The 57,671-nt window shown below is 41.1% G+C and carries 57 protein-coding genes (1 of these 57 running past the window's edge); 47 read left to right on the forward strand and 10 right to left on the reverse strand.

Features of this window, described 5'->3' with window-relative positions; all coding sequences use genetic code 11:
• The 4 genes from AB5N96_RS10945 to AB5N96_RS10960 form a co-directional block, all read left to right on the forward strand.
• Positions 1–105 (forward strand): transposase (locus tag AB5N96_RS10945; protein ID WP_499705538.1); only part of this gene is annotated, 105 nt, incomplete at its 5' end.
• Between the two features lie 278 nt (positions 106–383).
• Positions 384–1,358, forward strand: coding sequence for an ABC transporter substrate-binding protein (locus AB5N96_RS10950; RefSeq protein ID WP_499705512.1), 975 nt, complete (start codon positions 384–386; stop codon positions 1,356–1,358).
• Positions 1,359–1,373: 15 nt separating this feature from the next.
• Positions 1,374–2,339: an ABC transporter permease gene (locus tag AB5N96_RS10955; RefSeq protein WP_499705513.1), complete on the forward strand. Its 966-nt coding sequence runs from the start codon at positions 1,374–1,376 to the stop codon at positions 2,337–2,339.
• The gene (locus tag AB5N96_RS10960; RefSeq protein WP_499705514.1) at positions 2,323–3,120 is read left to right on the forward strand and encodes an ABC transporter ATP-binding protein; all 798 of its coding nucleotides are present in this window, start codon (positions 2,323–2,325) and stop codon (positions 3,118–3,120) included. Before AB5N96_RS10955 ends, AB5N96_RS10960 begins: the two co-directional genes overlap by 17 nt.
• A 111-nt stretch (positions 3,121–3,231) precedes the next feature.
• Here the strand turns inward: AB5N96_RS10960 and ilvA are convergent, their stop codons facing one another.
• On the reverse strand, positions 3,232–4,497 hold the full coding sequence (gene ilvA, locus AB5N96_RS10965) for a threonine ammonia-lyase IlvA (protein ID WP_499705515.1): 1,266 nt from the start codon (positions 4,495–4,497) through the stop codon (positions 3,232–3,234).
• 66 nt (positions 4,498–4,563) lie between these two features.
• Entirely contained in the window at positions 4,564–5,466 is a 903-nt protein-coding gene (gltC, locus tag AB5N96_RS10970) for a glutamate biosynthesis transcriptional regulator GltC (protein WP_499705516.1), read from the reverse strand.
• A 116-nt stretch (positions 5,467–5,582) separates the two neighbouring features.
• Here gltC and gltB point away from each other — a divergent pair, with 116 nt between their 5' ends.
• The 4 genes from gltB (at position 5,583) to hisF (ending at position 13,058) form a co-directional block, all read left to right on the forward strand.
• Entirely contained in the window at positions 5,583–10,079 is a 4,497-nt protein-coding gene (gene gltB, locus AB5N96_RS10975) for a glutamate synthase large subunit (RefSeq protein WP_499705517.1), read from the forward strand.
• A gap of 15 nt (positions 10,080–10,094) precedes the next feature.
• The gene (locus tag AB5N96_RS10980) at positions 10,095–11,564 is read left to right on the forward strand and encodes a glutamate synthase subunit beta (RefSeq protein ID WP_204589202.1); all 1,470 of its coding nucleotides are present in this window, start codon (positions 10,095–10,097) and stop codon (positions 11,562–11,564) included.
• Positions 11,565–11,670: 106 nt separating this feature from the next.
• Positions 11,671–12,294 (forward strand): imidazole glycerol phosphate synthase subunit HisH, encoded by a 624-nt coding sequence (gene hisH / locus AB5N96_RS10985; protein ID WP_499705518.1) that lies wholly within the window; start codon positions 11,671–11,673, stop codon positions 12,292–12,294.
• Positions 12,288–13,058 carry an imidazole glycerol phosphate synthase subunit HisF gene (gene hisF, locus AB5N96_RS10990; RefSeq protein ID WP_204589204.1) on the forward strand — a complete coding sequence of 257 codons (771 nt, stop codon included), beginning with the start codon at positions 12,288–12,290 and terminating at the stop codon, positions 13,056–13,058. Before hisH ends, hisF begins: the two co-directional genes overlap by 7 nt.
• A 111-nt stretch (positions 13,059–13,169) precedes the next feature.
• On the opposite strand, the gene AB5N96_RS10995 is transcribed toward hisF, so the two are convergent.
• From AB5N96_RS10995 to AB5N96_RS11005, 3 genes are all read right to left on the reverse strand, one after another.
• Complete coding sequence (locus tag AB5N96_RS10995; RefSeq protein WP_204589205.1) at positions 13,170–13,604, reverse strand: hypothetical protein; 435 nt, start codon at positions 13,602–13,604, stop codon at positions 13,170–13,172.
• Positions 13,594–14,163: an SLOG family protein gene (locus AB5N96_RS11000; protein ID WP_499705519.1), complete on the reverse strand. Its 570-nt coding sequence runs from the start codon at positions 14,161–14,163 to the stop codon at positions 13,594–13,596. The genes AB5N96_RS10995 and AB5N96_RS11000 overlap by 11 nt, the downstream gene beginning before the upstream one ends.
• A 229-nt stretch (positions 14,164–14,392) precedes the next feature.
• On the reverse strand, positions 14,393–15,667 hold the full coding sequence (locus AB5N96_RS11005) for an MFS transporter (RefSeq protein ID WP_204589207.1): 1,275 nt from the start codon (positions 15,665–15,667) through the stop codon (positions 14,393–14,395).
• Between the two features lie 118 nt (positions 15,668–15,785).
• Between AB5N96_RS11005 and AB5N96_RS11010 the strand changes: the two genes are divergently transcribed.
• From AB5N96_RS11010 to AB5N96_RS11045, 8 genes are all read left to right on the forward strand, one after another.
• Positions 15,786–17,330, forward strand: coding sequence for a Ppx/GppA phosphatase family protein (locus AB5N96_RS11010; protein WP_499705520.1), 1,545 nt, complete (start codon positions 15,786–15,788; stop codon positions 17,328–17,330).
• A complete protein-coding gene (locus AB5N96_RS11015) occupies positions 17,327–19,390 on the forward strand; it encodes an RNA degradosome polyphosphate kinase (RefSeq protein ID WP_204589209.1) in 2,064 nt (687 codons plus the stop codon). The genes AB5N96_RS11010 and AB5N96_RS11015 overlap by 4 nt, the downstream gene beginning before the upstream one ends.
• 130 nt (positions 19,391–19,520) lie before the next feature.
• Complete coding sequence (locus AB5N96_RS11020) at positions 19,521–20,981, forward strand: DHA2 family efflux MFS transporter permease subunit (protein WP_499705521.1); 1,461 nt, start codon at positions 19,521–19,523, stop codon at positions 20,979–20,981.
• A 182-nt stretch (positions 20,982–21,163) separates the two neighbouring features.
• Positions 21,164–22,339, forward strand: a complete 1,176-nt coding sequence (locus AB5N96_RS11025; protein ID WP_204589211.1) for an ABC transporter substrate-binding protein — start codon at positions 21,164–21,166, stop codon at positions 22,337–22,339.
• A gap of 72 nt (positions 22,340–22,411) precedes the next feature.
• Positions 22,412–23,287, forward strand: coding sequence for a branched-chain amino acid ABC transporter permease (locus AB5N96_RS11030; RefSeq protein WP_204589212.1), 876 nt, complete (start codon positions 22,412–22,414; stop codon positions 23,285–23,287).
• 9 nt (positions 23,288–23,296) lie between these two features.
• Positions 23,297–24,259, forward strand: a complete 963-nt coding sequence (locus AB5N96_RS11035; protein WP_204589213.1) for a branched-chain amino acid ABC transporter permease — start codon at positions 23,297–23,299, stop codon at positions 24,257–24,259.
• Positions 24,237–25,016, forward strand: coding sequence for an ABC transporter ATP-binding protein (locus AB5N96_RS11040; protein WP_204589214.1), 780 nt, complete (start codon positions 24,237–24,239; stop codon positions 25,014–25,016). The genes AB5N96_RS11035 and AB5N96_RS11040 overlap by 23 nt, the downstream gene beginning before the upstream one ends.
• 2 nt (positions 25,017–25,018) lie before the next feature.
• Positions 25,019–25,726, forward strand: a complete 708-nt coding sequence (locus AB5N96_RS11045) for an ABC transporter ATP-binding protein (RefSeq protein ID WP_204589378.1) — start codon at positions 25,019–25,021, stop codon at positions 25,724–25,726.
• Between the two features lie 16 nt (positions 25,727–25,742).
• Here the strand turns inward: AB5N96_RS11045 and AB5N96_RS11050 are convergent, their stop codons facing one another.
• On the reverse strand, positions 25,743–26,120 hold the full coding sequence (locus tag AB5N96_RS11050) for a hypothetical protein (protein WP_204589215.1): 378 nt from the start codon (positions 26,118–26,120) through the stop codon (positions 25,743–25,745).
• Positions 26,121–26,178: 58 nt separating this feature from the next.
• Between AB5N96_RS11050 and AB5N96_RS11055 the strand changes: the two genes are divergently transcribed.
• From AB5N96_RS11055 to AB5N96_RS11070, 4 genes are all read left to right on the forward strand, one after another.
• Positions 26,179–26,634: an OsmC family protein gene (locus AB5N96_RS11055; protein WP_204589216.1), complete on the forward strand. Its 456-nt coding sequence runs from the start codon at positions 26,179–26,181 to the stop codon at positions 26,632–26,634.
• Positions 26,615–28,138 carry an amidohydrolase gene (locus AB5N96_RS11060; protein WP_499705522.1) on the forward strand — a complete coding sequence of 508 codons (1,524 nt, stop codon included), beginning with the start codon at positions 26,615–26,617 and terminating at the stop codon, positions 28,136–28,138. The genes AB5N96_RS11055 and AB5N96_RS11060 overlap by 20 nt, the downstream gene beginning before the upstream one ends.
• A 1-nt stretch (position 28,139) precedes the next feature.
• The gene (coaW, locus tag AB5N96_RS11065) at positions 28,140–28,949 is read left to right on the forward strand and encodes a type II pantothenate kinase (RefSeq protein WP_204589218.1); all 810 of its coding nucleotides are present in this window, start codon (positions 28,140–28,142) and stop codon (positions 28,947–28,949) included.
• Positions 28,950–29,098: 149 nt separating this feature from the next.
• Positions 29,099–29,299, forward strand: a complete 201-nt coding sequence (locus AB5N96_RS11070; protein ID WP_100352564.1) for a cold-shock protein — start codon at positions 29,099–29,101, stop codon at positions 29,297–29,299.
• A gap of 338 nt (positions 29,300–29,637) precedes the next feature.
• Here AB5N96_RS11070 and AB5N96_RS11075 read toward each other — a convergent pair whose 3' ends face one another.
• A complete protein-coding gene (locus tag AB5N96_RS11075; RefSeq protein ID WP_499705523.1) occupies positions 29,638–30,021 on the reverse strand; it encodes a ribonuclease HI family protein in 384 nt (127 codons plus the stop codon).
• 72 nt (positions 30,022–30,093) lie between these two features.
• Between AB5N96_RS11075 and AB5N96_RS11080 the strand changes: the two genes are divergently transcribed.
• Complete coding sequence (locus AB5N96_RS11080) at positions 30,094–30,279, forward strand: zinc-finger domain-containing protein (RefSeq protein WP_392456528.1); 186 nt, start codon at positions 30,094–30,096, stop codon at positions 30,277–30,279.
• 35 nt (positions 30,280–30,314) lie between these two features.
• Here the strand turns inward: AB5N96_RS11080 and AB5N96_RS11085 are convergent, their stop codons facing one another.
• Positions 30,315–30,524 (reverse strand): cold-shock protein, encoded by a 210-nt coding sequence (locus AB5N96_RS11085; protein WP_204589220.1) that lies wholly within the window; start codon positions 30,522–30,524, stop codon positions 30,315–30,317.
• A 95-nt stretch (positions 30,525–30,619) separates the two neighbouring features.
• Between AB5N96_RS11085 and AB5N96_RS11090 the strand changes: the two genes are divergently transcribed.
• From AB5N96_RS11090 to AB5N96_RS11175, 18 genes are all read left to right on the forward strand, one after another.
• The gene (locus tag AB5N96_RS11090) at positions 30,620–31,243 is read left to right on the forward strand and encodes an HD domain-containing protein (RefSeq protein ID WP_499705524.1); all 624 of its coding nucleotides are present in this window, start codon (positions 30,620–30,622) and stop codon (positions 31,241–31,243) included.
• Positions 31,231–33,108, forward strand: coding sequence for an ABC-F family ATP-binding cassette domain-containing protein (locus tag AB5N96_RS11095; protein WP_499705525.1), 1,878 nt, complete (start codon positions 31,231–31,233; stop codon positions 33,106–33,108). Before AB5N96_RS11090 ends, AB5N96_RS11095 begins: the two co-directional genes overlap by 13 nt.
• Before the next feature lie 27 nt (positions 33,109–33,135).
• Complete coding sequence (locus AB5N96_RS11100) at positions 33,136–34,260, forward strand: conserved virulence factor C family protein (RefSeq protein ID WP_204589223.1); 1,125 nt, start codon at positions 33,136–33,138, stop codon at positions 34,258–34,260.
• A gap of 2 nt (positions 34,261–34,262) precedes the next feature.
• On the forward strand, positions 34,263–34,700 hold the full coding sequence (locus AB5N96_RS11105; protein WP_204589224.1) for a BrxA/BrxB family bacilliredoxin: 438 nt from the start codon (positions 34,263–34,265) through the stop codon (positions 34,698–34,700).
• Between the two features lie 47 nt (positions 34,701–34,747).
• Complete coding sequence (locus tag AB5N96_RS11110) at positions 34,748–35,485, forward strand: class I SAM-dependent methyltransferase (RefSeq protein ID WP_499705526.1); 738 nt, start codon at positions 34,748–34,750, stop codon at positions 35,483–35,485.
• 220 nt (positions 35,486–35,705) lie between these two features.
• On the forward strand, positions 35,706–36,251 hold the full coding sequence (locus AB5N96_RS11115; protein WP_499705527.1) for a YpjP family protein: 546 nt from the start codon (positions 35,706–35,708) through the stop codon (positions 36,249–36,251).
• Between the two features lie 12 nt (positions 36,252–36,263).
• Positions 36,264–37,202, forward strand: coding sequence for a thymidylate synthase (locus AB5N96_RS11120; protein ID WP_392456540.1), 939 nt, complete (start codon positions 36,264–36,266; stop codon positions 37,200–37,202).
• Positions 37,203–37,212: 10 nt separating this feature from the next.
• The gene (locus AB5N96_RS11125) at positions 37,213–37,698 is read left to right on the forward strand and encodes a dihydrofolate reductase (RefSeq protein WP_499705528.1); all 486 of its coding nucleotides are present in this window, start codon (positions 37,213–37,215) and stop codon (positions 37,696–37,698) included.
• Entirely contained in the window at positions 37,691–38,428 is a 738-nt protein-coding gene (locus AB5N96_RS11130) for a lysophospholipid acyltransferase family protein (RefSeq protein WP_499705529.1), read from the forward strand. Before AB5N96_RS11125 ends, AB5N96_RS11130 begins: the two co-directional genes overlap by 8 nt.
• Entirely contained in the window at positions 38,425–39,267 is an 843-nt protein-coding gene (locus AB5N96_RS11135) for a DegV family protein (protein ID WP_204589229.1), read from the forward strand. The genes AB5N96_RS11130 and AB5N96_RS11135 overlap by 4 nt, the downstream gene beginning before the upstream one ends.
• 4 nt (positions 39,268–39,271) lie before the next feature.
• A complete protein-coding gene (locus tag AB5N96_RS11140; protein WP_499705530.1) occupies positions 39,272–40,090 on the forward strand; it encodes a GDSL-type esterase/lipase family protein in 819 nt (272 codons plus the stop codon).
• A 5-nt stretch (positions 40,091–40,095) separates the two neighbouring features.
• Entirely contained in the window at positions 40,096–40,671 is a 576-nt protein-coding gene (locus AB5N96_RS11145; protein ID WP_392456549.1) for a YpmS family protein, read from the forward strand.
• 16 nt (positions 40,672–40,687) lie between these two features.
• Positions 40,688–41,215, forward strand: coding sequence for a peptide-methionine (S)-S-oxide reductase MsrA (msrA, locus tag AB5N96_RS11150; protein WP_392456551.1), 528 nt, complete (start codon positions 40,688–40,690; stop codon positions 41,213–41,215).
• A 22-nt stretch (positions 41,216–41,237) separates the two neighbouring features.
• Complete coding sequence (msrB, locus tag AB5N96_RS11155) at positions 41,238–41,630, forward strand: peptide-methionine (R)-S-oxide reductase MsrB (RefSeq protein ID WP_239584804.1); 393 nt, start codon at positions 41,238–41,240, stop codon at positions 41,628–41,630.
• Between the two features lie 12 nt (positions 41,631–41,642).
• The gene (locus tag AB5N96_RS11160) at positions 41,643–41,858 is read left to right on the forward strand and encodes a YozE family protein (RefSeq protein ID WP_204589234.1); all 216 of its coding nucleotides are present in this window, start codon (positions 41,643–41,645) and stop codon (positions 41,856–41,858) included.
• Positions 41,859–41,928: 70 nt separating this feature from the next.
• Positions 41,929–42,633 (forward strand): purine-nucleoside phosphorylase, encoded by a 705-nt coding sequence (deoD, locus tag AB5N96_RS11165; protein ID WP_392456554.1) that lies wholly within the window; start codon positions 41,929–41,931, stop codon positions 42,631–42,633.
• 79 nt (positions 42,634–42,712) lie between these two features.
• Entirely contained in the window at positions 42,713–44,173 is a 1,461-nt protein-coding gene (locus AB5N96_RS11170; RefSeq protein WP_204589236.1) for a S41 family peptidase, read from the forward strand.
• Positions 44,174–44,228: 55 nt separating this feature from the next.
• Positions 44,229–45,380 carry a CobW family GTP-binding protein gene (locus tag AB5N96_RS11175; RefSeq protein WP_499705531.1) on the forward strand — a complete coding sequence of 384 codons (1,152 nt, stop codon included), beginning with the start codon at positions 44,229–44,231 and terminating at the stop codon, positions 45,378–45,380.
• Between the two features lie 97 nt (positions 45,381–45,477).
• Here AB5N96_RS11175 and AB5N96_RS11180 read toward each other — a convergent pair whose 3' ends face one another.
• Positions 45,478–46,785, reverse strand: a complete 1,308-nt coding sequence (locus tag AB5N96_RS11180; protein ID WP_499705539.1) for an MATE family efflux transporter — start codon at positions 46,783–46,785, stop codon at positions 45,478–45,480.
• 90 nt (positions 46,786–46,875) lie between these two features.
• On the opposite strand from AB5N96_RS11180, the gene murG reads away from it, so the two are divergent.
• Positions 46,876–47,943 (forward strand): undecaprenyldiphospho-muramoylpentapeptide beta-N-acetylglucosaminyltransferase, encoded by a 1,068-nt coding sequence (gene murG / locus AB5N96_RS11185; protein ID WP_392456560.1) that lies wholly within the window; start codon positions 46,876–46,878, stop codon positions 47,941–47,943.
• Between the two features lie 49 nt (positions 47,944–47,992).
• On the opposite strand, the gene AB5N96_RS11190 is transcribed toward murG, so the two are convergent.
• Positions 47,993–48,538, reverse strand: a complete 546-nt coding sequence (locus AB5N96_RS11190) for a GNAT family N-acetyltransferase (RefSeq protein WP_204589239.1) — start codon at positions 48,536–48,538, stop codon at positions 47,993–47,995.
• 289 nt (positions 48,539–48,827) lie between these two features.
• Here AB5N96_RS11190 and AB5N96_RS11195 point away from each other — a divergent pair, with 289 nt between their 5' ends.
• From AB5N96_RS11195 to AB5N96_RS11225, 7 genes are all read left to right on the forward strand, one after another.
• A complete protein-coding gene (locus AB5N96_RS11195; protein WP_499705532.1) occupies positions 48,828–49,493 on the forward strand; it encodes a response regulator transcription factor in 666 nt (221 codons plus the stop codon).
• Positions 49,474–50,841: a HAMP domain-containing sensor histidine kinase gene (locus tag AB5N96_RS11200; protein ID WP_499705533.1), complete on the forward strand. Its 1,368-nt coding sequence runs from the start codon at positions 49,474–49,476 to the stop codon at positions 50,839–50,841. Before AB5N96_RS11195 ends, AB5N96_RS11200 begins: the two co-directional genes overlap by 20 nt.
• Before the next feature lie 197 nt (positions 50,842–51,038).
• Positions 51,039–53,828, forward strand: a complete 2,790-nt coding sequence (locus AB5N96_RS11205) for a 2-oxoglutarate dehydrogenase E1 component (protein WP_499705534.1) — start codon at positions 51,039–51,041, stop codon at positions 53,826–53,828.
• 22 nt (positions 53,829–53,850) lie between these two features.
• Positions 53,851–55,098 (forward strand): 2-oxoglutarate dehydrogenase complex dihydrolipoyllysine-residue succinyltransferase, encoded by a 1,248-nt coding sequence (odhB, locus tag AB5N96_RS11210; RefSeq protein ID WP_204589243.1) that lies wholly within the window; start codon positions 53,851–53,853, stop codon positions 55,096–55,098.
• A gap of 51 nt (positions 55,099–55,149) precedes the next feature.
• Complete coding sequence (locus tag AB5N96_RS11215; protein ID WP_499705535.1) at positions 55,150–55,347, forward strand: DUF6501 family protein; 198 nt, start codon at positions 55,150–55,152, stop codon at positions 55,345–55,347.
• A gap of 42 nt (positions 55,348–55,389) precedes the next feature.
• Positions 55,390–56,247 carry an ATP-binding protein gene (locus AB5N96_RS11220; RefSeq protein ID WP_499705536.1) on the forward strand — a complete coding sequence of 286 codons (858 nt, stop codon included), beginning with the start codon at positions 55,390–55,392 and terminating at the stop codon, positions 56,245–56,247.
• Positions 56,247–57,671, forward strand: partial view of a vWA domain-containing protein gene (locus AB5N96_RS11225; protein ID WP_499705537.1) — the 5' portion only. Its footprint extends 420 nt past the window's final position; only the first 1,425 of its 1,845 coding nucleotides appear in the window; it begins with the start codon at positions 56,247–56,249; its stop codon lies off the right edge, out of view. Before AB5N96_RS11220 ends, AB5N96_RS11225 begins: the two co-directional genes overlap by 1 nt.

Genomic DNA, 57,671 nt, shown 5'->3' on the forward strand with positions numbered 1-57,671 from the left:
CATGGTATGCGTTGGACGACCCTTCGAGGGATAAAAAAATTGTCCATGCAGGCGATGCTTACTTTTGCTGCCATGAAACTGAAGAAGCTGGCTACATGTACCTAGAAAGGTCCACAGATGGCCTAACAATATAGGAAATACGAGCACTACAACCAGTTTGCTCACGATATTTCAGTGGAAAAATAGCAAAAAAAAATAAAAAGGATTCGAAATCGGGTAGATTTCGAATCCTTTTGTCTACAATCTAAGCAGAGATATTATCTCTGCTGATTTTTTTATTTGTATTATTTCTGAAAATTCGATTGACTTTCATACAAAACCAACGTACTATAGCTTTATAATACTTCGTCGCTTCAACGCACTAAAGTTAAGGAGGAAATTAAATGAACTGGAAAAAATCACTCGGACTACTTGCACTATCATCTACTCTATTACTTGCTGCATGTGGTGACGCATCACAGCAAGCAGAAGGGGCAGAAGATCAAGTCACAATCGGTGTTACACAAATTGTGGAGCACCCTTCCTTAAATGCAGCATTTGAAGGCTTCCAAAAAGCAATTGAGGATGCTGGAATCGATGCAAATTACCAAATTGAAAATGCACAAAATGATACGAGTGCAAATACTACCATTGCGACGAACTTAGTGAGTGCAGAAGTAGATTTGATTTTTGCAAACTCTACACCTAGCGCACAAGCTGTCGCAAGTGCTACCTCTGAGATTCCAATTGTATTTACCTCTGTAACTGATGCAGTTAGTGCAGAACTTGTGCAGTCGATGGAATCACCGGGTGGAAACGTAACAGGTACGGTCGATACACAACCAGAAGCGATTCCAAGTACAATGAAATTTTTGAAAGATAATTTGAATGCAACATCTGTTGGAATGGTCTTTAACTCAGGTGAGCAAAACTCTCGCGCCCAAGTGGATCGAGTAAAAGAAGAAGCAGCTAAAATCGGAATTGAAATTGCAGAAGCCTCGGTAGCGACTTCAGCTGAGGTCAAGCAAGCAACAGAGTCATTGATTGGTAAAGTCGATGCACTTTACATCATTACAGATAATACAGTTGTATCTGCCTTAGAATCCGTCATCTCTGTGGCAAACGACAACCAATTACCGGTAATGGTAGGGGAATTTGATTCTGTAGCCCGTGGAGGACTTGGTGCTTACGGATTTGATTACTTTGATATCGGCTATGAAGCGGGTGAGATGGCTGCTCAAATTTTATCAGGTGAGAAAACACCTGCAGATCTACCAGTTCAATATCCACAAAACGTAAAATTTGTTGTCAATAGAGATGCAGCAGATACACTAGGTATCGCTATAGATGAGAGCTGGAATGCTGAAATCGTTGAATAGAAAAGGGGAATACCTATGCTAGGAGCACTAACAGGAGCAGTGGAACAAGGATTGATTTATGGGATAATGGCACTCGGCGTCTATTTGACATTCCGGGTGCTTGATTTTCCTGATCTTACGGTAGACGGAAGCTTTGTTACGGGGGCTTCTACTGCTGCTATGATGATTGTACTTGGCTACTCGCCACTGCTTGCCACTATAGCGGCACTAGCAGCAGGATTTATTGCTGGGATAGGAACAGGGCTCTTGCATACAAAAGGGGGCATCAACCCTCTGCTGTCAGGTATTTTGATGATGATTGCCTTGTATTCAATCAATTTACGCATTATGGGGCTCACTGTTGAAAATTCCGTCGGGCGACCAAATATTCCACTACTACAATCTGAAACATTAATTACCAAGTACATCTCGTTCATCGAATCATTTGGTATCCCAACATACTATGCTATTGTAGTTGGTGCACTTGTTGTTGTCGCAGTCGTAAAAATTGCATTGGACCTCTTTTTAAAAACGGAAGTGGGTCTTGCTTTGCGCGCGACTGGAGATAATAAGCGAATGATTCGAAGCTTTTCAGGAAATACAGATCGTCTGACAATCATCGGTCTTGCGATTTCGAATGGTTTAGTGGCACTTTCAGGTGCTCTTATCGCCCAATACGGGAAGTTTGCAGATGTTGGAATGGGTATCGGAATGATTGTAATTGGATTAGCATCTGTTATTATCGGGGAAGCGCTTTTTGGAACAAAATCTATTGTGCGCATTACACTCGCTGTTATTGTAGGTGCTGTAATCTACCGTCTTGTATTAGCATTTGCCCTACGTATCGAATTTTTAGATACAGGGGATATGAAACTGCTAACAGCTTTAATTGTTGTATTGGCTTTAGTTTTACCGACAAAGTTATCGAAACTTAAAAAACAGGCATTGCGTAAGCAACAAGTAGAGAAAAGGGGAGGTGTCGAACTTGCTAACCATTCATAACTTACAGAAACGCTTCAACGAAGGCAGTCATGATGAGAAGATTGCGCTCCGTTCGATTGATTTGACCCTTCAAGATAAAGATTTTGTAACGATTATTGGAAGTAATGGGGCAGGAAAATCGACTTTACTCAACTGTATTTCGGGGACATTGCCAAGTGAGCAAGGAGATGTACTACTCGATAACCAAAATGTCGAACACCTGCCTGAACATAAACGTGCAAAGTGGATTGGACGAGTGTTTCAAGACCCGATGGCGGGAACGTCACCGACTCTGACAATTGAAGAAAACTTAGCAATTGCCTATTCACGCAATACAAAACGTAGGTTTCGATTCGCAGCGACAAAGCACCGCCGTGAGTTTTTTAAGTCGGAGCTTGAAGCACTTCATTTGAATCTTGAAAATCGCCTGACTACAAAAGTAGGCATGTTATCGGGGGGAGAACGGCAAGCTTTGTCACTTCTTATGGCCACATTTACCAACCCTTCGATTCTACTCTTAGACGAGCATACGGCTGCTCTTGACCCAGCTCGTGCCGAGTTGATCACCCAACTGACGAAACAATTAGTTGACCAAAAGGGACTGACAACATTGATGGTAACGCATAATATGCAACAAGCAATCGATCTTGGGAATCGACTAGTGATGATGGATCAAGGTTCGATTATTTTTGAAGCGGATGAGGAGCGCAAAAAGTCTTTGACGGTGCAAGATTTGTTGAATGAGTTCAAGCAGATCAAAGGTAGCCAGGCCTTGTCTGATCGTATGTTACTCGAAGCATAGAAGCAGCCTCCACTCAAAATGAGCGGAGGCTGCTTTTTATGAGCCTATTTTATTTTCCCAGGGAAGCGCAGATAGCAAGTTGAGCGGAATGGAGCTCAACTTGCTGTTTCATTAAACCAATAACTCAAATAATAAAGAGTCCGTGTTCACAACCTTGTAATCAAACCCATTCGACTCAAACCTCTCTACTAGCGCGGGATAATCTGCTGGGTCATGTAACTCGATTCCGACTAATGCTGGGCCGCTCTCTTTGTTATTTTTCTTCGTGTATTCAAACGTCGTAATATCATCTTCAGGACCGAGCACGTCATGTAAAAATTGACGCAAAGCGCCCGCACGTTGAGGGAACTTTACTAAGAAATAATGGAGATAGCCTTCATATAATAAAGACTTTTCCTTGATTTCTTGCATCCTAGAGATATCATTGTTTCCTCCACTGATAATGGCCACAACTTGTTTCCCTTGTATATCCTCTTTTAACGTGTCGAGTGCAGCAATCGGAAGTGCACCTGCAGGCTCTACAACAATCGCATGTTGATTGTACATTTCCAAAATCGTCGTACAGACTTTTCCTTCATCGACGGCAATAATCTGATCCACGGTCTGAGACGCTATTGAATAAGTAAAGGCACCCGCACATTTAACGGCAGCACCGTCTACAAACTTATCGATAGACTCTAACGCAATGGGTCTACCTTTCTCAAAAGCTGTGGCCATACTTGCTGCACCGCTGGGTTCAACGCCGATAATTTTTGTAGCAGGAGAAACCCCTTTAAAATAACTCGCAACACCTGAAATAAGTCCACCGCCACCAATACTTGCAACAATGACATCCACTGGTGTTTCTGCATCGTTTAAAATCTCGACACCAACTGTTCCTTGCCCTGCGATGATTTCATAATCATCGAATGGATGAATAAACTCTGCTTTCTTCTCGTCACAATATGCGAGAGCGGATGCAGCTGAATCATCGAAAGTATCCCCTTCTAGACGAATCTCAACAAACTCGCCACCAAACATACGGACTTGATTCACTTTTTGTTTTGGTGTCGTCTTTGGCATAAAGATGGTTCCGAAAATCTTCAGTTCTGAACAAGCATACGCTACACCTTGTGCGTGGTTTCCGGCACTAGCGCAAACAACACTATTTTGTCTCGCCTTTTCTTCTATAGAAATGATTTTGTAATAGGCACCTCTCAATTTAAAAGAGCGCACATGCTGAAGGTCTTCTCGCTTTAAATAAATTTCCGCATTGTAGCGTCTGCTCAGTACATCGTTTCGTTGAAGAGGGGTATGTACCACGACATCCTTCAATTGATGAAATGCCTGAAGAATTGATTCAACTTTCACGGTTTGCTTGTCTTGTACTTCAATCATTTCATCACACCTTTTTTTGAATATTGCATTAGTTTAACACACCGACGCGATGAAGTGAACGTGAAATTATAAATATTGGTTCATTCGTTTAAAAAAGTCTTTCGAGAATTCAATGAACACTTTCTCGGACGGTGTGAGAATTCGAGTAGCAGGTGTGATCAAGCCAACTGAACGACTGAGTGTTGGTGTGTTAATTTGGATTTTTTTAATTAATCGTAAAGAGCCATCCGGCAATGTGCTATCTGGCAAAATTGAAATGCCTAGTCCGGCTGCAACTAGCCCCTTGATAGCATCTAAATCCTCACCGATTGAACTGACCTGTGGCACGAAACCAACCGATTGACATGCCTGTATGACAGTCTTGTGCAGCACAAACTCTTCTGGAAAGACGATGAAAGGCTCTTTTTTTAACTCACTTAAATGGACAGAACGTTGACTAGCTAAGCGATGTTGAAGCGGGACAACAAGTGAAAACGACTCTGTAAATAATTCTGTTGTTTCAAGATCAGGCTCACCTGCTGGAAGTGGACCTATGAATGATAGATTAATCGATCGTTCCTTCACAGCATCTATTAAAAAGTGATACTTACCTTGTCTAAGTTGAAACTCGACATCCGGATGTTCTTTTCGAAAAGCAGTAATAACACTTGGTAAAAGTTGCGTCGCAAAACTACTAGGAAAACCTATTCGAATTGTCCCTTTCTCAGGATCTAAATAGTTCCCGATTTCCTCCAAGCCATAATTAATTTCAGCAAGGGCTCGTTCTGTATGTTTTAAGAAATCTCTACCAATCGATGTCAGCTTTACATTGCGACCAATTCGGTCGAATAACTGAACACCAAGTTCTTTCTCTAAATTAGCGATTTGCCTGCTAATGGCAGATTGAGCAACATGCAACTGAAGAGCGGCTTCTGAAATATGCTCCCGTTTTGCTACTTCTTGAAAGTAGATGAGTTGGCGTAGTTCCAAGGTTTATCGACACTCCTATCTCAAATTGATATGGATATGATAGTAATTATATATTGTTTATATCAGTTTGAAAACTTACACTATTCTTACACATCAATGACATGGAGGGATGAACAATGACATTTCATCAATACCCACAAAAACAAGGTCTTTACAATCCGAAAGATGAACATGATGCATGTGGGATCGGACTCTATGCAAATATAAAAGGAATCGCCAGCCATGACATTGTGATGGATGGTCTTGAAATGCTCCATAGACTTGACCATCGTGCAGGTCGTGGGAGTGATCATAAAACTGGAGATGGTGCAGGAATCATGGTGCAACTACCAGATGCTCTATTCCGGCAAGTACTCGACTTTCCATTACCAACTCGAGGGGATTATGCAGTAGCAATGGTGTTTTTACCAAATGAAGCAGCCGTTGAAGACGTAGCAAAGTCGAAATTAGAAGAACTTGTAAATGATTCTAAAACTATAGATTTTCTCTCATGGAGAGATGTTCCATTGAATGCAGAAGGCTTATCTGAAGCAGCAACCCACTCGATGCCAATCATCAAACAACTTTTTGTAAAAAAGAATGGAGCGTCACAGCAACGTTTGGCATTTGAACGTGCCCTTTATGTCATCCGAAAGAAATTCGAACATTGGTTACTACAAGAAGGATACGAAGTGTACATTCCCTCTTTCTCGAGTGAGACGATTGTCTTCAAAGGACTTCTCACACCGAAAGAGGTTAGCGAGTTTTATGTAGATTTAAAAGATCCACGTTTCGTATCTGCCTATAGTCTTGTTCATTCGCGTTACAGCACAAATACTTTCCCTAGCTGGAAACGAGCACATCCAAATCGCTACCTTGTTCACAATGGAGAAATCAATACATTGCAAGGCAATGTGAACTGGATGAAAGCGCGTGAAAAACAATTTGTCTCAGAACTTTTTGGTGAGGATATTTCTGAAATTCTACCGATTGTGGACGAGACAGGTAGTGATTCGTCAATGCTTGATAATGCGTTTGAGTTTTTGGTACTTGCAGGACGCACACCCGCACATGCAGCGATGATGATGATTCCTGAACCGTGGAGTGAAGAAAATCCACATATGACGCCAGAAAAAGAAGCATTTTATACGTATCATTCTACATTCATGGAACCGTGGGATGGACCGACTGCGATTTGTTTTACAGATGGCAAACAAATTGGTGCAGTGTTAGACCGGAATGGACTTCGACCAGCTCGGTATTACGTGACAAAAGATGACCGCATCATCTATTCATCTGAAGTTGGTGTTGTCGATGTAGAAGAGGACATGATTCTTTCAAAAGAACGCCTAAGTCCTGGAAAGATGTTGCTTGTTGATTTAGAACAAGGACGAATTATCGGAGACGAAGAATTGAAACAAACGATTGCGACTGCTGAGCCTTACAGCGAATGGATTGAAAACCTTGAAGTGCTTGAATCCATGCATGAACTTGTAGAAAATAGTGATGATTTACACTACAAACAACAGTTAAACCAATATACGTTTGAAGATATTCATAAATATTTACTACCACTTGCAGCGGAAGGAAAGGACCCGATTGGCTCAATGGGCAACGACACGCCTCTTGCTGTATTGTCCGATCGTCCACAGCTTTTATACAACTACTTCAAACAGCTGTTTGCACAAGTCACAAACCCGCCAATCGATTCGATTCGTGAAAAACTGGTTACGTCAACAATAAGTTATTTAGGTGCGGAAGGGGATTTATTAAATCCACAAGCTTCGCATGCAAAACGCATTTTTATTAAAACTCCAATTTTGAAGGCAAGTGAGTTGAACCAACTCTACAATCATCCGGTGATGAAATCCAAAACTGTAGATGTGGCTTTCGATGGGAAGTTGAAAGATAAGCTAGATCAGTTATGTGAGGAAGTAGAACAAGCGATTCTCTCCGGTGTCAGTTTACTTGTCTTATCGGATCGCTCATTACAAAAAGGACAAAAAGTGGTTCCGATTCTCTTAGCATCCAGTGGTATACATCATCATTTGGTGCGGAAAGGACTTCGGACACAAGTTTCTCTAATCATTGAATCGGCGGAAGTAAAAGAAGTGCATCATATTGCTGCGCTGATTGGGTATGGCGCAGATGCAATCTACCCGTATCTCGTATATGCGACACTACATCAAGCTATCGAAGAAGGTCATCTACAAAAAACTTACACAGAAGCAGTCACATCCGTAGTAAAAGGATTTACAGATGGTGTTGTGAAAGTTATGGCGAAGATGGGAATCTCAACAATTCAAAGTTACCGCGGAGCGCAAATTTTCGAAGCAGTAGGAATTGGCCATGATGTCATTCATACCTATTTCACGGGTACTAAATCACAACTCGGTGGTATTAATTTGGATACGATTCAGCTGGAAATGGAAAAACGTGTAGAAGCTGCCGTGAGTTTTGCTGCTAAACCACTCGATTCCGGAAGTCAATTCCAGTGGCGAGCAAATGGTGAGCACCATGCTTTCCGCCCGAAAACTATCCATACATTGCAATGGGCGACACGTCAAAATGATAGTGGACTTTATCGCCAATATGCAGAAATGGCAAATGAGGAGCGCATGGGCTTTTTACGAAATCTGTTTGACATAAAGTCAGACTTGGCACCTATTCCACTTGAAGAAGTAGAACCCGCAAGTGAAATCGTGAAACGATTTAAGACAGGTGCGATGTCGTTTGGTTCATTATCAAAAGAAGCGCACGAAACGCTCGCTATCGCCATGAACCGTCTTGGAGGGAAAAGCAATAGTGGAGAAGGTGGGGAACACCCTTCTCGCTACAAACGGGATGACAACGGTGATTTCCGTCGCAGTGCCATCAAGCAAATTGCATCAGGGCGTTTTGGCGTCAAAGCGATTTATCTTTCTCAAGCAGATGAATTACAGATTAAAATGGCACAAGGTGCGAAACCTGGAGAAGGTGGCCAACTCCCAGGGAATAAAGTCTATCCGTGGGTTGCGGACGTCCGAGGATCAACACCTGGTGTTGGATTGATTTCACCACCTCCGCATCACGATATCTATTCAATCGAAGATATGGCACAACTGATTCATGACTTGAAAAATGCAAACCGTCATGCACGCATTAGTGTCAAACTCGTCTCAAAAGGTGGAGTAGGTACGATTGCAGCAGGTGTGGCAAAAGGAGCAGCGGATGTCATTGTAATCTCCGGTTATGACGGAGGGACGGGTGCTTCGCCGAAGACAAGCATTACCCATGCGGGTCTGCCGTGGGAACTCGGTTTAGCAGAAGCCCATCAAACGCTTATGCTAAATGGGCTGCGTGATCGTGTGACGCTCGAGACAGACGGCAAACTAATGACTGGAAAAGATGTGCTACTTGCCGCTCTTTTAGGTGCTGAAGAATATGCGTTTGCAACAGCTCCGCTCATTGTCATGGGCTGTGTCATGATGCGGGCGTGTCACTTAGATACTTGTCCTGTCGGAATCGCCACACAAAATCCAAAGCTCCGTGACAAATTTACAGGTGCTGCAGATCATGTCGTGAACTACATGTTGTTTGTAGCAGAAGAAATGCGTGAGTGGATGGCGAAACTTGGCTTCCGCACAGTAGAAGAGCTAGTGGGTCGCACGGATGCCTTACATGTCTCACAGCGCGCATCATCGCACTGGAAAGCAGGGCAATTAGACCTCACGGCACTGCTTCACCGAATAGATGGGCCACGAACAAAACAACGTGAGCAAAATCATCGACTTGAAGAATCACTTGACTTACGAGAACTGTTGCCGCAAGTGGAAGCAGCTATCGAACAAGGTCAGTCCGTCCGTATATCGGCACGAATTAAAAATACAGACCGCGTCGTCGGCACAATCATCGGTCATGAGATCACAAAACAATATGGAGAGCTAGGTTTACCAGATGATACAGTGGAAATCAGTTTGACAGGACATGCTGGACAGAGTTTAGGCGCCTACACTCCAAAGGGTATGACTATCAAACTTCTCGGGGATGCAAATGATTATCTTGGAAAAGGGCTATCTGGCGGGAAACTGATCCTTGAATCAAGAGCCAAAAATGAGAAAGAGCGTGACATGATTGCCGGGAATGTTACATTTTATGGAGCAACTTCTGGAGAGGCATACTTGAACGGTCGTGCAGGTGAGCGTTTTGCCGTTCGAAACTCTGGAGCTACAATTGTAGTAGAAGGAATCGGAGATCACGGGTGTGAGTATATGACAGGTGGAAAAGTAGTCGTACTTGGAAATGTCGGCAAGAACTTCGGTGCTGGAATGTCGGGAGGAACTGCCTACTTACTATTGGATCAAGACAAGGATATTCAAACGCTCAGCAATCATGAGATGATTCAACTCGTACGAATTGAAGAAGACGAAGAATATCATGAGGTTCGAAAACTGATTATGGATCACTTCTACTATACAAAAAGTACAAAAGCTGGTGAAATACTTGCCAACTGGGATGCCCTGAAATATCAATTTATAAAAGTAGAGCCAGTAGAGTATGCGAAGATGAAGCAACGCATTGTCGACTTAGAACAACAAGGCATAGACAAAGAAAATGCGGCTTTGCAGGCCTTTTATGGCGCAACAGTCGTTTGATAAGGAGGAAAACAGATGGGAAAACCTACAGGATTTTTAGAAATCAAACGTGATAAGCCATTTGAAGAGCCTCCAAAAAAACGGGTGCGGCACTTTGGAGAATACGGTGAGCGGTTTACGGACGAACAAATGAAAGCGCAAGGTGCACGATGTATGGACTGTGGCACGCCCTTCTGTCACATGGGTATTGAGATACGTGGTGTGGCAGCAGGATGTCCGATTCAAAACGTGATTCCGGAATGGAACGACTTGGTGTATAAGGGACAGTGGAAAGATGCACTAGATCGTCTCTTAATGACCAATAACTTCCCAGAATTTACGGGTCGTGTATGTCCGGCACCTTGCGAAAGTTCTTGTACACTGGCGATTTCTGAGCCAGCTGTTGCAATTAAAAGCATTGAACGTAGCATTATTGATAAAGGGTTCGAAGAAGGGTGGATCACTCCACGAGTTCCTTCAAATCGAACGGGTAAAAAAATTGCCATTGTCGGTTCAGGACCAGCCGGACTTACAGCAGCCGATGACTTAAATCAAGATGGACATACCGTGACAGTGTTTGAACGAGATAATCGTCCGGGCGGTTTGTTGATGTACGGAATTCCTTCGATGAAACTTGATAAAGATGTGGTGACACGCCGCGTGCAACTGTTGTCAGAAGAAGGTGTGCAATTCATCGTCAACACGGAAATCGGAGTAGATCGTACACTTCATGATTTACGTGAAGAATTTGATGCTGTGATCTTATGTGTAGGTGCGCAGCGTCAACGCGTGTTGCATCTTCCAGGAGATGATGCAACAGGAATTGTTCCGGCTATGACGTATTTAACAAGCACCACGAAGAATCTACTAGATGGTCATAAAGCTGAGATAAATGTCAAAGGAAAACACGTACTCGTAATTGGTGGGGGAGACACTGGAGCAGATTGTGTAGCAACTGCTGTTCGTCAAAATTGCAAATCTGTCGTTCAATTTGGAAAACATCCACGTTTGCCAGATGCACGCGATGAAATGCACATGTGGCCGTCTGATCCAACTATTTTTAAAATGGACTACGCTTATGAAGAAGCACAGGCAGTGAAAGGGCAAGATCCTCGCGAATACTTGATTCAGACGAAAGAAATCGTCAAAGGTGCAAATGGACAAGTAACAGCTCTACGCACTGTGCAAATGGAGAAGGTTGTTGGAGAAGACGGCTTCCATTATTTCCGAGAGCTTCCTGGTACCGAAAAAGAATGGCCGGCAGATATCGTATTTGTAGCGATTGGATTTGAAGGAATCGATCCAGAAGTGGCAGAAGGCACAGATCTTTCAATGTCACGAAACCGTATTAGCGCTTCGAAAGTGGATTATGCAACAAATATTCCGGGTGTATTTACTGCTGGAGACGCACGTCGCGGTCAAAGTTTAGTCGTCTGGGCAATCCGTGAAGGAAAAGAAGCAGCACAAAAAGTAAATCAATATATTTATTCCGTTCAACCCGTCTAAAAGGCGGGTTTTTTTCGATTAATAACTTTCTCCTGCTAGTGAGTTAAAGTTTTTTCTTTCTATTTTGACAAGGAGGTGGCATAATAAAAAGCAGGAGGCGAGTACGATGATTGGCATACTAGATTATGGTGCTGGCAATATGCACAGCGTAGAAAAAGCAATTAAAAAGCTAGGATATCCGTCCATACGAATCGAGGACGGTACATGCACAGAAGAAATTGATCAGTTGATTCTTCCGGGTGTGGGTCACGCGGAACAAGCGATGATTCAACTTGAAGAACGTGGATTAATTCCTTATATTCAACGAAAAGTAGAAGAAGGGACTCCGCTACTTGGAATATGTCTTGGGATGCAGCTACTGCTCGAGAAAAGCGATGAGGGCAATACACAAGGGCTCGGTCTCTTAAAAGGTACGGTACCTTACTTTGATGACACTAAATTGAAAGTCCCTCACATGGGATGGAATGCAGTAAAAGATGCAAAACAGCATTTTCTGCTGAAAGATCTTCCAGAAGCATCCGACTTTTATTTTGTTCACTCCTATTTTGCAGCTCCGACTTCATCAGTCGATATTATCGGATTAACTGACTACGGTGATGAATTTGCGTCTGCTATCGGGAATGACTATGTCATGGGTGTTCAATTCCACCCAGAAAAAAGTGGCGAAGCAGGTTTGAAGCTGCTCGATAATTTCTGTCGCTATGCAAAAAAGAAGGTGACATCATGTTAAAAAAACGAATCGTACCAGCAATCGATGTATTAGATGACAAAGCAGTAAAATACGTTCAGTTCCGGAATCCAACTATTATTGGCGATCCAGCTGAACTTGGTCGTAAATATGCGGAAGATGGTGCAGACGAACTTATCTATTTAGATACGACAGCATCTTTGAAAAACCAAGAACTCAAATATGAGTGGATTCGTCGCGTGGCAGAAGAAGTGTATATTCCATTCTCGGTTATCGGAGGTGTGCGCACAATTGATGACTTCCGTTTATTGCTTAGAGCAGGAGCAGATAAAGTAGGTGTGAATTCAGCTGCCGTCCAACGACCAGAGCTTTTGAATGAGGCTGCCGCAATTTTTGGAAAGCAGTGTGTTGTGCTCGGTCTGGATGCAATGCCGATCATGCGAGAAGATGGCTCCATTGAACGTTGGGAAGTGTACACGCATTCAGGACATGAAAATTCTGGGCGTGATGTAGTGGAGTGGGCGCAAGAAGCGGCAGACCGTGGAGCCGGTGAGATTATCTGCACAAGTATCCATAAAGATGGAATGAAGACAGGGTATGATGTAGAGTTGATTCGACTTCTTTCGGAGAAGGTATCGATTCCAATTATTGCGTCAGGTGGGGCTGGCAAGCTTGAACATATTTCAGAGGTGTTTATAGAAGCGAATGCAGATGCAGCACTTGTTGCTTCCATGATACATTACGGGCATTACACGATTCCGGAAATTAAAGCGCATCTTCGTGAGTATTCCATTCCTGTAAGATAGTTCGTTAATTTAAAACGTATGAAATAAAAAGAAACCAGTCCAACTCTAGCGAGACTGCTAAAGTTGGGCTGGTTTTTACACAAATGCAAGTAGTATGCTTCGAAGGCTTTTTTATGCGCTATTTTTTTGAATAGTTGTAAGCAGCTCTTCTACAAAATCAATTGTTTCCGCCACAGTAAAGTCGTCTCGAAAACCTTCGACGTACTCTAAAGGTAGATTGAGTTCGGCTACTCCTTCGTTTGCATCAAATGTGAATGCAAATTTAAACTCTGGATTTGTCCATTTCGAAAGAAGTACTTCTTCTATAGCCTTCATCTTTGCTTTTGGCACATAAATACCAACGAGCAAATTATAAAATCGGAAAATATCATCAAGTTCTACTACAAAACCTTCTATCTTTAATTCATCATATGTTGGTTTTGCTACATAGATGTAATTTTCGATTTGATCTTTTACTAGAGATAGTGGTCCTGCCAAATCTGACTCAGATAGTGAGCGAATATACTCGTCATTTTCTTTTGTAAATAAATCTTGTTCAATAGCCATAGCTTTCGCCTTCTTTCCATTTTAGTTGTTCGGCTGTTTCATTTAAATCATAGGATGTGAGTTGTTCAATAAAATAAGCAGGTTGTCGTTCTTTATAATCTTGAACCAATTTCAAGAAAAATTTAGGGCTAGCGGGCTGTTCATCATCGTATACAAGTAAAGTACCTTCACTGTTTCGGACGAGAAATTTATCGCGTTCTTGAAATTGCCAAGGTCCCTGATAACCACCACTTGTGAGCGGTTGATAAAAATCAGCTTCAATTCGGAGTTTCTGGAATTCTGCTTGTTTTTCAGGTTTTAGTCGTGCAGTAAAATCGGCAAAAGGTGGTGTGATGGACAATTTAACCGGGAGACCTTCTCGCTTTAAAGATAAAACGACTTCCGCAGCCCAGATTTCAACCCCTTGCTGACCTGAAATCAGTACCCATTCTAAACCTTCTTCTACATACAAGCGTAAGCGATCCTCGAGGGCCGTTTTGATAATTGTGATACCAGGATGTTTCGAGTCGAAAATACCGAGCTCATTCCCTCTATATCCTGTAATGACCAATTTTTTCACCGTATCACCTCATCAATTAGTGTACATCAAATTGGTCATTTCGTGTCACATTTCGAAAGGTTAAGAATAGGATAAAGTGAAAGAGAGGGATTATGTGAGTCAATCTTCACAGTATGTAGCGAACATTGAGAGGTATGTTATGCTCTATGCATAGATGCAGAACGCTTCCTACACAACAAGAAAAAAGGAGTTTCTCATGTTACGAGAAACTCCTTTTTTGTATGGCTAATTATTCTTTCACAACAACCGGCGGTGCATGGTGCCCTGGTTCCGGTACGAAACGCAAAATAATGAATCCGATAATAAATAATACAATCAAACTGAACACACCCATTGAGGAATTCCCCGTAACTTGCGCAGTTACCCCAACTAATAATGGGCCGAGGATTGCAGCAAATCGTCCAAAAATATTGTAGAAACCGAAAAATTCATTTGAATTTTGTTTTGGTACCAATTTCCCGAAGTACGAGCGGGAAAGTGCTTGAATGCCACCTTGAGATGTACCGACAAGCATAGCGAGAATAAAGAAGTCTGTAACAGAATTCATAAAATACGCATACGTACAAACAATTATATATACAAAAATCCCTACATATAGCATATTTTTCTCACCAAATTTACCAGCTAAAAAACCGTACAAGAAAGCAAACGGTGCAGCGATCACTTGCGTAAGAAATAAAATCCCTAATAAAGACGTTGAATCGAGTCCAAGGTCTGTTCCGTATGCTGTCGACATCGCGATAATTGTTCCAACGCCATCAATATAAAAGAAATAGGCCAGTAAAAACAAAAACACAGCGCGGTATTTGCGAATTTCTTTAAATGTTGTAAATAACCGCTTGAAGCTTTGACTCACCGGATTCGGTTCACGTGGTACAAAATGAACCTGTTTCACATTTCTAAAAATCGGAATGGAAAACACGATCCACCAAGCAGCTGTAATAACAAATGCAATTTTACTCGCAGTATCCGCAGCTAAGGGTAATAGTCCGTTTTGACTGGCAACGATTATACCCATTGCGATAATAAATGGGAACAAACTCCCGATGTAACCCATCCCGTAACCTCGAGCAGATACCTTGGCCATCCGTTCATCACTGGTCACATCGACGATAAAACTATCGTAAAAGACGTTTGATCCGGTAGCACCTAAAGCTGCAAATGTATAGACAACGAGAAGCATTAACCAATTTTCAAACGGAACAAGTGCTAATGCAAGTGTGAAAATGACACCGATAGAGAAGAACACACCGAAAAATTTCTTTTTGAGTCCTTCATAGTCTGCGACTGTTCCCATAATGGGTCCAAGTAAAGCTAGGATAGTTGTAAAAATAGCGATTGTATAACCTAAATAAGCTGTAGAATCGGCTCCAGCGATGCCGGCAGCTGTTGCGGATTCTTTGAAATAAATCGGGAATATGGCTGTTGTAATGATGAGTGTGTAGGCAGAAGACGCCCAATCATACATGACCCAGCTTTTCTCTTTCTTCGAATACTTTTTCACAAGACCCCTCCCTTTTTTTCATTGTATCGCATCCACATGAATTTCAGGTAAATTTTCTGAAAAATAAAACCTTATGTTCAATCGTCCGGTATAATAAAAAGAAACGGCAGGTGACGACATGGAATCATTACGCGCAATTATTGATATCGGATCAAACTCCATTCGATTAGTAGTCTACAGTTATTCATACGAAAAAGGCTTAGAAGAACACCACAATATAAAAACAGTCGCTCGACTAAGTGGCTATTTAGATGACAGCGATGTTTTACACGATGAAGGAATTCAACGACTAATCGAGACGCTTCAAAATTTCATATCGTTCTTAAATGACCTCTCTATCACAAAGCCTGTTGTTGCAGCTACGGCAGCCATTCGGCAAGCGTCTAATCAACAGGAGATTTTAGAAAGAGTATTCCAAGAAACAGGGCTACGCATTGACGTATTATCCACTAAACAAGAAGCGTATTATGGGTATCTAGCGGTTGTATTGACGACAAATTGTAAGGATGCATTGACAGTAGATATGGGGGGCGGTAGTACGGAAGTTACTCTTTACCGTAATAAACAACTCATCTATTCTTATAGTTTTCCGTTCGGTGTCGTCACTTTAAAACGAAAATTCATTTCTGGAGACCTCCCTACATTACAAGAGCGAAAAGCAATTAAGTCGTTTGTAGAAAATCAGTTGAAAGAACAACCTTGGATTGCAGAAGAAGGAAAAGGACTTCCGGTCATTTCAATTGGAGGAAGTGCGCGAAACATTGTCCAAATCGATCAAAATCGAAAAAATTATCCCTTATCCGGAACGCATCAATATGAAATGACGGTAGAAGATTTACGTTCTATAGATTATCTGTTGAAAAAAATCTCATTTTCAGAACGTAAAAAGCTTGATGGTCTCTCTTCAGACCGAGCGGATGTTATTGATGGCGCAATTATCACTTTCGAGACATTACTTTCCCATGCAGCAACCTCAACTTTCATGCACAGTCGTAAAGGTTTACGTGAAGGAATCATTATTGAGCAGCTTGAATCAAATAATGAACATACTTTTTTTGTGGATGAAGTCGCATCTAGTGCAATTCGCCATGTTCACGGAAAATTTGCGATCCAACCATCGGAAGATACAGCGCTGATTGACACCTTTCACAAACTACACAATCAATTTGCAGAAGGGGGCTGGATTCAAGAGTGGTCGGATGATCCTGAAATGCTAACCTATGCCTACCAACTGTTCCACTTCGGAAAGCAGGTTGATTTAGAGTCGGCTAGTCAGCATACGTTCTATTTGTTAACGAATAGTACACTAGACGGGTTTACAAATAAACAAAAAGTAAAGTTGGCACTTCTTGCTTCCTATAAAAACAAGCAAACTTTTCAACAGTATATTCAACCGTATCAAGGCATTTTAACTATGCAAGAAATAGAAGAATGTAGAGAAGCTGGTGCACTCCTGCGCTTTGTACATGCCCTTCAAACGACTAAACATTCAAGTGTCCATGATGCAGAACTTGAAGCGGCGGGGGAAGATATTCAGTTAACATTTCAAACACATGGTTCAACGATACTGGAGTCCTATCAAGCAGAGAAAATGAAAAAACATATTGAAAAGCTGATCAATCGAAATGTCAAACTGCGTTTTGAAACGGAGGAACATGCATGACCCAATTCTTGTATGAACATTTTAATAATCGAGAACTCAGTTGGCTTGCCTTCAACGAGCGTGTGTTAGAAGAAGCGGAGGATCCAAAAAACCCTCTATTCGAGCGGTTAAAATTTCTTGCTATCTTCAGTTCAAATTTAGATGAATTTTTTATGGTACGCGTAGCAGGATTACAGGATCAAGTGCGTGTTGGCTTCACAAATAAAGAAGCAAAGTCTGGTCTTACACCTCAAGAACAACTGGACGCAATTGCGAAAAAGACGCAACTTCTCGTAGCAAGACAGATGAAAGTGTACCGTGAACTGATGGAGACTGAACTTCCAAAAGAAGGGCTTCATTTAGTCAGCTATAGTAAGCTAAGCTCAGAGCAAAAAAGAGTAGTGGACTTACAGTTTGATGAAGAAATTTACCCGGTTATCACACCAGTAGCTGTAGATGCCTACCGACCTTTTCCTATACTACTAAGTAAAACGATGAATATTTTAGCGATGATTGAAGATGGGGATGAAGAAGACGCATTGAAAATTGCGATTGTTCAAGTGCCCTCTGTTTTAAAGCGTTTTATTGTAGTGGAAACACAAAAAGATAATCACACAATCGTCTTATTAGAAGATGTCATCATCGGAAACTTATCAAAACTGTTCACTGGCTACACAGTGAAACATGCAAATCCGTTCCGTATTACTAGGAATGCCGATTTAACGATACACGAAGAAGGAGCTCGAGACCTTCTGATTGAAATTGAAAAAGAATTAAAGAAACGGAAATGGGGAGCAGTTAGCCGTCTTGAAGTAAAAGTAAGTGAAATCAAGCAAAAAGTACTGCATTATTTATTGGATGAGCTGGAAATAACTGAAGGTGATGTGTATAAAATAGATGGACCTCTTGATGTCACATTCTTATTTTCATTTACAAACTATTTTGAACAGAGCTACCCTGCGCTTAGTTATCCCGTCTTTATGCCACAACAACCACAAGATCTTCGCCGGGAAGAAGATGTATTTGTCAAAGCGCAAAGTCAAGATCTATTCTTTTTTCACCCGTATGAATCATTCCAATCCATTGTCGATTTCATTGAAAAAGCAGCAGATGATCCATATGTGCTCGCGATAAAACAAACGCTGTATCGTGTCAGTGGGAACTCACCAATTATTAAAGCTTTAAAACGCGCTGCAGAAAATGGGAAACAAGTGACAGTGCTTGTTGAGTTAAAAGCTCGGTTTGATGAAGAAAATAATGTGATTTGGGCAAAAGAGCTTGAAAAAGCAGGTTGCCTTGTTATTTATGGTATGCATAATTTAAAAACACACTCAAAAATCACTTTGATCATTCGTCAAAAACAAGGAAAGATTGAGCAATTCGTTCATCTAGGAACTGGAAACTATAATGATCAGACGGCAAAAATATACACTGATATGAGTATTATTACGACAAATAAAAAGATAGGGGCCGATGCTACAAAGTTTTTTAATTATTTGAGTGGCTATATGGATAGACCGGATTACCAGAAACTAGTCGTCTCGCCATTTGAAATCAAAGATCGTTTTGTGGAATTGATCGATGAAGAAATTGAGTTTCAAAAAACATTTGGAAATGGACATATTAAGCTCAAAATGAATTCTCTAACGGACAAAGATCTTATTGAAAAGTTGTATGTTGCGTCACAAGCTGGAGTGAAAATTGACCTTGTAGTGAGAGGGATTTGCTGTTTACGCCCTGGAATTAAGGGAATTAGTGACACGATTACAGTTACAAGTATTGTAGGAAGATTTTTGGAGCATTCCCGCATTTATTACTTCCATCGAAACGGTGCATCGAAGTTGTTTTTATCTTCTGCTGATATGATGACGCGTAACATGATCAAACGAGTAGAAATCCTTTTCCCCATTTTGTCACCGTCCATAAAGAAGAGAATTCTCTCGATAGTAGACATCGAGTTAAAAGACACAGTAAAAGCTAGAATTCAAAACGCAGAAGGTGTTTACACTTATAAAAAGTCTGATGAAGTCATTCATGCTCAAAATTACTTTATGAATGAAGCAAAGAGAAAACATGAATAATTGATACAGGGGTCTGCTGATAACTCAGCAGACTAGTTTATTGATAAATATTTCGATATACAAATAGTTTGAAAAGCTAACTACTTTAGTGTACGATGGACAGATGGAATTTTAGAAAGAAGGAACCCCTATGAAAAAACCTCCGTACGGAATGATTGCCATCTTATTCATTGGAGCATTTGTTGCTTTTTTGAATAATACACTTCTTAATGTCGCGCTTCCGACAATCATGATTGAATTTGATGTTACTCCGTCCCAAGTCCAGTGGTTGACGACAGGATATATGCTCGTGAATGGGATTTTGATTCCTGCGTCTGCCTACTTCATACAAAAATTTAAAAATAAAACGCTATTCATTACAGCGATGAGCTTGTTTTCATTGGGTACATTAATTGCGTGGATTGCACCTGGATTTTGGATCCTAGTTGCAGGTCGAATGATTCAAGCCTGTGGGTCAGCAATCATGATGCCTCTTTTAATGAATGTCATGTTGATTGCATTTCCGATTGAACGCAGAGGGACAGCGATGGGTATATTTGGTCTTGTAATGATTATGGCACCTGCAATTGGCCCGACACTATCTGGATTTATAGTTGAAAACTACAGTTGGCGTGTATTGTTTGCAGTAATATTACCATTTGCTTTGATTCCATTAGTACTTGCCATCTTTAAATTGAAGAACATAACCCCTCAGCGTGAAGTGACACTTGATAAATTTTCTCTTGTATTATCGAGTGTTGGGTTTGGAGGGTTATTATATGGATTTAGTGTAGCTGGAGATGAAGGGTGGACGTCGTGGATCGTAGTAGCAACATTAGGTTTAGGAACAATCGGACTCGTTTGGTTTATTCTTCGACAACTTCGATTGCCTGAGCCTTTATTGGAATTTAGAATTTATAAATATCCAATGTTTGCTCTAGCATCCGCAATATCCATCGTCTTATCAGCAGCGATGTTCTCTGGAATGATTTTAACCCCCCTTTACGTGCAGACGATACGAGGATTCAGTCCTTTAGATTCTGGTTTGTTGATGTTGCCCGGTGCACTAGTTATGGCAGTGATGTCCCCTATTACGGGTCGCCTTTTTGATGCATTCGGCGCTAAGTGGTTAGCAATCAGTGGTCTTTCGATCTCAGCTATCACCACCTTTGCTTTAAGTGGACTGACACTAGATACTAGTTATGCATCTATTATGTTTCTTTATACAATGCGGATGTTTGGGTTTTCCATGATTATGATGCCGGTTATGACAAACGGACTGAATCAACTCGACGCTGTTTTATATCCACATGGTACAGCGATGAACAATACACTGCAGCAAGTATCAGGAGCAATAGGGTCGGCCATCTTCTTAACCATCATGAACGCTCGTATGTCTAAGTGGATTTCAAATGAAATTGCGATACAACGACAGAGTGGGGAATTTCCAGTTGATGAGGGTGCTCAACAAGCTGTTATGGAAGAACTGACCCGGGTGGGGATGCTTGAAGGAATTACATTTTCATTTTTTATTGCAGCGATTGTAACTATTGTCGCATTAGTCTTATCATTCTTTATAAAAAGAGTAGTACCAAAGCGCGAGGCTATATAAAACCTCGTGCTTTTATTTATGTATACTGATATATTCATTAAATTTTCTAATAAAAAAGAAAAATTTATGTAGACGAATGAAAAAGCATCTATTACAATGAAGTTGTTCAAACAAGTAAGACAGTTTTGAATTGTATAAATAGATAAACAATTTAACTATCAAAATTAAATGGGGGTCATGAAATGAAAAAATCGAAATTTGCTTCCTTGTTCTTAGCTTCAACGATGGTACTTGCAACACTGGCAGCCTGTGGTGACTCAGAAGGCGGCTCGTCAGGTGATGGCGATACGATTAAAATTGGAGCAAACCTTGAGTTGTCAGGTCCTGTAGCTTCTTATGGATCTTCAGAACTTGAAGGGATTGAAATGGCAATTGAAGAAATCAATGCCGATGGCGGAATCGACGGAAAAGAAATTGAACTTACGAAGGTAGATAATAAATCAGATGCAGCTGAGGCAACAAACGCTGCAATTAAGTTGACTGATCAAGATAATGTACTAGCAATCATTGGTGCTGCAACTTCAGGTAATACTGTTGCTCAAGTACAAGTGGCTGCTGACTCTGAAACACCACTTATTACACCATCTGGTACTAGCCCAACAGTTACTGTAGCTGAAGATGGCTCCGTGAATGAATATGCTTTCCGTACATCATTCATTGATCCTTTCCAAGGAACAGTAGCAGCAAACTTTGCAGCGAATGAACTTGGCGTTAAAACGGCAGCTGTATATGCAGATAACTCTTCTGACTATGCTAAAGGTCTAGCGGCATCATTCATTGAAGATTTTGAAGCAGCTGGTGGTACGATCGTTGCACAAGAATCGTATGTAGCAAAAGATACAGACTTCCGCTCAACATTAACTCGCCTAGCTTCAGCAGATGCTGAATTCGTATTTATCCCAGGGTATTACGAAGAAGTAGGTCTAATTGTTAAACAAGCACGTGAACTTGGCATCGATGTACCATTGATGGGTGCTGATGGTTGGGATTCTCCAACAATCGTTGAACTTGCTGGTGCAGAAGCACTGAACAATACGTTCATCATCAATCACTACTCTGCTGAAGATCCAGATGGAAAAGCAAAAGAATTCGCAGATAAATTCGAAGAGAAATATGGAAAGCTTCCAAACTCATTTAACGCTCTTGGGTATGACACTGTGTATCTATTAAAGGATGCAATTGAGCGTGCAGGTGAACTTGATGGAGAGAAAATTAAAGATGCACTTGCTTCTACTGAAGCATTAGAGCTTGTAACAGGCGCTTACTCAGTTGACGAAAACCACCATCCAGTTAAATCAGCTACGATCTTAGAGTTCGTTGACGGAGTTCAAGTCTTTAATACGAAAGTTAACCCTTAAGGGGTGCGTTATTAGGGGGGAGAACGATTTCCCTCCTTTTTCTTTTGGCTCAACATCAGAGGGGGTTATGCTATGGAAATTATCCAGCAGATTTTAAATGGTATTTCCGTTGGTAGTATCTATGCACTAATTGCACTTGGATACACAATGGTATATGGAATTATCAAATTAATTAACTTTGCACATGGTGACGTATTCATGTTAGGTGCGTTTATCGGTTTTTATGCAATTACTGTCTTTCAATTAAACTTCTTTGTCGCATTGATTTTTTCAATGGCTGTTACGGCATTGATCGGAGTATTGATCGAGCGTATTGCTTACAAACGTTTGCGTAATGCAACTCGTATCGCTGCACTTATTACAGCAATTGGGGTATCACTATTAATCGAGTATGGATTTATTTATATTCGAGGAGCGCAACCTGAAGCCTATCCAGATGTTTTTGGTCGCCAGTCGATTTCAGTTTTTGGGGCAACAATCGATGTAAAAGCACTGCTGATTCTGTCGGTTTCTGTAGTGCTTATGATGCTTCTTCAGTTTATTGTTCATAAAACAAAGACAGGAAAAGCAATGCGTGCAGTCTCTCACGACACGGAAGCCGCGAAATTAATGGGAATCAATGTTGACAATACCATTTCAGCAACTTTCGCAATCGGCTCTGCGCTTGCAGGAGCTGCAGGTGTTATCTTCGGTTTGTATTATACAAAAATCGATCCTTTAATGGGTGTGATTCCAGGACTTAAAGCTTTCGTAGCGGCTGTTCTAGGTGGTATTGGAATTATTCCTGGGGCGATGGTCGGTGGATTAATATTAGGTTTAGTCGAAACATTTGTAAGTGCCATCGGGCTTTCATTGTGGCGAGATGCAGCTGCTTTTATTATTCTAATTTTAATTTTAATTTTCCGCCCATCAGGGATCTTCGGAAAAAATTCAAGAGAGAAAGTGTAGGTGGACAAAATGAAAAAACATTCACGTGCGTTTTGGCCACTACTAATTGGAGCTCTTGTCTTTTACGGTATTGTTCAAGGTCTCATCATGGCTGGCATGTTAAATACGTATTATACAAACACATTGATTTTCATTTCGATTAATATCATTCTTGCTGTAAGTTTGCATCTTGTTATTGGAATTACTGGCCAGTTCTCGATTGGCCACGCAGGTTTCATGGCAGTCGGTGCCTATTTATCAGCAATTGTGACGATGAAGTTTGATTTGCCTTTTATAGTGGCGATTGTTGTCGGAGGTCTAGTAGCAGCTCTTGCGGGTTTAATTGTAGGGATTCCAAGTCTTCGTTTACGCGGGGATTATCTTGCAATTGCAACGCTTGGATTCGCTGAAATTATTCGGATCATTTTCCTGAATATCGATTATGTCGGCGGAGCAGCTGGAATGCAAGTGAGTAAAATGACAGACTGGACATACACATTCTTCTTTATGTTGATTACTATTTTAGTAATAGTAAACTTTACACGTTCACGTCATGGAATCGCTGCATTGTCTATTCGGGAAGATGAGATTGCTTCCGATGCGATGGGTATCAATACGACGTACTATAAAGTAGCGGCATTTGTTATCGGGTCGTTCTTTGCAGGAGTTGCTGGAGCATTGTTCGCACATAACTTCTACATCGTATTGCCTTCACAATTCGGGTTCTTAAAGTCTGTAGATATTTTGATTTTAGTAGTACTAGGTGGGCTTGGTAGTTTATCAGGCGCAATCATCTCGGCCATCTTCTTAACACTTGTTTCAACATTCCTTCAAGGGTACCCAGAAACACGTATGATCATTTATAGTTTGGTACTGATAATTGTCATGCTATACCGCCCACAAGGATTGATGGGCACTAAAGAAATCACGGATTATTTCCGGGGCTGGACATCAAAAGGAGGGAAAGGCAATGGAAAAGACACCACTACTTGAAGTCAAACAAGCGGGCATCCAATTTGGTGGACTAAAAGCCGTTCAAAATCTTAACATTTCCCTCTATCCAGGAGAACTAGTCGGTCTGATTGGACCCAATGGTGCGGGGAAGACGACAAGTTTTAACTTATTAACGGGTGTTTATGTTCCGACTGAGGGTGATGTGTTCTTCCAGGGCAAGCGCATCAACGGACTTGCCCCTTATAAAGTGACGCAGTCAGGAATCAGTCGCACATTCCAAAATATTCGCTTATTCCGAGATATGACGGTTTTAGACAATGTGAAAGTGGCATATCATGCACTCGCAAAGCATACGATGCTTGCATCCATTCTCCGTTTACCATCCCATTTTGCTGGGGAACGTAAGATGGAAGAAGATGCGATTGAATTTCTAAAAATATTCCGTTTGGAAAAATACAAAGATGAGCTTGCGAAAAATCTACCATATGGCCAGCAGCGCCGTTTGGAAATTGCACGTGCACTAGCTGCTAATCCAAAACTTTTACTTCTCGATGAGCCAGCAGCGGGAATGAATCCTCAAGAAACACACGACTTAATGGAACTCATCGCATTTATTCGTCAAAAGTTCGATTTAACAATTTTATTAATCGAGCATGATATGAATCTCGTAATGGGTGTCTGTGAACGCATTTATGTATTAGATCACGGTCAACTTCTAGCAGAAGGTCCGCCAGAAGTGATTCGTAACGATCCGAAAGTTATTGAAGCGTATTTGGGTGAGGAGGTAACAGAATGACAATGCTCGAAGTGAAAAACATCGATGTGTACTATGGGAATATTCAAGCTTTGAAAGATGTCTCTGTTACAGTAAATGAAGGTGAAATTGTATCCCTTATCGGTGCAAACGGGGCAGGAAAGAGTACACTTTTAAAAACTTTATCTGGTCTACTGAAGCCTAAGAGTGGAGGAATCACTTTCCTTGGAAATTCGATTGCTGGTAAAGCGGCACAAGGAATTGTAAAATCCGGCATCTCACATGTTCCAGAAGGACGACGCGTATTTGCAAATTTGACTGTAGAAGAAAATCTTGAACTGGGCGCATTTCTTCGCAAAGATAAAAAAGCGATTGCGGAAGATATGAAAAAGGTATATGATACGTTTCCACGCCTTCTTGAACGGCGCAAACAGATGTCCGGGACCTTGTCTGGGGGAGAGCAACAGATGCTTGCTATGGGTCGCGCCATCATGGCGAAGCCAAAGTTACTACTATTGGATGAGCCTTCGATGGGACTTGCCCCTTTAATGGTAAAGACAATCTTTGAAGTCATTAAAGACATTAACGTTCAAGGAACGACTGTACTTTTAGTGGAACAAAATGCACATATGGCTCTATCGATTGCACACCGAGGGTATGTAATAGAAACAGGTAAAGTTGTATTGTCTGGCTCTGCCCAGGAATTACAGTCTTCCGAAGAAATTCGAAAAGCGTATCTTGGTGGCCATTAAAAAAATCGCTCACACATCATTGTGTGGGCGATTTTTTCTTAAGTAAATATCGGATTCCTTCGATGATTACACCAAGAACTAATCCTAGAGCAGTAAAAATAAACAGGGAAAGCAATCCTGCGAGTTCTCCAAATTCACCTTGCGTAAATAAGAAGCTACGGAACATTTCAATAAATCCGATAGCGAGACCTACTACGAAGACAATAAATCCGACTTTTAGACCTAAAAATGCAAGTGCACCCGAGAACAGACCTGCAGCTAGTCCATACGCAATAATCGTTACGATATTGGAAGTTGCAAGTTCTTGATCTAAAATCACACCTACACCGAACAACAATAAAAAAAGAGTGATCGACATGACAATCACACCGAGTATTTTATAATTGGCTGTCATTTCATTTCCCCACTTTCATATTTCAAGTATACTAGTAAAAAAGAAAGGATGTAAACGGATGCGACATACTTTTCACCAAGCACTTCATTGGAATTCAAAACGCAATACAATAGGACAAGTGACGATTGCGAACTACACGCATGACTTTTCGATTCCAGCATCATTGGATGGTCCAGGACAAGGGACTAACCCAGACGAGCTTTTACTCAGCTCTGCAGCTGGATGCTATATCATGACACTCGGTGCGATGTTTGAGAGAAGTAACATCGAGGACGCTCACATTGAGTTAAAGTCCGAACTACTAGTTGAAGTCGATGCAGGTACATATAAAGTAAGTGAGCTTCACCATTACCCGACCATTTCTTACGTAAATCTTGAGAAGAGAAAACTCATCGAGCGCCTGGTTCACAAAGCAGATGAAAGATGCATGATCAGTAATGCTCTAAAAGGTAACGTTAAAATCACCATACACCCAACATTCAAGGAGGTAGCTCGTGAAGACAGTATTTTATAATGCTCAATTTTTTACGATGGAAAGTGAAACTGAGTCAGTAGAGGCCGTTTTAGTAGAAGACGGAACGATTATTCAGACAGGTTCGTTCGAACAATTGAAAGCGCTCGCAGACAAGCAAATCTCTCTAGATGGAAACGTCGTATACCCTGGCTTTATTGATAGTCATATGCATTTGATTGGTCATGGTCAAAAGATTTCATCAGCAGACCTTTCAGAATGCCGTTCAATTCGTGAGATTTTAGATGTGGTTGGTGAGGAACATCCGGTTTCCGGTTGGATAGTTTTAGAAGGTTGGAATGACAATACATTAATGGATAACCGTGCACCGATTTCAGCAGATTTAGATGCACTTTTCCCAAATACCCCGGTAGTTTTAAAACGAATTTGTCGCCATGGGTTGGTTGCGAATTCTAAAGCTATGGAACTTGCAGGTATCACGCATTCTGTTGAAGAGGTTGCAGGGGGAGTGATTGGACGCGATGAACAAACAAATGAATTAAATGGTCTGTTCTATGATGAAGCTCAATCTCTCGTCACGAATGCAATTCCGGAGTTAACCGTTGAAGATTTAACGACAATTATTCAAAAGAGTATTCAAGACTTACATAAACTTGGTCTCACAGGTGGTCATTCGGAAGATATGGCGTATTATGGACCGTATACCAATCCATTGCATGCATACCGAAAAGGGCTGAATAAATCATTTCGAGTACACTTACTAAGGCATCACCATGTATTTGCAGATATGACCCATGAAACAGGAGATGACTTCCTGTCATTCGGATGTATGAAGATTTTTATGGACGGGTCTCTAGGCGGCCGCACAGCTTGGTTGAGCAACCCATATAGCGATAGTGAGGATACTCACGGTGTCGCTATTCATACAAAAGAAGAATTAATCGAGATGGTTAAGCTAGCTCGTCAACATGAAGCTGGCATTGCAGTCCATGTGATTGGTGACCGAGCAACTGAAGAAATTGTTGAACTGCTTGAGCAATTTCCTGCCCCTCAACAGGCGCTTGACCGTTTGATTCATGTAAATGTGCTCTCAGAACATTTAATCAAACGAATTGCAAAGCTACGTGTTATGTGTGATATTCAACCGATGTTTGTCCCTTCTGATTTTCCGTGGGTAAAAGATCGACTAGGAGAAGAACGTCTTACCTATTCGTATGCGTGGCGTACGCTGTTAGACAACTCCATTGGTTTAGCTGGAGGTTCAGACGCACCTATTGAAACTGCAGACCCTCTTCTTGGGATCCAAGCGGCTATTAACAACCCATATTTACCTGATCAAGAATTAACACCTTTTGAAGCGGTGCGTTTATACACGACAAACGCAGCAGAAATCGCGATGCAGGAAGCACGATTCGGAAAGATTGCCCCAGGATTTGAAGCAGATTTCACAGTCGTTTCCGACGAAATAACAAAAGAGTCGATCGTTCATTGCACAATTGAAGCGACAATTGTAAATGGAGAATTGGTTTACAGAAAGGAATTGTAATATGTGTTCTCTAGGAATAGATGCAGGGGGAACCTTGGTCAAGATTGCCTATTGGCAAAAAGACGAGATTGAGACCATTAATTTCCCTGCAACTCGTTTTGATTTAGTTAAAGAATGGATTGGCAAATCTAACGAGAAGCTTCAAATATGTATGACTGGCGGAAGAGCGAAACAACTTGAGACATATTTAGGATCTGAAAACTACCACTATGTTGTGGAGTTTGATGCAACCGTACAAGGTGTTCTTTACCAGTTAAAAAAACAAAACTTACAAATAGAAAAAACCATCATTACAAACATTGGAACTGGAACGTCTATCCATTATTTATCTGGCACCACACACGAAAGGTTAGCTGGAACTGGGATCGGAGGAGGGACTTTGCTTGGCCTAAGTAAAATCCTGATTGGAACTGATCAGTTCGAAGAAATCGTGAAAAAGAGTGAGCAAGGTTCTCGAAAATGGATCGATGTCCGCGTAGAGGACATTTATCAAAACAACCAGCTTCCTATCAAAGGTTCACTGACAGCAAGTAATTTCGGAGCTCTATTAACAGCTGAACAAGGCGTAAATGATGAAAATGACTACGTGGCCGGGATACAAGGAATGATAGGTGAAGTGATTTCTTCACTTGCCATTCAAGCTGCCGATACAAAAGGGTGTACCGATATTATTTACATCGGTACGACTTTAGAAGAGAATGAAATGCTCCAAAATGTTATAGCGTCCTATACAATTTTAAAGGAGAAGAACCCCCTGTTTTTGCCTCAACATGGCTATAGTGGGGCAATTGGAGCTCTTTTGACAATTTGATCATTCTATTTGCATTCTCTCCCAGCTCATGGTATATTGTAATAGAATTATTTTTGTTCGGAGCGTTAGTAGGTGGCAACACTTTTACTATAGTGTTGAGCAAGGATAGTAACAAAAGTGCACACACAGTGCATGAGGAGGATACACACATGGAACAAGGTAAAGTAAAATGGTTTAACTCAGAAAAAGGATTCGGATTCATCGAGCGCGAAGGCGGAGACGACGTATTCGTTCACTTCTCAGCTATCCAAGGCGAAGGTTTCAAAACTCTTGACGAAGGTCAAGACGTAACTTTCGAAATCGAGCAAGGTCAACGTGGCCTACAAGCTACTAACGTAGTTAAAGCTTAATTCTAAACTTTCAAAGGACCTCTTCGGGGGTCTTTTTTTATGTCTAGATGTGGAGCCGACTGGTCAGAAATTGTGCAAGAAGCCAGCGTGAGCTGTGAAGCGCATTTTGTTTCATAGATTGCGATGGCTTCTTGCGGGATTTCTAGGAGGAGGAACTCGATATTGGAAACTGCCACTCGGGATTTGTGCCCTGAGCGGCCATTTTTATGCCCTACGAAGATGTTTTTGTGCCTCGATTGGTCCGTTTTGTGCCCTCAAAACCGCCATTTGTGCCCTGAGTCATGTTATGGAAACTAATTCCTAGCGAGCCCACAGATATTTAACGCACTTCTCAGCTTTCACTTCCTCAAAGCCTCCGTCGCCATTCGATGCGCCGCCCGGTTCTCTTTGTCTGGAATCCATTTTACAAAGAACATCGGAATGCCATCAAGTAACGAATAAATTTCATCCAAAATCGGTTTAAATGTAGGGTTTTTCGTGTAATTACGTTCAACTGCATCAGCCACGATTTTAGAATCGACTCGAATCGATAAAATATCAGGCTGGAGAGGGAGGACGTGTCGAATTCCTTCTCGCAGTGCAATGAATTCAGCTTCGTGATTTGAGCATACGCCAATCTTCTCTGCGTGGTATCCTTCGCTTCCGTTTCCTTTCCAAAATACCCCTATGGCACTTTCTCCTGGGTTTCCACGCGTAGCTGCATCTGTGTACAATTCAATCATTCTCTAGTTCCTTCCCTTGCAACTGACTTCAAAAAACGATTATACTACTACAATAGATAAGGTGGGATAAACGTGTTAACACAACAAATTACAAATGAAATAGATCGTTTGCTTTCTGTCTACTGTGAAGAATGTCCAATTAAACACGATCTTCGTTCACGACAAGGAAAAACAGCGGCACATCAATTTTGTATTTCCGGCTGTTCTGTAGGAAAACAATTGAAAGAAATCGGACAAAAACTATATCAAAACACATAAAAAAACCCGCGCAAGTATGCGAGGGAGAAGATTGTCTATTCATCTAGGATCACATGAACATCTGCTGCCTGTGGTCCACGATTTCCTTCTACAGTACGATAATGCACTTTTTGACCTTCTTCTAACGTACGAAATCCTTCACCATGGATACCTGTAAAATGAACAAATACATCTTCACCATCGTTTGACTCAATAAATCCGTAGCCTTTTTCTGCATTAAACCATTTTACTTGTCCTTGTTGCATTGTACGGGGACCCCCTTCGTTAGAAAAATCAGATAATTACTAGCTAAACTATACAGGATTCGACCTCATCCGTCAATTTGAAAGGGGAACACACCATGTGGAGTGAATTACGTCCTTACTTAGTGGACTATTATAATCAGTTTGATGCAAGCCACGACATGGCCCATATAGACCGGGTCTATGAAAATGCTAGGCGTATACTTGAAAATTACAAAGAAGCGAACCACCGAATTGTTACGCTTGCAGTAGGGTTACATGATGTTGAAGATAAAAAATATAAAAATGATAGAAGTGCAGATTTCATGCAATCTATCTTTACAACGTTTTCTGTGACAGAAGAAGAACAGAAAATCATCCGCTCACTCATTGACCAAGTTTCCTTTAGTGGCGGGTTAACAGCAACTTCATTAGAAGCGAAGATTGTGCAAGACGCTGACCGTATAGATGCTATTGGGGCAATCGGCATAGCACGTACATTTGCATTTGGTGGTGCGAAAGATCGCAGTCTATACAATCACAAAGAAGTTGAGGAAGTAGTATCTGGTGCTAAAATTGACAACGGTTCATCCGTTACTCACTTCTATGAAAAGTTATTGAAGCTAAAAGATAAAATGAATACAGAAAAAGCAAAAGAGATTGCCGAGGAACGTCACCGATTTATGGAAGCGTTTCTTGAGCAACTTTACAACGAATTAGGAGAATCTCCATGTCGCAATTAATTATTCAAAACTTAACAAAAACGGTTGGAGAAAAGACCCTCTTCAAAAACATTGAATTTACAATCACAAAAGGTGAAAAGATTGGTCTCGTTGGAAAAAATGGTAGTGGGAAGTCTACACTACTGCAAATCATTGAAGGTTCTATTGATGCTGATTCATTACATAAAGACCATCCGAATCACTATTCAATTAGCTATCTAGCTCAAGCACCGGATCTAGACCCTACAAAATCAGTGCTAGAAACGATGTTTATCAGTGACTTAGCTATCGTAGCACTTAATAGAAACTACGAACGTATTCGTAAGCAAGCTGAACAAGAACCAAACAACATGAAATTCGTAGAAGAGCTTGTTTCCATTCAAGAGAAAATGGAAGACGGCGGTTGGGATCTCAATACGGCAGCAAAACAAGCGCTTACGAAGCTCGGGATTACAGACTTCGAAAAACCTGTTGGTCAATTATCTGGTGGCCAACAAAAACGGGTTGCCTTAGCTCGGGCATTAATTGAACCACATGATTTACTTTTACTTGATGAGCCTACGAACCATTTAGATGTTGAATCGACGATTGCGTTAGAGGATCTAGTGAAAGCGTATGACGGTGCTGTTTTGTTTGTAACGCACGACCGTCTGTTTCTTGATGCAGTGTCCACTACAATTTACGAAATCGATCAGCTGACGGTTTATAACTATAAAGGCAATTACGAGCAATTCCTTGAAAGCAAAGCGATTCGCTATGAGCAACAACAAGCAGAACAATCCAAACTTCAAAATCTATATCGGAATGAACTCAAATGGGTTCGGCGCGGGGCCAAGGCTCGGACGACGAAACAAAAGGCACGACTAGATCGTTTTGAAGACATTAAAGATCGTGCTTTACTAAAAAACAACGAACAAGATTTCGATGTCAATCTTGCAACGAGCCGACTTGGCAAAAAAGTAATGGAAGGTCATGCACTTGGAATGGCGTTTGAAGACAAACGACTTTTTGATGATTTTTCATTCATTCTTCAAAATAAAGACCGTATTGGGATTGTCGGAGAAAATGGCGCAGGTAAGACTACGTTATTGTCCATAATAGCGGGAATTATACAACCTACTAGTGGAACTCTAGAAGTCGGGCAAACCGTTCGAATTGGATACTTTAGTCAAGAGCTTCCGAAGTTTGATGAGAATCAACGGGTGCTCCATTATATTACAGAAGATTCAAACTCTATTAAAACTTCTAGTGGCGAACGTCTAAGTGCCGTTCAAATGTTAGAGCGCTTTTTATTTCCGACATCTATGCACGGGACACCGATTTATAAATTATCCGGTGGCGAGAAAAAACGCTTATATTTACTCAAACTTTTGATACAGCAACCAAACGTATTAATTTTAGATGAACCGACAAATGATTTAGACTTAGATACTTTAGCGGTACTTGAGGATTATTTGGACAGCTTTGCTGGTGTTGTATTGGTAGTCTCACATGACCGTTACTTCATTGACCGCGTAACGACAAAATTATGGGCGCTTGAAAATCAAGCAGTAGTAGTGACACTAGACAGCTTTGCAGAATACTTGGAACAAAAACGTGAACTGGCGAAAATAGAGAAACAAGTCGTTACACCAAAACAAGTGGCTGAAGAGCCAAAACCAAAAAAGAAACGCATGAGTTATCAAGAAAAGAAAGAGTGGGAAACGATTGAAGATCAGATTGCACTTCTTGAAGAAAAAATCGCTGCCAGTCAATCTATCATCGATTCCGCGGGCTCTGATTACGAAAAAATCCGCGTAGCATCCATTGATTTAGAAGCGAATGAGGCTTTGCTTGAAGAAAAGATGGAACGGTGGGCATATTTAGAAGAAATGGCTTCATCATGATACACTACTTACAGAAGGAGTGATTCTATGAAAATCATCACAATCGAGCCAACACCAAGTCCGAACTCCATGAAAATTGTTGTGGACCAGGAATTGGCATTCGGAACTAGCCATAACTATAGAGAAGGTCAACTCGACGATGCTCCAGAAATCATTGCATCACTGTTTTCTTTAGAAGGAATTAAAGGGATTTATCATGTGGCTGACTTTATGGCAGTAGAAAAACATCCAAAAGCGAGTTGGGATACACTTGTCCCTCAAATCGAACAAGTATTTGGGAAGGAACAAGTCTCAGAGACGCAAACGGAATCTGCTACAGATTCATTCGGTGAAGTGCGTGTGCACGTGCAAGATTATCATGGCATTCCACTTCAAGTGAAAGTGTTTGATTCACAAAATGAACAGCGCTTTGCACTTCCAGACCGCTTTATGGAAACATTTAATCAACGGATTCAAGACGACGAGAATTATATCTTGCAGAGAAAATGGATAGACTATGGCGTACGATACGGGGAGTTCGAAGAAATTGCAAACCAAGTGATTGCTGAACTCGATGCTGCTTTTACGACAGAAAGACTCACACAACTCAGCTCTCCAGAATCCAGTGCGGAAACAGAGTGGAAGAATACGCGCCATCCTGTTAGCCTTGAAGACTTTCAACATCCAGACTGGGAAGTCCGCTATCAATTACTTGACCGCTTGACTCATCCGACTCTTGATGATTTGCCGCTTCTCGCACTTGCTTTAAAAGATGAAAAGGTATCCATTCGCCGCTTGGCAGTTATTTATCTTGGTATTTTGGAAGATAAGATGGTCATTCCACATTTGACCATTGCGTTACATGATAAAAATGCTTCCATTCGTCGTACAGCAGGAGATACGATGAGCGACCTTGGGTACGAAGAGTTTGCACAAGCAATGGCCGAGGCTTTAGCAGATAAAAATAAATTAGTTCGCTGGCGTGCTGCGATGTTCTTCTACGAAGTAGGTACTAAAGAACATATCGACGTACTGAAAAAAGCACAAGATGATTCTGAATATGAAGTACGTCTTCAAGTGAAGATGGCTTTAGCTCGAATCGAGCAGGGAGAAGAAGCAAAAGGCTCTGTTTGGAAGCAAATGAATATGGCACGTGCAATTAAGGAGGACTAAACATGAATGCTTATGAAGAATATATGAAACAAATTGTTGCACCAATGCGCCAAGAACTCGTTGGACATGGTTTTAAAGAATTGACAACAGAAGATGCTGTGAGGGAACATATGCAAACTGCTGAAGGGTTATCACTTGTTGTCATCAACTCTGTTTGTGGGTGCGCAGCAGGTCTTGCACGTCCTGCAGCCATTGAGGCTGTAGAGACAACAACAGCGAAACCCGATCACTTAGTAACGGTGTTTGCTGGACAAGATCAAGAAGCAACGGAAACTATGCGCGGTTACTTTGAAGATGTACCTCCGAGTTCGCCGTCGATGGCATTTTGGAAAGATGGCAAACTTGCGTATTTCATTCCGCGTGAACAGATTGAGAACTTTCCAAAAGAAGCGATTGTCGATCACATTCAAGGTGTGCTTGAGCAATTACAAGGTCAATGAATGTAGCAGTCACTACTTCATTAAAACTGAAGCAGGATGAACAACAAATGGCCATGCAATTTGCCCATTTTCATGCGATGGATTTTCTACCTAGAAACGGAAAGTCTCTGAAAAACTATTTTGAGCCCTACGACATTGTCTATATTTACACGTCTACAGGTATTGAGGCGGTCAAACCTACTGGAGAGAGGTATAAATACCATCCAGGAACGGCAATGTTTCGGTATAAGCGATGGATCGCTGGAGAACAAGAACCTTTGCTTCGTGCGCTAAATCTAGTGAAAGGTGATTCATTTTTGGATTGCACGATAGGTTTCGGAGCGGATGCACTGATGGCGAGTGTGGATCTTGGGGATTCAGGAATCATCGTCGGACTTGAAAAATCAGAAGTCCTTGCGTTTCTCATGAAAGTAAGTCAACAATTCACTAACTTTGAAAGTGAAGAGCTGCAACAAGCGTTCAGGCGTATAGAAATTGTACAGCAAGATGCTGTAGACTATCTGCGGAATCAACCGGATAACTCATATGATGTCGTGTACATGGATCCACTGTTTGAGACTGCTATTGAAGAGTCGACTAACTTTACAACGCATAAGCAATTTGCAGTACGTGATCAGCTGACGGATGAATGGGTCAGGGAGGCAATTCGAGTGTGCCGAAAACGAGCGGTCATTAAAGCACATTATACGAGTGAACTGTTTGAAAAATATGGTTTTCACCAATTGAAAAGAAAAAGCGCAAAATTTCATTTTGGCGTTCGTAACAAAAAAGACCTATGCGAGTAATAATCGCGTAGGTCTTTTTCAATCAATGCGTGAAATTTAATGAAGTTAAGTATCCAAGTAATAATAAATATCCGATACCAATCGCAAGTCCTAAGCTCATGAGATAATCTCTCCTTTAGAATAAAAGTGTTTTTGTTACATGTCATTGTTTCTTATTGTACAATGAAATCAGAAAAGAATGAAGCCTTAGTCATTTATTCAATGAAAAGTTGTTTCAAAAATGTTACGGATGGAAGTGAATGTGTTGTCAGGATTTATTAAAAAGTTTTTAGCCGCTTTAGTCGCTGTAGTCACATTTGGTGTCATTACACCATCGCATGAGATCTGGAATTCCGTATTTGAAATCGAAGAAAACCAATTTACTGAAACCCATGCAGAGGAACGGGTACTGGATATTGGGCGACTCATTGATGAGGCGCGTGAACAGAGTGATGTGAAATTTGGTTCAAAAATTCAACCACGCATTCAGCAACGCTACGAAGCGGAAATCTTCCCATTTTATAAGCAAAAGATAGAAGAATATGCCACGGCATCTTCTGCAATTTCGCATAAGCCTTCCGGTGATTACGGCGAAAAAATTTTCCACTTGTATGATCAGGACACAAATGCTGATATTTTACGTGCGCATGTACGTGTTGAAAAACGACCATTGGAAGGCTATTACTTTACATTCCATTACCATACACATGATGATCAATTTGCAAAACATCAAGATATCGGAGAAATTTATTGGTCGAAGAATACGCCACCAAAATGGTTATCTTAGAGGAGTGTCATAATGAAACAATATCATGAATTATGTGAATACATATTGAAAAACGGTGAACGACGAGAAGACCGAACAGGAGTCGGCACTATCGGAGTTTTTGGATATCAGATGCGCTTTAATTTAGCGGAGGGGTTTCCGTTACTGACTACAAAGCATACTTCATTTAAATTAATTGTCTCAGAGCTTTTATGGTTCTTACATGGAGATACGAATATTCAAACACTCGTGCGTCAAAACAATAATATTTGGAATGAGTGGGCATTTGAACAATGGATTTCAAGTGAAGAGTATAATGGACCAAATATGACGGACTTTGGTTTACGTGCCTCAAAAGATCCTGATTTCAAAATTCTGTACGACCGAGAAATGAAAGCTTTCATCGAACGCATCAAAACGGATGACGACTTTGCGAAGAAATATGGTGAATTGGGGCCGGTATATGGGAGACAATGGCGCTCGTGGGAAACTAAAGATGGTGGTAGTGTAGACCAGATTCAAACTGTCATTGAATCCATTAAAAACTCACCGCATTCACGCCGACACATCGTCACTGCATGGAATCCTGCAGAAGTAGATGAGATGGCATTACCACCTTGTCATTCATTCATGCAATTTTATGTGCAAGGTAATAAACTGAGTTGTCAATTGTACCAGCGCAGTGCGGATGTTTTCTTAGGCGTTCCATTCAACATAGCATCGTATGCATTACTTGTTCATTTGATTGCAAAGGAGACTGGTCTTGAAGCTGGCGATTTCGTGCACACGTTTGGTGATGCACATCTTTATAGCAATCATCTCGACCAAGTCAATGAGTTGTTGGCACGAGAGCCAAAACCACTTCCAACGATCACACTACGCGATATCTCAATTTTTGATATGAAAACAGACGATATTCAACTGATTGGATACGAATCACACCCTCGTATTCACGCGGAAATTGCTGTATAGGGGGAATTTGATGATTACATTTATAGTGGCACATGACGAGAAACATGTAATTGGCCATAACAATGAGATGCCTTGGCATATTCCAGAAGACTTGAAGTACTTCAAAGAAAATACACTCGGTCGTCCTGTCATAATGGGACGCAATACATTCGAATCAATTGGACGTCCACTTCCAGGGCGGGATAACATCGTCATGACACGAAATAAAGAGTTTTCTGCGGAGGGTGTTAAGATTGTCCATACATTTGAAGAAGCCTTGTTGTATGGACAATCGCTTCATGAGGAAGTAGTAGTTATAGGTGGAGCGAAGGTGTTTACAGAGTACCTCGACTACGCAGATCGCTTACTTATCACTGAAATTCATAAGCAGTACGTAGGAGATGCTTTTTTTCCGGAATACAATGACTTCATCCTCGAATGGGAGTCCCCAAAACACACTTCTAAATCTGGCGTAGATTTCACATACAAACGCTACAGAAGAAAGGCCCGTGAATAAGTTGTTAAGAAGCATCGTAACGTATAGTTATATTATCGGGTACATCCCAACCCAATTGAACACGCTAAAAAAATTGAGGAAACGTAAAGCGGAATTAACGACTGCAGAGTACGATCAAGCAGTCTTTGAAACGCCTCAGCGATGGTCTCAAAACATTCTTAAAAAGGCGGGTGCAACAGCTCACCTTACTGGGAAAGAAAATTTACAAGAGGGACCTGTCCTTTTTGTTGCAAACCATGAGGGGAATTTCGATATTCCGGTATTGATTGCCACTGTACCAAAACCATTTGGGTTTCTTTCTAAAGTAGAAGTGAAAAAAATACCTTTTATTGCAGATTGGATGGATGAACTCAATTGTGTTTTTATCGATCGCTCGAATCGACGCAGTGCACTCAACTCCATTTCAGACAGTGTTGAAAGTCTAAAAGCGGGTCACTCTTTATTGTTGTTCCCAGAAGGCGCACGTTCGAAAGGGAATGAGATGAAAGAGTTTAAAACAGGATTTGTTCGAATCGCAGCTAAGGCTCAAGTGCCGATCATTCCAATTGCAATCGTTGGTACGTCTCGATTGATGGAGCAAAATGAAAATAAAATAACTCCAGCAGAGGTGTTTGTGAAAATTTTACCTGCTGTTTATCAACAACAAGACGAGTCGACGGACACATTTAAAGAGCGGGTCGAACGTCTAATACAGGATGCACGCTCAGACTTACAGGGGGAATCAAGATGACGACAATTAAAATTGTAACGGATTCAACAGCTGAACTGACGCAAGATGTTTTCGAACAATTAGGAATAACTGTCGTGCCATTGACCATTCATGTGGATGGTCAGGATTATTTAGACGGTGTAACACTGTCTGCTGAAGAATTCATTAGTAAAATGAAACAATCGAAAGAGTTACCAAAATCTTCTCAACCTTCTGCAGGTACCTTCACTGAAATTTATGATGAACTTGGAAAAGACGGGTCTGAAATTCTGTCAATCCATATGACAGGTGGGATGAGCGGGACAGTTAAATCTGCTGAATCTGCTGCTAGCATTACATCTTCGAATGTCACTGTAGTTGACTCACGATTCATCTCACACGCACTTGCATTTCAAGTGAAAGAAGCAGCTCGTCTGGCTCAACAAGGCAAATCAATGGGTGAGATTTTACGTCATCTCGACCGTGTTCGTGAAAATACACGCCTGTTCGTAGTAGTCGATACACTTGATAACCTTGTGAAAGGTGGGCGGATTGGAAAAGGACGAGCAATGCTTGGCTCTTTACTCTCAATTAAACCAATCGCTTCACTAGCAGGAGGAGAGTACACACCAGTAGCTAAAGCGAGAAGTTACAAACAAGTCATTACGTACTTAATGAATGAATTTACTAAAGATTCAGCTGCCAAACGTGTAAAAGCTGTTGGGATTGCACAAGCTGACGGGTATCAAATGGCTACTCCACTAAAAGAAGCAATTGAAGCGACAGGATTTAAAGACGTGAAACTGTCCTTTACTACGCCTGTAATTTCTACCCATACAGGTCCTGGTGCAATTGGATTTATGTATTTGTTGGAAGGGTAAGCAGTTGAAAAAATTAGCATTTGTTGCATTGGTAGTTGTTGTCGTTATAAGTGGATGTAGCAGTTTTGTAATCAAGCCTGTTTTTCAGGTGAAAGACCGTGAGGAACCTGTTCGCTATCAGGTTCCTTATAATGTCTTTCCTGATAATTTGTTATTTCTCGGACTTGGCGATTCGTTAACAGTTGGAATCGGTGATGAGTTAAAGAAAGATGGGTACGTTGGACGTATTCGAAATGAATTCTTGACAAGTGAGCAAATCGACCGAGTTGAATTGATCAATACAGCGAAACGTGGACGACGAAGTGATCAGTTGTTAACCCTTCTATCAAGCGGGAGTCTCGATAAAGAAATTCAAGAAGCAAGTCATATTTTCTTATCTATTGGTGGAAATGATGTCATGAAAGTAATTAAACGTGACTTGTTCTCACTTCAGTTAGAGGCATTCGAAGAAGAACGAGAACTATATGAGACACGGTACTATCATATCCTGGATTATATACGAGCGATTAACCCACAGGCCCCTATTGTTGCACTTGGCTTGTATAATCCGTTCTCATTAATTACAGTAGAGTCACAAGAAGTAGAATCTATAGTCGTGGATTGGAATACGGCGATGGAAGCTACTTTGGGCGACTTCCAATCAACCTGTTTTGTACCCGTACAAGACCTTTTTTATACCAACGCAAATTTGGTGTATCACACAGATTTCTTCCATCCGAATGGACAAGGCTATGATTTAATCGCCAATCGGATGCTCCGTACAATGGAAAGCTGTGGTTTCATAGAGCAATCAGATGGGGAACTGTATGTAAATGGGGGCTGATAACTTTGAATAAATGGAAAATCGCATTTCTTGGACTTGTACTTTTGCTAGTAATTGCAATCGTTTATGTGGGAAGTTTACTGACTGGAACGTCTGAAAGCTATACACTTACTGACAGACCAGACCCTGCAGAAGGAGGTCAATTGTTTGTCGAGACATCCAAACAAGACTTTGAAAAGCTTGCGAACAAATACATTCAAGAAGCAGTTCGTGACCAGCCAATCCCATTACAATTGGTTGTGGAGGATAAAATTGCTTTGACTTCTGAACTCACCGTTTTTAGTTTAACGATTCCAGTTCAGATGTATTTTGATCCGGTTGTACTTGAGGATGGCAATATTCAACTTGTGCAAAATCAAGTAGATATAGGTCAACTATCGATTCCTCCTGAAGAAATCTTAAAATTATTGCGCAGTTCAATTGATTTACCAAACTGGATGATCGTAAGTCCAGCAGATGAGTCAGTCTTTATAGATTTAGGTGGATTACCGATTGATGGGGACTTAGATATTCGGGCTCAAGAAATTGACTTGGAGAATGATGAAATTATACTCTCCGTGACTGTTCCAACAGATCAATGACAGGGAGGTTTTAAAGATGGAAAAAGCAACTTTCGCAGGTGGCTGTTTTTGGTGTATGGTCAAACCTTTTGATTCGTATGATGGAATTGAAAAAGTAGTGTCTGGATACACGGGTGGCCATGTTGAGAATCCTACGTATGAACAAGTTTGTTCCGAGACAACAGGTCATTATGAGGCGGTACAGATCACCTTTGATCCAACGAAATTCAGTTATGAACAACTTGTCGAAATCTATTTTCAAAATGTTGACCCATTTGATGCTGGAGGCCAATTTTTTGATAGAGGAAAATCCTATCAAACGGCGATTTTTTATCATGATGCGGACCAAAAAGAAGTAGCTGAAAAAGTTATGAAACGACTTGAATCCGATGTCTTCACAAAAAAAGTAGCTGTTGAGCTACTCCCAGCTAAACCTTTTTACGAAGCAGAAGAGTACCACCAAGATTACTACAAAAAAAATAGTGGCCATTACGAGCGCTACTTTACTGGCTCCGGACGTAAAAACTTTGTTGAACAGTTAAGGAGGAATTATTTTGAAGGATAATCTACGTGAAAAATTAACGCCTATGCAGTACCATGTCACGCAAGAAAATGGAACAGAGCCACCGTATCAAGGTGAATACGATCAACACTTCCATGAAGGAATTTATGTGGACATCGTTTCTGGAAAACCATTATTTCACTCGAATGATAAATACGATGCAGGGTGTGGGTGGCCAAGTTTTACAAAACCAATCGATGCGCCTGAAATTGTAGAAGAATTTGATGACAGTTTTGGTATGCGTCGTGTAGAAGTGCGCAGTAAGACGGCGGACTCGCATTTAGGACACGTATTCCCAGACGGACCAAAAGAGTCTACTGGCTTACGTTATTGCATCAATTCAGCAGCTCTTCGTTTCGTTCCAAAGGAAGATTTAGAAAAAGAAGGATATGGCGAATATTTGTCTACCTTCAAGTAAAGAGGTGGACTTATGAGAGATACATTCTATCAATTTGTGTTGAGACATAGAGGCGGTTCAGCATCAAATCCAAAACATCGATTTGCTGAGCGTGTGTTTGAACTTCATGACTTCCCTAAAAATACAAACGACTTTTATGAACTGTCTACTTATATTGAGATGCAAGCAGATGATGCGATTCCTGCTTCTATTTTTGATGAGTTATGGGAAGAATATAAAACGAAGTAATAACATGAATTGCATTCAGTCGCTAAACTATGTATCATAAATTTATACGTTAAAGAAATGAGGTTACATGATGAGTGTTCATATCAGTGCTAAAAAAGGTGAAATTGCAGATACAATTTTACTTCCAGGAGATCCATTACGTGCAAAATACATTGCAGAGACATTTTTAGAAGATGTCGTTCAATATAATGAAGTTCGTAACATGTTTGGATACACAGGAACTTATAAAGGGAAACGCATTTCTGTACAAGGAACTGGGATGGGTGTTCCATCGATTGCAATTTACGTTACAGAATTAATGCAAGAGTATGATGTGCAAAAATTAATTCGTGTAGGTACATGTGGAGCCATCCAAAAAGATGTAAAAGTACGTGACGTAATCATTGGTCAAAGTGCTTCAACTGATTCTTCATTAAACAAAGTTCTTTTAAACGACCTTGCTTATGCACCAACTGCAGATTTTGATCTTCTGTACAAAGCATATGAAGCGGGTAAGGCAGCTGGACTTAACCTACGTGTAGGAAACATTTTCACGGCTGACCTATTCTACAATGATGAAGCAGACTATAAAAAATGGGCTGACTATGGCATCTTAGCAGTTGAAATGGAATCTGCAGCTCTTTATACACTTGCAGCTAAATTCAACCGTCAAGCGTTGTCAATCTTAACTGTAAGTGACCACATCTTAACAGGTGAGGCAACATCTTCAGAAGAACGCCAAACTACATTTAACGACATGATTGTTGTCGCATTAGAAGCAGCTATTCAAGAATAAAATGTTCTAGGGCGCTATGCCCTGGCACCATTTTTAGACTGTCGACATGGACGACAGTCTTTATTAATGAGGTGAGAAAATGGACCAACAGCCTGAAACGAAGCCTGAACAACCACCAGTTCGCCGAGCTTTTCGGATCAACCCATTTATATTCGTCATCGTATTGTTCCTAACAGCTATTGCTTCTGCAGGAGTGACTATGCTCGCCCTAACAACGGGTGATGAAAAGGTGGCAGAAGTCATTCAGCCAACAGAACGACAAGAGTTTTCACGACTCTATGATGTGTATGATCAACTACGCGAACAGTATTATACAGATTTTGATCAAGAGGAACTTGTAAATGGTGCCATCAATGGTATGGTTGATGCACTTGGGGATCCATACTCCGATTATTTGAATCAAGAAGAGGCTGCACAATTTGATGAGAGTATCTCTTCAAGCTTCCAAGGAATTGGTGCTGAGATTCAAGAGCAAAACGGTGTTATCACAGTTGTTTCACCAATTAAAAACTCTCCAGCTGAGCGTGCAGGAATTATGCCGAATGATAAAATTCTTTCAGTCGATGGAGAAGACATTCGCGGATTTAGTGCTTCAGAAGCTGTTCTTCTCATTCGAGGAGAAAAAGGATCAGAGGTCACACTTACGATTCAACGTGGGGAAGCTGAACCAATTGAAGTAACAATCACTCGTGATGATATTCCGATAGAAACGGTTTATACGGAGATGTTGGACGGCAACGTCGCTCATATTTCAATTTCTAGTTTCTCTCATGACACATATCAGGAATTACTAGATGCACTCGATGAGATGGAAGCACAAGGAATGGAAAAATTACTTCTTGATGTCCGTCAAAATCCAGGTGGCTTATTGAACGTTGCTGTTGATATTGCTTCTTTATTTGTAGAAGAAGGTCAACCGGTATTGCAAATTGAGCAACAAGGTGAAGCTACGATTCTACCTGCAGTAGAAGCAGAACGTGTAACAGTGCCAACTGCTGTCATTATCGACGGAGGTAGTGCTTCAGCATCTGAGATTATTGCAGCTGCACTTAGCGAATCTGCTGATATTCCAGTTGTAGGTCTTCCTTCTTTCGGTAAAGGTACTGTGCAGAGTGTTGAAGATTTAGCGGATGGTTCGAATATTAAGTTAACAACTGCAAAATGGTTAACTCCAGAAGGTAATTGGATTCACGAGGAAGGTGTTCAACCCGATGAAGTGGTGGAATATCCTGACTATGCATCTCTTGCGCCATTAGATCCTGCAGTTGAATTGTCTCTTGACCTTCAGTCAGAACAAGTCGGTGTTTTGAAACAATTTATGACAGCACTTGGCTATTCGGTAGATGAAGAAGAAATGCGTTTTGATGAGCAACTCGAAACGGCTGTCGAAGAATTCCAACAAGAGAACGAATTGGAAGTGACGGGTGTAGTATCTGGTGATACCACACTTGCAATTATGGATGCTGTTCGTGAAAAACTTCGTACAGAAGATCCACAACTTTTACGAGCTATTGAAGTGCTTGATCAAGCAGCAGAATAAAACAGAAAGGACTGACTACGTGTAGTCAGTCCCTTTTTTTACAGGAGGGTTTTTAATGAAAGATGTCTATCTATTAAGTGGCTTTTTAGGGAGTGGTAAAACTACACTCCTCGTGAAGTGGCTGACACATCTTAAGCAACTTGGCTTGAAGCCTGCAGTCATTATGAATGAACTAGGAGCACTTGGATTTGATAGTGACGCAGTTGAGGAGGACGTGCCGCTTCGTGAATTATTAGAAGGATGTATTTGTTGTTCACCAGCAGAAAAAACAGAGGCACAAATACAACAAATTTTACATCAAGAAGAATTTGATGTTCTGCTAATTGAAACGACAGGTGCAGCACATCCAGTTGCCTCCTTAGATGTGATTTTATCTCCTTTATTTGCTGACCACTTTGACTTTAAAGGAATTGTGACAGTGGTGGATGCGGTTCGATTTTTAGAACGTGATAAATTGCTAATACAAACAAAGGCCTTATTCTTTGAGCAAATCAAACATGGTCACTTGCTTGTATTAAATAAAGTAGATGTAGTAGATTCAGAAGAACTGGAGGAGGTTCAATTTTCACTCAGTCAATTAAACGCAAAAGCAAAGATTGTTCCGACTACATACAGTACAGTTGATTTTTCACAACTCCAGCATTTAGCACCTTCCTTATCCGCACATGAGCCGATGCGTGTCGGAATGGAGTTAACCTTAGGGACGCGACTAGAAGTACTTTCTTCTTCGTTTCCGCAGTATGCAGTGGAAGAGTGGATTCAATCTCTACCAGAAACGGTTTACCGAGTGAAGGGGTATATTCAATTGCCTTCAACTTCTAAGCCTCATTTATTTCAATATGCATATGGAATGACACAGTGGATGCAAGAAGATGTGAATGTGAAAACACAACTTGTCGTTATCGGCGAAAATTTAACCGCCTGTCCAACGTTAGAAACCTATCAAGTACTTTCCACATTGAAGAAAATTTATCCCGAACGTGAACGCTTAACCAGCCTTTCAACAGCAAGTGACATCGATCAAGTGATTGATGATGAGTTGTTGGATGTCCAAACACACCCACGCACACGCCAAACATTGGAACAAAAAAATGAACAACTGCGTCAAAAAGTAACATTGCTGGATTGCTCAAAATGGGAAGAAGAGTACTTTTTACGTAAAGTCACTGAAAGGTTTAACGAACTGTCAACACGTTTTGCGCAGTAACAATTGTTTTCTTTTCCAGTATGAATTTAGTAATTGAACCAACCTTTGAGGTGAAAATAAATGACTCGGGCATTATGGATTAAAAAAGCACAGCCAATTAGGCTTGTGCTTTTTTACGTGCATACGTTTTTTGAACAATAAGCAATCGTATAGACAGAGTAATCGCTCCAACTGTCAATCCTGCAATTAATCCGACCCAATATCCATACTGTACGAGTGAAGTGGTAGTTGCTAAGTAGTACCCAAGTGGTAAGCCGATGACCCAGTACGAGATAATCGCCATAATGAATGTGATTTTAACGTCTTTGTATCCACGGAGTGCTCCTTGCACAGGTGCTTGGATAGCATCTGATAATTGAAATAAAGCTGCAAATAGTAAAAATTGAACAGCATACCCTACTACGACAGCATCATCTGTATAGAACGTCGAAATTTGCTCGCGGAAAAAGAACAAAATAGATGCTGAAACAAAACTTACAGCTATGGCTAAAAGGACGGATAGCCATGCATAATGAGAGGCTTCAGTAAACTTCTTCGCGCCAACAGATTGACCTACAACAATGGTAGCTCCCATGGCAATAGATAGTGGAATCATATAAAGCAGTGAAGTAAAGTTTAATGCAATCTGGTGGGCAGACAATATTTCAGTTGTATAATTTGTCATCATTAATGTAATTGCTGAGAAAATTGTTGTTTCAGCAAAGATGGATAGACCAATCGGTACGCCCATTGCGATAATAGTCCAGATCCGCTTCATTTGAATTCCCGAGAACCCACTGAAAATCTGATACTCTTTGATTGAGGGAAGTGTAGCGATCAATCCGATTGTTATAAACAAGACAACCCAATAAGTGAGTGCTGAGGCCAGTGCAGCCCCTTGACCACCTAACTCCGGGGCACCGAACTTCCCGAAGATAAAGAGATAATTCAGAAATACATTAATTGGGGCAGATAACAAAGTGATGAACATCGTAATTCGTGTAAGACCAAGAGCATCGATGAACCCACGCAATACACTATAGATAAATAAAGGGATCAATCCAATTGAAATTGCTTTTACGTAAGCAATGGCAATTTCTCGTTCGATTGCAGAAACGTCCATCATGGATACAATAGGCTCTACTGCTAGAAAAATAAGTGCATAGACGAGTAATGACATTGCAATCGCCACAAGTATGCCCTGTTGTACAGAAGGTTTTACTTGTTGTTTGTTATTTCCACCTATGTAATGCGCTACAATAGGCGTTATACTGATAAGGATACCTGTTAAGCCTGTATAAACAGGTATCCATAGAGAAGAGCCGATTGACACACCAGCTAGATGTCCGATATCATATTTACTCGTCATTAAAATATCGAAAAAAGTCATCAAGTAAAGAAAAACTTGAGTGATGAGAATTGGCATGACGATGATGGATAAGGTTTTTAAATAAGTCGGTAAGTTTTTTACCACAATGTGCACGTCCTTTTAGATGAACTTGGAGGTCTATACAAGATGAAAACAGTATTTTTAACAGGCGGAGGAACCGCTGGCCATGTTTCTTTAAACTTAGCCATTATACCAGAACTAGAGAAAAGGGGCTATGCTATTCATTACATCGGCCAAGCGGGTGGAATTGAAGAAGAATTGCTCCAGGAGTATTATCCGCATATCCCGTTCCATGCAATATCGACGGGCAAGCTGCGACGGTACCTCTCCATCGAAAATATGAAGGATCCATTTAAAGTAGTGGCAGGTATCGCACAATCTGTCCGGTTAATTCAACGTCATAAACCACATGCAATTTTTTCAAAAGGTGGATTTGTGTCAGTGCCACTTGCGCTCGCAGCCAAATTGACAAATAAGCCACTATTCATCCATGAGTCCGATATGTCCCCAGGCCTCGCCAATAAGATTGCCTCTCGGTTTGCAAAAAAGGTGTTCACCGTATTTGAAACGACGGCAAAACACTTTCCTGGCAAAGGAGAACCTGTTGGTGCGTTGATTCGACCAGAGCTGTTTCAAGGATCTAAAGAAAACGCGTTAAAAGCTTTGAACTTTACAGCTAATCTGCCAGTGATTCTGATTATGGGAGGCAGTCAAGGATCAGCAAAAATCAACCAACTTATTCGAGAAACACGCTCAGAACTAGTGAAGTCTTTTCAAATCATTCATCTTGCGGGTAAAGGCCATGTTCACCATGATGAATGGACAGACCCAAATTATCGCATCTTTGAATTTGTTACCGATGAATTGGCTGATTTCATAGCAGCAAGTGATTTTATCATCTCACGTGCTGGTTCAAATGCGATTTTTGAATTTTTAGCACTTCAAAAACCGATGTATTTGATTCCACTTTCTAAGAAAGCGAGTCGTGGAGACCAAGTCGAGAACGCGCATGACTTTGAACGAAAAGGGTACGCAGTCGTTACAGAAGAAGATCTGCTGACAACAAAAGAGTTTACACAGGCTCTCACTAAGCTCGTGAACGAACAAGATTTTATCAAATCAAAACAAGCGGTAGCGAAACAACCTCCAAATCCACGTGATTTTGTCGATTTGCTAGAGAGAGAGTGGAACTAAACAAAAAAGCATTTTCTCGAGTTTGAGAAAATGCTTTTCTTTATAAGAATTACATAGCTTGTTCTTCTTGGTTCTGTTGCTGTAACATGGCAAACAAGAACATGTCTTTTGAGATACAAAATAAATCATATACTTCTTGATCACGATTGATTTCATTGTATAAAGCAGGATATAAATCATTCGCAAGAACCGAATAAGGTAGTTTACTAGCCGCACGTAAACTTTTTTCGTTTACTTTGCGAATGCGCATGAAGACTTTTTCAATTGAAAGTTCAAAAAACAATTCGCTTAAAAATTGTTCCTTCGCTTTTGAGTTGTACCCAAGACCTTGGAATGGTGTGCCAATCCACGTACCGAGAAACCCTGCATTTTGCTGAACGTCAAATAGATTGATCGTTCCTATCGGTTGCCCGAAATCACTTAAAATTGTACGGGAAATCACAGTTCCATTTTGTTCTTCTTCCATAAGTGCTTTTGTGCTAAACAGATACTCTTCAGCAGAAGCTGCTTTCTGGCGTACAAATTTCATCACTGACGGGTCAGACATTAACTCATAAAGAGCATGGCAATCTTGCAAATCACGTCGTTTTAGCAATTCGATCTTCCTCCTAAACCGGTCTACCGGTCCCTGAAATTTTTCATTTAGTGCTGCATAAAAAATTTCGGGGTAGGAATCGAACCTACTAGAACCAATTGCTGGTGGCGCACCATTTGCCTTCCCTCATCAAACTATAGAATTTTATGTTGCTAGAAAAATATACTCTATTTTTTTCCGTTTGAAAAGTGAAAAATACGTGAACGAAAAAACTTGAATCTTAGTACCTAAATCCGTACGATTAAGGAAGCTAAAAAAAGTCCTGTGAAGGTTGAGGTGACAACGTTTGATGAAGATATTAGTTGTAGAGGATGAAGACAACATTGCACGTTTTTTAGTGCTTGAATTGCAGCATGAAGGCTTTGAAGTCGTCGTGACTGCTGATGGAAGAGAAGCCGCACAATTGGTTTCACAAAATAATTTTGATTTGTTGCTTGTAGACATCATGATTCCAGGAATAAATGGTCTAGAATTGACGAGGCGCGTTCGTAAAACGTCCCGAGTGCCAATCTTGTTAGTGACAGCACGTGACGCCGTGATGGACAAGGTGTCAGGTCTTGAAGCAGGAGCAGATGATTATATTGTCAAACCGTTTGCGATAGAGGAATTGCTCGCAAGAATTCGGGCTATTTTACGTCGAACGGAGCGGATAGTTGATGAACCTAGCCAATCTTTAGTTATTCAGGAAGCATCTCGCAAAGTGTTTGCTGAAGGCTTAGAATTCGAGCTCACTAAAACAGAGTTCGATCTATTAAACTATTTGACGAAACATCCGGGTATCGTTTTAACTCGATCACAATTGATTGAAAACGTCTGGGGTTTCGATTCAGAAGCAGAAACCAACGTCGTCGATGTGTATATTCGACACCTTCGAAAAAAACTACCAAGGCAAGTAGCTGACTCAATAGAGACTGTCCGTGGGGTGGGATACCGATATGAACCGGCTACAAAGTAAAAGCCTTCGCTATCGTTGGTCACTATGGACATCTTCAGTAATGGTTCTCACGTATATTTTGCTTTCCGTTGTATTATTCACCGCGCTAAGCCAGTGGGTGCTTGCAAATGAAAGAACTTCAGCAGAAAATACATTTTCTGAACTAGAGAGTTATATGCTTTCCCGTGGTCCTGAGCTGTCTGTTCAGGACTTTGAACGAAATACGGGATTACTCAATCAATTTTTATCCCGCAATCAAAGTGCGAAACTTTTAAATGCAGACGGTGTGGAACTTGTCGTAATCAATCCGACAATCCCGTATCCTCGTTTTACAGGAACGCTTAATGAATTTGAACGCTCTACTGTAGCAGATGAAGATGTTCTATACAAAGTTACACCGTTTGAAATCGGAAGCGGTTCATTATATATTGCCATGTCTCATTCTTTAGAGAATTACAGCAGTATGATGTCTTATTTACTTTTGGCACTTCTTCTTTTTGGCGTGTTGTTTGTCATATTATCTGGTCTCACTGGTTACTTTCTTTCATCTGTTCTCACCAAACCACTTGAGGAACTAAAACTAGCCATGCAACAAAACATGCTCGGAAATAAACAAAAAGTTAAGTTCTCTTATGTGGGAGACGACGAGATCGGTCAACTCACATCTGAATATTTAGAGATGGTAAAACGAATGGATGAGGTTTATGCGATGCAAGAACGTTTTATAGGGAATGTGTCTCATGAATTAAGGAGTCCTATTCAAGCGATTGAAGGAAATGCGTCGATGCTAGCACGGTGGGGGAAAGAAGATCCAAAGCTAGTTGAAGAGACAGTAGACGTTATCCAATCTGAAACCTTGAAAATGAAGCGGATGACGGAGACATTGCTTGCACTCGCAAAGGAGCAAGAATTAGAACAACAACAGCTTTCTATAGATCAAGTGGTTAGAGAAGTAGTGAAGGAACTTCAACAATCGAATCCTGATGTTCAATTTGAAGTCAGCGTTGAACCAATTATCATTACAAGTTCTGAGATTCTTATACGACAAGCCTTGTTAAATGTTATTGTAAATGGTATTCGATATAATGAAAAATCACCATTCATACAGATCACTGGTACATCCCAAAATGAAACATACGAAATCAAAATCAAAGACAATGGTATTGGAATAAGTAAAGAACAAGTAGAACGAATAACAGAACCTTTCTATACAGTTGATCCGGCAAGATCGAAAAAACTAGGGGGTACCGGCTTGGGCCTCACCCTTGTAAAGCAGATTGTCGAAAGGTCAGGGGGAGGTTTAGTTATAAAAAGTGAGCATGGAGTCGGAAGTGAATTCACACTTCAGTTACCAATAAATAGGGAATGAATAATCATTCACTTTGACACTCGTTTCGTACGAGTGTTTTTTCGTGATTAATTTCACAAAAAGGATTGTTTTTTTTCATGAGAGTAGTAAGATTGAAATGGAAAAATCGTTCATACCCCTTCGCTTTCATAAAGGGGGCATCAATGATACTATGAATATATATACTATTGATAGGAACTACAGTTGGAGGTTTTCTCATGTCGAAAACAACTACACCCTGGTCGGCTTTTTCTGGGCCAAACTTAGGGTATGTGATGGAGCAATATGATTTATTTTTAGAATCACCTGAAAATGTAGACAAAGAACTCGTTGCACTATTTGAACAGTATGGTGCGCCTGTGGATGCTACTGCAAGTGTTAAACCATCCGTTCAAGTGGATGATTCATTAATGGATGTTGTTTTGAAAGCGATTCAACTTGCGGATGCGATTCGTACGCATGGTCACGAGGCAGCAGACATTTATCCATTAAATGACCGCGAAAAGAAAACAGAACGTATTTCATTAGAGTTTTACGGACTTACGAAACAGGACCTCGAAAAGGTACCTGTGTCTTTGCTTGTCCAAAATGCGCCTGCTTCTGTTCAGAATGGTGCACAAGCAATTGATCACTTAAAATCTGTTTACACAAACAAAGTTGCGTTCGAATTTGCGCACGTCATTACACGTGAAGAGCGTGAATGGCTTCAAGCACAGATCGAGTCAACTCCAGCGAAGAAACTATCTGCAGATGAGAAAAAAGAAGTGTTGTCTCGTTTGACGCATATTGAAGGATTCGAGAAGTTTGTTCACCGTACGTTTGTTGGAGCAAAGCGCTTCTCAATCGAAGGGTTAGATACACTTGTCGTTTTATTCGATGAGCTTGTCAAACAATCGAACAATCAAAATGTTGAACAAATCAACATTGGAATGGCACACCGTGGCCGTCTAAATGTATTGACACATATTTTAAACAAGCCGTATGAAATGATGTTTGCAGATTTTGCCCATGTGCCAAACAAAGCTTTCATTCCAAAAGACGGTTCACTAGAGTATTCAACTGGTTGGTATGGAGATGTGAAGTACCACAACGGTGCAACATACAATTCTCCTTCAGGTTTAAAAGTTAAGCTAGCATACAATCCATCTCACCTTGAAGTTGTGAGCCCTGTTGTAACAGGTCAAGTACGTGCTGCGCAAGAAACAACTGATGAGGCGGGTCTTCCAAAACAAGATCCCGCAAAAGCTTTTGCAGTGCTTGTACACGGAGATGCAGCTTTCCCAGGACAAGGGGTTGTAACGGAAGTACTAAACTACAGCCGTGTACCAGGCTACCAAACAGGTGGTTCTATCCATATTATTGCCAACAATATGATTGGTTTTACAACAGAACACTTTGATTCACGTTCAACGCTTTACTCGAGTGATCCTGCAAAAGGCTATGAAGTACCCGTTATCCATGTGAATGCGGATCAGCCGGAGGAAGTGCTCCGTATTGCAAATCTAGCCTTTAGTTACCGTCAAAAATTCCATAAAGATATCGTAATTGATTTAATCGGTTACCGTCGCTATGGACACAATGAGATGGATGAGCCAATGGTGACAAACCCTGAGATGTACAAACTCGTTCATAAACACCCAACTGTACGTGAACTTTATGGAAAAGCATTGGAAAGCGAGTCTGTAGTGTCTGAGCAAGACGTAAAGAGTCTTGACGAAGAAACGTTTGCAAAGATGCAAGCAGCCTATGATCGCGTAAAAGAATTACCAGAATCCAAAGCGCATGACATCGTAATTCCAGATGCTGTTTTAAATGGCATGCCAGAACATGAGTCAGGTGTGGAAGAAAGCCGTCTTCGCCAAATCAATGACGATTTACTCTCTTGGCCAGAAGAGTTTACACCGTTTAAGAAACTTGCACGTATCTTGAAACGCCGTGAAGAACCATTTGCAGGTAAAGGGAAAATCGACTGGGGCCATGCAGAGACATTGGCATTTGCTTCAATTATTCAAGATGGTCAATCCATCCGATTAACAGGTCAAGATGCGCAACGAGGAACGTTCTCACACCGCCACCTTGTTCTACACGATGAGACAAATGGCAATGAATTGATGCCAATCCATCATATCCAAGATGCAAAAGCTTCATTTGTCGTGCATAACAGTCCACTGACAGAAGCAGCAATCTTAGGGTATGAGTTCGGATATAACTTAGAAGATCCAAATGCGTTGACCATTTGGGAAGCACAATATGGTGATTTTGCCAACATGGCGCAAGTAATGTTTGACAACTTTATCAGTGCTGCTCGCTCAAAGTGGGGATTAAAGTCTGGTCTCGTCATGCTTCTTCCGCATGCTGCTGAAGGACAAGGTCCAGAACACTCAAGTGCTCGAGTTGAGCGGTATCTGCAATTAGCAGCAGAGAACAACTGGACAGTTGCGAACCTTTCTAGTGCGGCAAACTACTTCCATATTCTACGTCGTCAAGCGGCGATGCTTCACGATGAGGCCATTCGCCCTCTAATTATTGTGTCACCAAAATCTTTACTTCGTCATCCAAAAGTTGGAGCGAATGTTGAAGAACTGACGACTGGTAAATTTGAGACAATCATTGAAGAACCGAATTTAGGGAAAAACCAAGACAGCGTTACTAAAATTGTTTTTGCAAGTGGTAAACTTGCCATCGATTTAGCAGATAAAATTGATTCGGGTGAAGGATATGACCACTTACACATCGTTCGTGTAGAACAATTGTATCCATTCCCGCAACAAAAAATTGCTGACATCCTTGCACGCTTCCCGAATGTGAAGAAGCTTGTCTGGGCACAAGAAGAGCCACAAAACATGGGCTCTTGGCATTTTGCCCTTCCTTACTTACTCGAACTTGGCAAAGGCTTAGATATTGCATATACAGGCCGTACTCACCGCTCAAGTCCAGCTGAAGGAGACGGAGAAGCCTACAAGATTGAACAAGCACGAATCGTAGAAGAAGCAGTTTCGAACAACTAAAACGTCCAAGGAGGAAACAATCGTGGCAGATATTATCGTTCCAGAATTAGCAGAATCCATTACAGAAGGTACAATCGCACAATGGCTGAAACAACCAGGCGATACAGTAGAAAAAGGGGAATTTATCGTTGAACTTGAGACAGATAAAGTAAACGTTGAAGTCATCTCTGAAGAAGCTGGCGTTGTTCAAGAATTATTAGCAGCAGAAGGTGATACTGTACAAGTTGGCCAAGTCATCGCGCGTGTAGGAGCTGGCGAAAGCTCTGGTTCTGCTCCAAAAGAAGAGACAAAAGAAACACCAAAACAAGAAGAGGCACCAGCAAAAGCTGAAGAGCCTGCGAAAGAAGCTGTGAAAGAAGAAGTGAAGCACGAAGAATCTTCTGACCGCACAATCGCATCACCAGCAGCGCGCAAGCTTGCACGTGAAAAAGGAATCAATTTAAGCGACATTTCACCAGTAGATCCAATGGGGCGCGTACGTGTACAAGACGTTGCAGCACACGGCTCTAAGCCAGCAGCTGCTCCATCTACACCGGCAGCAAAACCACAAGCTACTGAAAAAGAAGACGATGGTCGTACAACGCGTGAAAAAATGACGCGTCGTCGTCAAACTATCGCTAGCCGTTTACTTGAAGTGAAACAAAATACAGCGATGCTTACAACATTCAATGAAATCGACATGACGAATGTGATGGCGCTTCGTTCACGCAAGAAAGATCAATTCTTCGAGCAAAACGATGTTCGCCTTGGTTTCATGTCATTCTTCACAAAAGCGGTTGTCGCTGCACTGAAGAAATATCCATACGTGAACTCACAAATCGATGGCGATTATATCGTGAAAAACAACTTCTTTGATATCGGTATTGCTGTTTCAACTGAAGGTGGACTAGTTGTTCCAATCGTACGTGATGCAGACCGTAAAAACTTTGCTGAAATTGAAGCAAACATCGGGGAACTTGCTGCAAAAGCACGCGACAACAAACTGACGCTTGCAGATATGTCAGGCGGTTCGTTCACAATCACTAACGGTGGTGTATTTGGTTCATTGATGTCTACACCAATTCTAAATGGTACACAAGTAGGTATCTTAGGCATGCACACAATTCAAAAACGTCCAATCGCTGTTGGCGATAACGTTGAAATCCGTCCGATGATGTACATTGCATTATCTTACGATCACCGCGTAATTGACGGAAAAGATTCAGTTGGATTCTTAAAAACGGTTAAAGAGCTTCTTGAAAACCCAGAAGATTTACTTCTTAACTCATAATACAAATAGGTCCTGCTTTTGCAGGATCTTTTTTTCACTAGGAGGATACGCATGATTCATACAAATTGGACTGAAAAACCAACCCTTCGTACAGTTATATGCAAGCACACAGATGCTGCGAAATTTTTAGTAAGCAATGTGCTGACGGCTGGAAAAACTTATGAAGTAAAAAATGAAACAGAAGAATTCGTTTTTGTCGTAGACAATACAGGCAAAATTGGTGGCTATTATAAAGACTATTTCGAGTGACCGGTGGGCTTCCATCGGTTTTTTCTATAGGAGGACACTACAATGATTCGTTTAGAGAAGCAACAACTGCGTAACAAGCGTACTCACGGAGACGACACCTCATTGATTCGTACAGGAGGCTATAAGAGCCCAGAACCCCATCTACTAGAAGACATTCAAACAGCAGTTGCTTTAGGGAAACCTGTATTACTCAAGGGACCCGCTGGTGCGGGTAAGACGAAGCTTGCAGAAAGTATCAGTGCTTACTTCAATCAACCTATGCAAAGTATCAATACTTCTGTCGACTTAGATGCAGAAGCCTTGCTCGGCTTTAAAACTCTTGTTCAGCGGGATGGACAAACGGCAATTGAATTTGTAGAGGGGCCAGTTGTTCAAGCAATGAAAAAAGGGCACTTACTTTATATTGATGAAATCAACATGGCAAAAGCCGAAACTCTACCGATTTTGCACGGAATACTCGATTACCGAAAAATGTTGACGAACCCGTTTACAGGTGAAGTAATTCAAGCACATCCAGATTTTGGCGTGATTGCTGCAATCAACGAAGGGTATATGGGAACAGCACCTTTAAACGAAGCGCTTAAAGACCGATTCGTATCGTTCCAAATTCCATACATCCAAGGACAAGCTTTAAAAGAATTGGTTTCTGAGACGTTTTCGGACTACCCAAAAAGTCAGCTAGAAACAGTTCTTTCGATTACTTCTGAACTGCGAACACTTGCAGAGCAAGGCCGTGTCGCAGATGAATCTGCATCCATTCGTTCCTTATTCGATGTGATGGAACTCTCTTTACACATTCCACTTCGACGCGCGTATCGCTACGGGCTTCTTGAAAAGCTTGGTGATGCACAGGAAAAGCAATTAGTATCAGAAATCATCGAATCGTGGATGACCGAGTAATGGAACGCTTTATCAAATTTAACAATGAAGTAGTTGAGGCCGGTGAACTTCTTCACTTTGAAAGACTCGCACGTGCCTGGATGAATGCGGACAATTTCACGTTGAGTGAACGTCAATTGATCGAGATGAATCCTCTAGAACAAACCGTAGCAATTAGCGTATTTTGGCGACATCGTCCTCAAGACATTCAACATGCTGGTCGTATAACGGACGTTTTATTGTTAGCGCAAGGATTTTTTAGACGCTTTCATCTTCGAGAGTATGCGCGATTTAAAGAGGAGATAGTAGACTATCCGTATCCAGATTTACTTGAACAATTGGTATTTCTGCTGGAAGAATATCGGTTTAGTGAACAAATTCAAAAATCGCGTCCTGGCACCCGAAAATGGTTTCGTGCTCGTGAAAAAGCGACGATCCCCTATTATTGGCAACAATACAACTCACTAAAAAAACGTGGTCTTCTTTCAGATGCATTACTTTTTTATAGTGCCATCGCACTCTATGACGGAACCCTACAACTTGAAGGTGATGAGGACTTCGAAGATGTGTTGCCTTTACTTCGTATGCAGAACTTTTCACAATCGACGTCCGACTCAATAGATGTAGCCTATGGTATCTTTTACAGAATGCAAAATAAGCTAAAAGATGATCCCCAACTCACACACTTCCAACATCTAGTACTGCCGGGCTCTGTATTTGAAAACTTTACGTATCACCGGGGAATGAAAAAAGATGGAAAAGGTTCAGACCAAACCAAAGATTCGGTTGAAGAGATGATGCAAATGTGGCACCAAGAATCGGAGCAAGAAGAAGGGATGCATCTGCGCTTTGAAATTGAGCATGGACGTGACAGTGAACTAGTAGATCCAGAGGGTGCTGTGGAAGAGGGCAGAGAAGATCATGACCCGACAACGATTGCTCTTGGTGAGTCCGGAAGCACGAACCGTGAAGAGTATGACAAAACACTCTTCATCAAGGTACCAAAGATTCATCAAGCGGTGACTGAAATCGAAAAGCCGGTCGAAATCAATTCTTCTGTCAATTTATCAACAATTGTAAGGGATCGAACTGAACAAGCACCGTATGTAAAGCAACTCGTCACTTTGTTCCAAAAAGAAATGGCACGAAAAGAGACCGAGCATTTGACGGGTCTTTCGAAAGGGCGGTTGCAGAAGAACTTATTACCTCTTTGGTTAGAGGAACGGCCAAAACTTTTTTACCGTAAAGGACAGGAAAGCAAAGATTTGGATGCAGTGTTTTACTTATTGTTAGATGGTTCTGCATCGATGCAGGAAAAGATGGATGAGACGAATGCCGCGGTACTGTATGTGCATGATGTGTTGACGAAATTGGCTATTCCGCACAGAATCGTACAACATTACGAGGATGCGTATGATGCAACGGACAATTATCAACCAAATTAC

The sequence above is a fragment of the Chryseomicrobium imtechense genome (assembly GCF_041475995.1).
GTDB lineage: Bacteria > Bacillota > Bacilli > Bacillales_A > Planococcaceae > Chryseomicrobium > Chryseomicrobium aureum.

What these genes read in the sequence shown, in the direction of transcription:
- AB5N96_RS10950 (WP_499705512.1), top strand. Translation starts at nt 384, where the DNA reads ATGAACTGGAAAAAATCACTCGGACTACTTGCACTATCATCTACTCTA.
- AB5N96_RS10955 (WP_499705513.1), top strand. Translation starts at nt 1,374, where the DNA reads ATGCTAGGAGCACTAACAGGAGCAGTGGAACAAGGATTGATTTATGGG.
- ilvA (WP_499705515.1), bottom strand. Translation starts at nt 4,497, where the DNA reads ATGATTGAAGTACAAGACAAGCAAACCGTGAAAGTTGAATCAATTCTT.
- gltB (WP_499705517.1), top strand. Translation starts at nt 5,583, where the DNA reads ATGACATTTCATCAATACCCACAAAAACAAGGTCTTTACAATCCGAAA.
- AB5N96_RS10980 (WP_204589202.1), top strand. Translation starts at nt 10,095, where the DNA reads ATGGGAAAACCTACAGGATTTTTAGAAATCAAACGTGATAAGCCATTT.
- hisH (WP_499705518.1), top strand. Translation starts at nt 11,671, where the DNA reads ATGATTGGCATACTAGATTATGGTGCTGGCAATATGCACAGCGTAGAA.
- hisF (WP_204589204.1), top strand. Translation starts at nt 12,288, where the DNA reads ATGTTAAAAAAACGAATCGTACCAGCAATCGATGTATTAGATGACAAA.
- AB5N96_RS10995 (WP_204589205.1), bottom strand. Translation starts at nt 13,604, where the DNA reads ATGGCTATTGAACAAGATTTATTTACAAAAGAAAATGACGAGTATATT.
- AB5N96_RS11010 (WP_499705520.1), top strand. Translation starts at nt 15,786, where the DNA reads ATGGAATCATTACGCGCAATTATTGATATCGGATCAAACTCCATTCGA.
- AB5N96_RS11015 (WP_204589209.1), top strand. Translation starts at nt 17,327, where the DNA reads ATGACCCAATTCTTGTATGAACATTTTAATAATCGAGAACTCAGTTGG.
- AB5N96_RS11020 (WP_499705521.1), top strand. Translation starts at nt 19,521, where the DNA reads ATGAAAAAACCTCCGTACGGAATGATTGCCATCTTATTCATTGGAGCA.
- AB5N96_RS11025 (WP_204589211.1), top strand. Translation starts at nt 21,164, where the DNA reads ATGAAAAAATCGAAATTTGCTTCCTTGTTCTTAGCTTCAACGATGGTA.
- AB5N96_RS11030 (WP_204589212.1), top strand. Translation starts at nt 22,412, where the DNA reads ATGGAAATTATCCAGCAGATTTTAAATGGTATTTCCGTTGGTAGTATC.
- AB5N96_RS11035 (WP_204589213.1), top strand. Translation starts at nt 23,297, where the DNA reads ATGAAAAAACATTCACGTGCGTTTTGGCCACTACTAATTGGAGCTCTT.
- AB5N96_RS11040 (WP_204589214.1), top strand. Translation starts at nt 24,237, where the DNA reads ATGGAAAAGACACCACTACTTGAAGTCAAACAAGCGGGCATCCAATTT.
- AB5N96_RS11045 (WP_204589378.1), top strand. Translation starts at nt 25,019, where the DNA reads ATGCTCGAAGTGAAAAACATCGATGTGTACTATGGGAATATTCAAGCT.
- AB5N96_RS11050 (WP_204589215.1), bottom strand. Translation starts at nt 26,120, where the DNA reads ATGACAGCCAATTATAAAATACTCGGTGTGATTGTCATGTCGATCACT.
- AB5N96_RS11055 (WP_204589216.1), top strand. Translation starts at nt 26,179, where the DNA reads ATGCGACATACTTTTCACCAAGCACTTCATTGGAATTCAAAACGCAAT.
- coaW (WP_204589218.1), top strand. Translation starts at nt 28,140, where the DNA reads ATGTGTTCTCTAGGAATAGATGCAGGGGGAACCTTGGTCAAGATTGCC.
- AB5N96_RS11070 (WP_100352564.1), top strand. Translation starts at nt 29,099, where the DNA reads ATGGAACAAGGTAAAGTAAAATGGTTTAACTCAGAAAAAGGATTCGGA.
- AB5N96_RS11075 (WP_499705523.1), bottom strand. Translation starts at nt 30,021, where the DNA reads ATGATTGAATTGTACACAGATGCAGCTACGCGTGGAAACCCAGGAGAA.
- AB5N96_RS11085 (WP_204589220.1), bottom strand. Translation starts at nt 30,524, where the DNA reads ATGCAACAAGGACAAGTAAAATGGTTTAATGCAGAAAAAGGCTACGGA.
- AB5N96_RS11090 (WP_499705524.1), top strand. Translation starts at nt 30,620, where the DNA reads ATGTGGAGTGAATTACGTCCTTACTTAGTGGACTATTATAATCAGTTT.
- AB5N96_RS11095 (WP_499705525.1), top strand. Translation starts at nt 31,231, where the DNA reads ATGTCGCAATTAATTATTCAAAACTTAACAAAAACGGTTGGAGAAAAG.
- AB5N96_RS11100 (WP_204589223.1), top strand. Translation starts at nt 33,136, where the DNA reads ATGAAAATCATCACAATCGAGCCAACACCAAGTCCGAACTCCATGAAA.
- AB5N96_RS11105 (WP_204589224.1), top strand. Translation starts at nt 34,263, where the DNA reads ATGAATGCTTATGAAGAATATATGAAACAAATTGTTGCACCAATGCGC.
- AB5N96_RS11110 (WP_499705526.1), top strand. Translation starts at nt 34,748, where the DNA reads ATGGCCATGCAATTTGCCCATTTTCATGCGATGGATTTTCTACCTAGA.
- AB5N96_RS11115 (WP_499705527.1), top strand. Translation starts at nt 35,706, where the DNA reads ATGTTACGGATGGAAGTGAATGTGTTGTCAGGATTTATTAAAAAGTTT.
- AB5N96_RS11120 (WP_392456540.1), top strand. Translation starts at nt 36,264, where the DNA reads ATGAAACAATATCATGAATTATGTGAATACATATTGAAAAACGGTGAA.
- AB5N96_RS11125 (WP_499705528.1), top strand. Translation starts at nt 37,213, where the DNA reads ATGATTACATTTATAGTGGCACATGACGAGAAACATGTAATTGGCCAT.
- AB5N96_RS11135 (WP_204589229.1), top strand. Translation starts at nt 38,425, where the DNA reads ATGACGACAATTAAAATTGTAACGGATTCAACAGCTGAACTGACGCAA.
- msrA (WP_392456551.1), top strand. Translation starts at nt 40,688, where the DNA reads ATGGAAAAAGCAACTTTCGCAGGTGGCTGTTTTTGGTGTATGGTCAAA.
- msrB (WP_239584804.1), top strand. Translation starts at nt 41,238, where the DNA reads ATGCAGTACCATGTCACGCAAGAAAATGGAACAGAGCCACCGTATCAA.
- AB5N96_RS11160 (WP_204589234.1), top strand. Translation starts at nt 41,643, where the DNA reads ATGAGAGATACATTCTATCAATTTGTGTTGAGACATAGAGGCGGTTCA.
- deoD (WP_392456554.1), top strand. Translation starts at nt 41,929, where the DNA reads ATGAGTGTTCATATCAGTGCTAAAAAAGGTGAAATTGCAGATACAATT.
- AB5N96_RS11170 (WP_204589236.1), top strand. Translation starts at nt 42,713, where the DNA reads ATGGACCAACAGCCTGAAACGAAGCCTGAACAACCACCAGTTCGCCGA.
- AB5N96_RS11175 (WP_499705531.1), top strand. Translation starts at nt 44,229, where the DNA reads ATGAAAGATGTCTATCTATTAAGTGGCTTTTTAGGGAGTGGTAAAACT.
- AB5N96_RS11180 (WP_499705539.1), bottom strand. Translation starts at nt 46,785, where the DNA reads ATGCCAATTCTCATCACTCAAGTTTTTCTTTACTTGATGACTTTTTTC.
- murG (WP_392456560.1), top strand. Translation starts at nt 46,876, where the DNA reads ATGAAAACAGTATTTTTAACAGGCGGAGGAACCGCTGGCCATGTTTCT.
- AB5N96_RS11195 (WP_499705532.1), top strand. Translation starts at nt 48,828, where the DNA reads ATGAAGATATTAGTTGTAGAGGATGAAGACAACATTGCACGTTTTTTA.
- AB5N96_RS11200 (WP_499705533.1), top strand. Translation starts at nt 49,474, where the DNA reads ATGAACCGGCTACAAAGTAAAAGCCTTCGCTATCGTTGGTCACTATGG.
- AB5N96_RS11205 (WP_499705534.1), top strand. Translation starts at nt 51,039, where the DNA reads ATGTCGAAAACAACTACACCCTGGTCGGCTTTTTCTGGGCCAAACTTA.
- AB5N96_RS11215 (WP_499705535.1), top strand. Translation starts at nt 55,150, where the DNA reads ATGATTCATACAAATTGGACTGAAAAACCAACCCTTCGTACAGTTATA.
- AB5N96_RS11220 (WP_499705536.1), top strand. Translation starts at nt 55,390, where the DNA reads ATGATTCGTTTAGAGAAGCAACAACTGCGTAACAAGCGTACTCACGGA.